This window comes from Stenotrophomonas sp. X, from assembly GCF_055721025.1.
Genome location: NZ_CM146756.1, coordinates 3,418,536 through 3,475,433 on the forward strand (window position 1 = coordinate 3,418,536; position 56,898 = coordinate 3,475,433).

Genomic DNA, 56,898 nt, shown 5'->3' on the forward strand with positions numbered 1-56,898 from the left:
GGCCACCATTGACCGCGTCGCGGCTGCCGGCGGCGATCAGGCCGTTGGCCACGTTGGAGATGACCATGCCGTGGGTTCCGGCGAGGGTGAGCTGGTTGAGACCGTCGGCGCGGACCGAGGGCGTGTCCTGGAACACGCTGCGCAGCTGCGACTCGACCTGGTTCACGCGCGAGCGGTTGCTGATCACCGCGCCGTCGAGCGCTTCCAATGCACCATTGAGCGTGGACTGAGACTGGCCTTGCACGGTGAAGCTGGAACCGACGATATTGCCGTTGGCATCGACTTCGCTGCCGAGGGCGGACAGTGCATCGCGCAGCTGGCCGACGGTGGCGGCGTTGTGGTTGGCGGTGCCGTTGGCGATGTTTACGAGGCGGCGTTGAATGCTCCCGCTACCAAACGAAGCCGTACCTTTCTCAGTTGCCACTGCACCAACTCCCAACGCGAGGGAGCCGTCTGCACCCTTAAGGACCATAGCGCTCTCCCCAATGGCAATGCCGTTACGTTCCCACACCTGCGCACCAGCTCCCACGGCAAAGCCACCACTCGAATCTTCGGAGACCCAAGACCCACGTCCAAGAGCGACCGAATTCACCCCCAGCGCAGCTGCGTAGGAGCCAATGGCTGTTCCACCGTCAACTCCCGTTCGGGCAGAGTCGCCAATTGCCACTCCGAGGAAGCCGGCCAACGCGCCTTCACTAAGCTCATCTGTATCGATCTTGAAGAAGCGGTGCTGATCCTCAATCTGCGATACCCGATCGCTAACACTGAATAACTGGCGCCCAGTAACTACATCTCGACTGTCCACGGAGAGCGAGCCGTCGGCCACACCAGTCAAGCGCGCACCACCGTAGTCGATGACGCCCGCATCCAATCCACGCATTGCCCGCTCGCCCATCTCCCGCTCCTTGCGCATCGCCTCCAGATCATTTCGATTCTGCGAGATCTTCTGCTCTGCGGCGTACAGCTGATTGCCCGTTACGGCATCACGGCTTCCAGGCGCCACCCGACCGTCAGCCAGATTGGCCAACACCATGCCGTTCGCGCCACTCAGCTCGATCTGGCTCCTGCCATCGCCACGGGCCGAGGGTGAATCCTGGAAGATCGAGTTGAGCTGGCCTTCCACCATGTCCGCACGGCGGCCTGCGGTGATGACAGCACCATCGAGGGCCATCAACGCGTCCTCAACGGTGTTCTGCGTACCGCCCTGCACCGAGTAGGTCGGCGCAACGATGTTGCCGCTGGCGTCCATGCTTGCGCTGCCGCCGAGCGTGGCGAGGGAGTCCTTGAGTTGGGAAACCGTAGTGACATTGTGCTCAGCCGTGCCACGAGCGACATTCACGAGGCGGCGCCACGTACCATTAGTACCGAAGGATGCGGTGTCAGCCTCTGTTGCTTCAGCTCCTGAGCCAAGTGCCATAGCCCTCGTTGCTCCAGCGCGAACCTTAGCCGCCGCACCAATTGCGACGCCGCCCACTTCATCCACCTGGGCTCCGGCTCCCATAGCAAAGCCATTTAGAGAGTCTTTCGAAACGGTTGAACCTCGACCGACAGCTACAGAATTGATGCCATCCGCTAGAGAGAACGAGCCCAGCGCGGTTCCCCCCTCGCCTCCGGTCTTCGCAGAATCGCCGATGGCCACGCCTAGCACATTCGCTTCCGCAGGCTGACTGAACGCATCCGTTCCAACACTGAAATACCGGTTAATTTCCTCTAGAGCCGAAACTCGACCATTAGTTTGGTGCAGCTGTCTCCCAGCCACAGCCTCTGTACTGGTCGTGCTCAATGCTGCGTCAGCAACTCCACTGATCTTTCGACTGGCATCTGCACTGTTTCGCACGTCCAGCACCGTTCCGCTGTTCTTCTCGCCCAGGCGGACATTACCGCTGGCGGCGGTCTGGCTGACCAGCCCTTCCAGCGCACTCGTGCTGACCAGCGCCTTGGCAGCATCTGCCTTCGCAACCATTGCATCCGCCTGCGCGGCCGTAGCCGCTTTCTCCACGGCAGCGACCTGCACGTTGGTGGCATTGAGCTGCTTGCCGTTGACCGCTTCATTGCTGCTGTCACCCAAGTCGCCGTCAGCCACACCGACAACCTTCCGGCTGGCGTTGGCACTGTTGCGCACGTCCAGTACGGTGCCGCTGTTCTTCCCACCCAAACGGACATTGCCGCTGGCGGCGGTCTGAGAGACCAGGCCGGCGAGCGCGGTCGTCTCGGTCAGTGCCTTGGCGGCGTCGACCTTGGCGGCGTTGGCTGCCGTCTGCGCGCTCGTGGCCGTGCTCTGCGCGGTGGATACGGCCTGGTTGGTCGCGAACAGCTGATTGCCGGTGATGGCATCGGTACTGCCATTGCTGACCGCGCCATCGGCAATGTACTGGATCTTGCGCTTGAGAGTGGCACTGCCCACCGATACGGAGTTGACGGACGCCGTCACTGAGCCGGCACCCAATGCCACTGCATTGTCATGGCGGGCGTTGGCCCGGTCACCCAGTGCAACGGCGCTGGTGTTGGCCGATACCGCAAGATTGCCCAACGCGGTGGCGAACTGCGCCTTGGCCTCGCTGCCACGCCCCAGCGCAGTGGACTGCTTTGCTGTGGCTTTGCTCAGGTACCCCATTGCAGTGGCATGCTCGGCGGCCGCATTGGCATCACCGCCTATGGCAATGGAGAAGTTTCCGCTCGCGATGGCTCGGAAGCCGGTCGCGACCGCGCCGTTTGCGCTGCGCGTGTTCGCTCCGATGGACACGCCGGCATTCTGGTTGTTCACCTTGTTGCCCTCTGCATCGACGCCGGCCAGCGCATCGAACCCGAGTGCGACACTGCGACCGTTGTAGGCCTTGGCGTTGTTGCCGATGGCGGTGCTGATACCGTAGCTGCCCGACTCTGCAACTGCGCCCTTGCCCAGCGCCAGGGTGGTGGCATCGATACGGTTGGTGGCCGACTGGGCGAGCGTACGGACGTCGGCAAGGTCTCCCTTTACAGTTCCCACTGCCGATTCCACTGTCCCCAGCCTGGTGTTCGTGGCGTTGAGCTGCCGGCCATTCACGGCATCCGTACTGCTTGTCGTCAACGTTCCATCAGAAACGCCACTCACTTTTCGCGTCGCCAACACTGCATTGCGCATGCTGACTTCCGTGCCGGTATTGCTGTTGGCAATACGCACTATGCCGCTCGCGGAATCCTGCTTGATCAAGCCATCGACCCGCTCGTTCATCGCATGCAGTTGCTTGCCGGTAACGGCATCTGAGCTGGAAGCCGTGATGCGGCCGTCTTCCACGTTCACAATCCGCCGTCGCAGCGTGGAACTGCCCACAGAGACAGTATTCACTTCGGTTGCGGAAGAACGCACACCCAGCGCAACTGCTCCTTGCGCGGCTGCCGACGCACCGTAGCCCAGGGCTACGCCATCAATGCGCGCCTCGGCGCCACCGCCTATGGCGATTGCACCGGTGTAACCCGGCGTCCCGGCCTTCGCAGCAGCACCAATGGCGATGCCGGACGTGCCGCCGCCGGTATCAACCGAGGCTTTGCTGCCCAAGGCTACGCCATCAACGCCATTGGCAAATGCGTTCGCGCCCATTGCAACCGCATTCTCGCTCTGTGACAACGAGCCACTGCCGATCGCAAGCGCGTTCTGACGCGTTGCCGCAGCGCTGTTTCCGAATGCGGTGGAGCCGATTCCCTTGCCGTAGGCATTGGCGCCTACAACCGTGCTGTGACCACCATTGGCAGTCGCGTTGTAGCCCACGGCAACACTGTCTACGCCGTTGATGGTGGCCTTGTAGCCAAACGCGGATCCATAGTTGCCAACGATCCGGCTTTGGTGTCCGAAACCCGCCCCCCAGCTGCCACTCAGATACGTCCCGCCACCAATGATCAGATACTCTTTCGCATCGGCCGCAGCGTTAGCCCACAAGGTTCCATCGGTCTGACCCGCATGTGGAAGGCAGCGAAGATAGTTGGAACCAGAGTCAAGGACCGAGCAGCCATAGTAGTCAACTCCTGCGGTCGCATCCTGCATGGCGGCTGTAGCCGTCAACGCGACCACCAGTACTGGAATCAGCCTGCGCGGGCCGCTGGTGCTTCCTTTTACTACAGCCAGCTCGCTGGCTACCTCCCAGCACCCCTTGGCCCGGTTCCAGATACGTCGATAGATTCGATTCATGGTCTTTCTCCTTAACAGTTTGCGGAAAAGACATCCCGCGCCATGCGCGGGACGCAGGGAGGGGGATCAACTGGACTGGATGGCCACGTCCTGGACATGCTCGCGATAACCGTCCTGGCTGAGCCGGTAGCGCAGGCGCAGCGAATTGCCCGGCTGCGGCTGGAACGGCAGGGTGAAATCGGCATCCGGGTACAGGCTGTGCGAGAGGTCGTGCGGCGTGCAGACGCCGGCGGCCGTACATTCGGCCGCATGGACGATGCCCACGCGCAGGGTGCCGCTGTTGTGCAGCGTGTTGCCGCGCACCTGCAGGTCGACCACGCCGTCGGCGGGCACCACGTTCACCAGCGCCCCCCACACCAGGCTGACGCCGACGTCGGCGTGCGCAGCGTCTTCGCTGCTTTCCAGTTCAGTGCCTTCCGGGCCGCGCACACCTTCGAAGTACACGCGGTACGCGGTTTCCTTCTGCACCGGCTGCAAAGGGATCAGCCGGATCAGGCGATTGCCACCGCCTGACAGCGCGAACTTGCCGGGCGTAATGGCAATGGCCGAATCGGCGACCTCGATATCCTGCTCCTGTTCGCGGGGCGTTGCCGGGTGGTCGATGCGGCGCAGGCTGGCCTGTACATACTGCGGGCGGGTGGACTGCGAGTAGACGCGGATCTGCGCACCGCGCTTGGCATCCATCGCGGTTCGCATGGGATGGATGGACAGGTTGGCGTGTGCTGCTGGCGCAAGCAGCGCACTCAACGGCAGCATCCAGACGATCAGTTTGTTCATGGCAGGCTCCGTGTGGGATCAGGGTTTGGCGGTGGGGACGCGCAGTTCGACCGTCAGCTCGCCCTCGTAGAGACCGGGGCGCTTGCTGGCGACGGGGGTGGGAGGTGTCAGCAATGTCAGCGGCGTGGGCACGCAATAGACCGGCTGGCTGATACCGGGCAGCTTGACCAGGCGCAGTTCGGCGCTGTCGATGCCATGCAGCAGTTCTTCCACGCCATGCCGCATGCGGATATCGCGCCCGCCGTAGTTCAGGCTGACGTGGTAGTCCAGGCGCTGGCGGTCGTCGCTGCCACCATCGCGATGCCAGACCGCGAAGTCGCTGCCGGGTGGCGGGCGCGGCCCGCTGTCACGCACGGTGACACCGAGGAACTCGCTCTGCGAGCCGAGGCCGTCGTAGAGGCACATCTCCAGCTGCTTGCGGCCGCCCACCATCTGCTTGATGGGGTCGTAGCGCAGGTCCATGTTGACCAGCGGCGCGACGGTGTCGAAGGCAGGAAAGTAGATCGAGATCGCGTCGTAGTCGGTGACAGTGAAATCGAAGTTGAAGGTGGCGGTGGCGACGGGAGCTGCGGCGGGATCGGCCTTGATGTACAGGCGCATCGTGGCCTTCCAGTGGCCTGCGACGAGACGCACCAGCTCTCTTGTGGGAACTGACAGTTTTACGCCAGTACCAATCGGTTGATCTCTACACTCAAACCAACTCGCCGCGTAGAGAAATCGTTGGGTTTTCTCCCAGTAGTCATTGCTGCATACCCGCCCTGACATAATCCTCTGCAGATGCCCAATTGCCCTGATCTCGATGCGCAGGCCCGTTCTCTGCTCGACCATCAAAAGCGAGATTTCGGACTCGCCAATAGTTAGATGTGGAACACCCGCCGTGGGGCATTTACCAAACTCACTATCAGAAGCAGACCCACACACCACATGGATCTGCCCATACTTCATCGCCACGTCATGACTGAACCCCAGTACCGTCCTCGGCGCCCACAGCACCACGTCACCGGGCACGGCCGAGCGGTCCCACGTCATCACGATGTCCCGGCTTTGGTCGGTGGGATGTGTCTCTGGCGGCCACTGCGCCCACGCCCGTGGCATCAGCACGGCCAGCGCGCACACCAGCATCAACACGAACAACACACGCCGGCTCATGGCGTTCCTCCTGCAGCAGCGGTCTGGGGCGTGGCGGCAATCAGCGCGCGTTCCTGCAGCAGCCGGGTGACGCGGGCCTGCTGGCGGATCTCCGCCGGCAGCTGGGCTACGGCCAGCGGTTCGCAGCGCACGGCACCGACCAGCAGCACCACCTGGCGGCGCTCGCGCACCTGCAGCGGGCAGTGCAGCAGGTGGTCGTCCTGCAGCAGGTACAGCGTTGTCTCGCGACGCGGGAAGTCGGCGACGAAGCCGCCATTGGCGCTGGTGCCGGGTACCGGCGCGTTGAGGATGCGGGCGCCGCCCAGCGGCGCGCCGGCAAGCGTGCGGGCGGTGCCGATGAAGGTATAGGTCACTTCGATCGGCACCGGCATGCGCATCAGCCGCCCCGGCGCCAGGAACATCGGGCGTGCACCGCCCACGCCGCTCACGCGGATGGCGGCCATGCTGGTGTCGTTGCTGGCGTCCTGCAGTTCGGCACGGTGCGACTGGTAGGCGGTCAACGGCAGCAGCCGGCGCTCGCCAATCTGCAGCCGTTGCCGGCCTGCGCCACTCACCTGCAGTTCGGCCGCCACGCCCTGCAGGTCCAGGTCATCGGTGGCGGCTACCTGTACCGCCAGCCCGGCATCGGCGCCGGTGCCTGCGCCCCAGTAGGCCCCCCGCCGGCCCAGCGCGAAGGCGGAGCTGTGCGTGCCGCTGTAAGCGGTCTCGCTGCGGCCATGCTGCTGGTAGTACGCCACGGTGGCGCCGGTCTGTCCGTAGCGGTTCTGCAGCTGCCCGCCCAGCGATGCGCTGTAGCGGTCGTTGTTGTTGGCGCGCAGCTCGGAGGTCAGCTCACGGAACTGCGCGTCCACCTCCTGGCGATAGCTCTGGCCGACGCTGTAGTTGATCTCCGGCCGCTGGTGCTGCGGCTGGCGCATGTCCACCGCATAGCGGCGCTGGCCGTTGCCAACATGGCTGCGCTGCAGGCGGGTGAAGCTTACGTTGAGGTAGATGCCACGGTCGCGCGTGCGGGTGTCGCGGGCACTGTACTGGCTGTGCTGCTGCCACAGGCCCAGCCGCGTGGAGACGCTGAAATCCTGCCAACGATGGCTGCGGCTGAAGCTGGCCTGCCAGGTGCGGCTGAGCTGCGGCTCGCGGTGCGGTTGCAGCGGTTGCGGCGGCAGGAACGGATTCAGTGGCGCCAACGGATCATCGTCACCGGGACGGCTCCAACCGGTGCGCCAGGTCTGGCGCCGGGTATGTCCGAGGTAGGCCGTACCACCGGCGATCGGCAGCGACACCGATCCGCTGAGCGAGTTGGTGCAGCCCAGGCGGTCCCGTGCATCGGCCTCGAACTGGCAGGCCTTGCCACGCATGCGCTGCTGGTAGATGTTCCAGGAGGCGCTGCGGCGGTATGACAGCTGATGCTGCTGGCCGTGGCTGCCATCGCTGCCGCGCATGCCGCTGAAGGTTGCGCGCATCTCCTGCGTGGCCAGCACGCGGCGCAGGTCCACGCGCAGTTCGCCATAGCTGTGCCCGCCCAGATGGGCAACGCCCGCAGTAACGGCCAGGTCGCGTGCCAATGGCACACGCATGCCGGCCACCGCCACCTGTTCGCTGTCGAAGCGGTCGCTGCGGCGCTCGTTGCGGCGGCCACCCTGCACGAACCACTGCCATTGGCTGTCGGTCCAGTCACCGCCCTTGTCGAACGGGGCTTCTTCGGTACGCACCAGCACGCCATCCTCGTAGATGCGCATGCGCACCAGGTAGCTGCCGAACGGGAAGTTGCGGGTATCGATCTGGTTGATGCCGGCCTGCAGGTAGTAGGTCTGCAGCAGGCGCTCGCCGTCGAACACGTCCACGCGCGCATCGCGGGCGAGCAGGACCGTCAGTGGCGAGGCCTGCACGGCAGCATCGCTGTCCACGTAAGCCTGGGTGGTGCCCACGCGGGCACCGTCGAAGCGGTCCAGCGGCAGCATGCTGAAACCGAAGGTGCCGCCCTGTGGGCTGGACAGGTTGCGGCGGTCCATGCGCCCGGCCTGCAGGTAGTACTGCTGGCCCAGGTCATGGCGGTAATAGACGTTGTCGAATTCGAAATGCGCATCGCCACCACTGCTGCGGTAGCGCTGCTGGGTGAAGTACCAGTCGGCGGACATATGGCCCCGCTGGAACAGGCCCAGAACGCCGGTACCGCGCGCACTGAACGACTGGTAGTCACGCCCACCGGTGAGGTTGAGCACCTGCTGGTGCAGGAAAGCGTTCTCGGCATTGCTGCTGAGCGCGTGGAAGCGTTCCGCGGCGGGTTCGCCACCGATCCACTTGCGGGCCACGAACAGGCGCACGGCGCCCTCGCCTTCGTCATACAGCGCGCGCGCGGCCGCAGGGTCTTCCGGGGGATCCAGATAGCCGCAACCGGCCTCGGCGCCACCGAAGCGGCAGGCCAGGTGGCTGTTGCGTGGCAGCGGCTGCGACAGCGCCGGCAGCAGCGCGGCCTGCGCCTCGGCGGACAGGTCCAGTGCCTGCAGCACGCGCGCGGGATCTTCCAGCTGCACGTGCTCCAGGGTGACGCGCACCGGCGACAGCCCGGCCGAGCGGCCGAACAGCTGGATGTCGAGGTGTTCGGTCTGTCCTTCGACCAGGTCTTCGAAACCGGGCGGGACGCCGCGCGCGGCAGCCAGCGGAGTGGACAACGCCAGGGCGAGCGCGACCGCCAGCCGGGTGACGGCGGGAGCGTGTGAGGTCATGGGGGTACCACTGGAGAAGCGGCCGGCCCGGGAGCCGGGCCGGCGCGGGGGATTACGGCGTGGCGGCCTTCTGGTTCAGCACGACGTTGACGATGCCGCTGTAGCGACCCTTGGTGGTGATCGGGGCCGGGGTGGCCTGGGCAATGGTCAACGGCATCGAGATCGAGGCGCCCGGGGTCGAACCGGCACCGGTGAACAGGTCGACTGCCTTGTACTCGATGGCGGCGGCACTCAGTGCGCGATTGTTGAGGCTGATGGTCATCGGCACGGTGGCGCTGCCCGTCTCATTTGCGAGGACAAACGCACCATCGATGCGTGCCTCGATATCTGCGGTTTCGTCGTTGGAGTGGATACGCACGCGCTGGGTGTCCGGAATCAGGCCGCGGAGCGGATCGTGAGTAAGATTGACCACGTCCGGCAGCGGGGTGCCGTCATCACGTAGCAGTGCCAGGGTCGGGTCGACGTCGGCATAGACGGAGATCTTGGTTTCCAGCGCGTGCGCGGACAGCGAAGCAGTGGCCAGCGCTGCAGCGAGCGCGGCTTTCTTGATGATGGCGTGCATGGTTGTCTCTCTCGGACAAAAGGGGAATATGAAAGCTCCCCTCCCCAAGGAGAAAAGGGAGGGGAGCATCGCCCGCGGGGATGGGTGCGGGCGACGGAGAGAATGTTAGAAATCCATTGCCATGCAGGCCATTCAAGCATTCCTAAAACGTTGAACGTTAAGGGAAATTCTTGAATTCGCTCAATGTTTGAGGGTTATGCAATTTCCCTCATCGGTTCAATGCAACAAACCTCATTGCATTGAATGTGTAGAGCCGAACCCACGCTCGGCTGCCGTTCGCTTCAACCTGCGGGCACGACGGTGACGTGATCGACATCGATGTCGGTGGGCTTGAAGCGATGCGTGTCGACCTTGCCACGCAGTTCAACTACGGTGTCGGCGCCAATGGCCTGCGGCGGCAGGTATTCGTCATCGATCTCGACCTCGATCTGGCCGCTGGCATCACGGAACTGGTAGCGCTCGTCACCGATCTTGGCGATGAGGGTGCCACGCAGCACCACCGGATGGTCATCGCGCTGCGCACGTGCGTCAGCGACGGTGCTGGCAGCGGCCCCTGCCCCCGGCCCCGTGTACTGCGCGAAGGCCTGCGGGCTCAGCAGGGCCAGCGGCGTGGCGATGAAAGCGAGGGCGAGCAGTCGGTTCATGGCGTTCTCCATACAGGGGTCAGTACGCACAGGTTCTATCGCCTTCGACGTGATACCCATGCAACAGATCCGAAAAGATGTGAATGCGACGTTCATTGTCAGAGCGCGTTCAGATCCGGAAGCGGGCTCTTGTAGAGCCGAGCCACGCTCGGCTGCGCGGTGTGGACGGGCGCCAGCCGAGCATGGGCTCGGCTCTACAGCGACCATCCGGGAATCGTGCGGACCAACGTTCCGCGGTCGCCATCCGCCGAAGCCGATCAGGACAAAAAAAACGCCCCGCGGATGCGGGGCGTTCTCAGCACAACCTGCTGCGGGCGATCAGCCCTGGTAGTCGCGCACGTCGCTTCCGGTGTAGACCTGGCGCGGACGGCCGATCTTCATTTCCGGATCGACCTGCTGTTCCAGCCAATGCGACACCCAGCCGGAGGTACGGCCCAGGGCGAACATGACGGTGAACATTTCAGTCGGGATCTGCAGCGCCTTGTAGATGATGCCGCTGTAGAAATCGACGTTCGGGTACAGCTTGCGGGCGACGAAGTACTCGTCCTGCAGCGCAGCCTGTTCCAGCTTCACGGCCACGTCCAGCAGCGGATCCTGCACGCCCAGCTGCTTGAGCACCTTGCTGGTCATCTCGCCGATGACCTTGGCGCGCGGGTCGAAGTTCTTGTAGACGCGGTGGCCGAAGCCCATCAGGCGGAAGCCGGAGGTCTTGTCCTTGGCCTTGACCACGGCGGACTCGACGTTGTCGGCGCTGCCGATCTCTTCGAGCATCTTCAGCACGGCTTCGTTGGCACCGCCGTGGGCCGGACCCCACAGCGCGGTGACGCCCGCAGCGACCGACGCGTACGGGTTGGCACCGGTCGAGCCGACCAGGCGCACGGTCGAGGTCGAGGCGTTCTGCTCGTGGTCGGCATGCAGGATGAACAGCAGGTCCAGTGCCTTCACCACGTCCGGGTTCAGGTCGTACTGGCCGTCAGCGGACTCGAAGGTCTGCTTCAGGAAGCGGCTGACGTAGTCCAGAGAGGTGTCCGGCTTGTTGGCCGGCAGGCCCTTGCCGTGGCGGTAGATCAGTGCCGACAGGGTCGGCACCTTGGCGATCAGTCGCACGGCGGCCTTGCGACGCTGCTCGGCGTCGGACAGGTCCAGCGAGTCGTGGTAGATGGCCGACAGCTGCGCGATCGCGGCCGCCAGGATCGCCATCGGGTGGGCATCCTTGGCGAAGCTGCCGATCAGGGTGTTGATCGACTCATCGACGTTGGCTTCGGCGGTCAGCTCATCGGTGAAGGCCTTCAGCTGCTCGGCGCTCGGGCGCTCGCCGTTGATCAGCAGGTAGGCCACTTCGACGTAGCTCGACTTTTCCGACAGCTGTTCGATCGGGTAGCCGCGGTACAGCAGCACGCCCTTGTCGCCGTCGATGTAGGTGACGGCGGACTTGCAGCTGGCCGTCGCGGTGAAGCCGGAATCGTAGGTGAAGAAACCCGTTTCCTTGGTCAGCTTCGCGATGTCGACGCAGTCGTTGCCAAGGGTGGGTTTGATGACGGGCAGAACGACGGACTTATCGCCGGCGTTGAGCGTGACCTGATCAAGATCGGACACTGTGTGCGCTCCTTCATGGGAAGGCGCCTGCCCAAGCGCATTGGTCAGGCACGTGAATGACGTCCTCGGCCTGTGCCGGGGATCATGTCATTATCGCACAGCAGCATTTGTCGGGTGCTAGACGGAAGTCGTATACGACAGGCGGCCAGACACCGGCCGTTGAGCGGCCCGGATCGGCAAAAGCGTTGTCACACGAACGCAGTGTTCCGTCCATCCAAACGCCCGTTGGGTTGGCGTTGGGGAAAAACAAACGGCCGCGCAGAGCGCGGCCGTCGGTTCGAAGCTGGATCGACAGATCAGCGCGCGTAGCGCTTCTGGAACTTGTCGATACGGCCCGAGGTGTCGATGACCTTGTGCTTGCCCGTGTAGAACGGATGCGAAGCCGAGGAAATTTCAACCTTGACCAGCGGGTATTCGTTGCCGTCTTCCCACTGGATGGTTTCCTTCGTCGCCATGGTGGAGCGGGTCAGGATCTTGAAATCGGAGGTGACGTCATGGAAGACGACGTCGCGGTAGTTCGGATGGATATCGGCCTTCATGGGCTCACACCGTAAATGGGCTGGTGGTCAAGAGCGGCATTATAAGCACCGGTTGCCGCTCGGGGCAACCGGTGCGGGGCAACGGACGTCAGTCCGCGCCCAGGGCCTGGCGCACCAGGGCCTCGAAACGCTGCTGGTCGTAGGCCATCAGCAGATCGCAGTTGTCCGGCTGGCCGGTCTGGCGGTTCCAGTCGACGATGGTGGCGCCGCGGCTGAACGTGCCATTCAGCTCGACGTTCAGCGGCCGCGACTCGACCTGCAGCTGCCCTTCCGGATTCAGCGCCCACGCCATGGCCACCGCATCGGCGGTATACCAGCGGCCGCCCTTGGCATCTTCCGACAGCGCGCGGGTCTTGCGCGAGATCAGTTCGTAGAAGCGGGCGCGATCAGAATCGGCCTGCAGCCATTTCTCGGCGTCCTCCAGCGGCAGGCCGTGGGCAACGGTCGCCTCCCAGTCCGACACCAGCAGGTGCTTGAACGAGGTGAACACCACGTGCGCGGCTTCAGGATCGAAGGCAATGTTGAATTCGGCTGCTGGGGTGATGTTGCCGTGGCAGGTAACCGCGCCGCCCATCACCACGATGCGCTTGATGCGCTGGGGCAGGGTCGGGTCCAGCTTCAGTGCCAGCGCCAGATTGGTCAGCGGGCCCAACATCACCAGCATCAGTTCGCCGGCGTGTTCGTGCGACAGGCGCAGGATGGCCAGGGCAGCGTGCTCGGCCTCGGCCTGGCGGCTCGGCGGCGGCAGGTCCACGTCGCCGTAGCCATCACGGCCATGCACGTGGGCAGCGTCAACGGAGGGGTGCAGCAGCGGATCCGGGCTGCCGGCAAACACCGGTACGTCGGGGCGGCCGACGATGTCACAGAGCTTGAGGGCGTTGCGGACGGTGTATTCGAGGCCGACATTGCCAGCGGCGATGGTCAGGGCGACCACGTCGTGCCGTTCATCGGCAAAGGCCATCAGCAGGGCCAGGGCGTCGTCCACACCGGGATCGGTGTCGATCAACAGGGGGATCTTGTGGGTCATTATTGCCGTCTTCAGATCGGCAACGAAGTGTGGACCGGGATGATGACCGTTGCAATACCGCACTATCCCAACGGCATAAAGGTGTCGGGGAGAGCGTGGGCTCCCTTGCCCGCCACTAACGGCCCCGCCCGACTCTTTCACAAAAATGAACAGATTTTGATTGGGCACGCTTGGAGCGCTCAACATCACCTGCTATAAAAAGTAATACATATTTTATAGAAATCTGCCATGAAGCTGCCCATGCCAGCTCCCGATCTGGCAACCCTCACCCGGAAGTACATTGAGACCCTCGGTACCATACTGGACGCCCGGATCGGGCCAGAGGTGAACGGCGCCTATGAGCACTGGGACAAGGTGCGCCACAGAGCGCCACCGGCAGGCCTGAACGCGGAGCAGTGGTGGCTGGGTATCACGTGGACGCGCGCAGCATTGCTGAAGCCGCTACCGCTGTTGCTGGACAAGACGCAGCAACCCTTCAAGCTCGCACTTACCGATTCAATGCAGCGGCACCTGCACTACATTGACCGGGAGGCCGCAGGCTCGGTGAAGGGTGTGGATGCTGCCAGCGGCCAAGGACGGTTCATGATCCGGTCGCTGATCGAGGAAGCGATGACCTCATCGCAGTTGGAGGGCGCCTCAACCACGCGGGCCGTGGCAAAGGAAATGTTGAGCACGGGCCGCGCGCCGCGCGACCAGTCCGAGCGCATGATCTACAACAACTACGTGGCAATGAACGTGATCCGCGAGCGCGGCATACGCCCGATCACTCCCGGCGAGATTCTGGAACTGCACAGCATCCTCACCGACGGCACGCTGGAGCTGCCAACCGACAGCGGGCGTTTCAGAACCGCCGAAGACAACGTTGCGATCTTCGACCGCGGCTCACCGCCTACGCTTCTGCACACCCCTCCTCCGGCCGAGGAAGTGCCTGCACGGATTGAGCGGCTGTGCACGTTCATCAATGAAGAAAGCACACCGTTTGTGCATCCAGTCGCCAAAGCCATCGCACTACATTTCCAGATTGGCTATGACCACCCTTTCGTGGATGGAAATGGCCGTACGGCGCGCGCACTGTTCTACTGGGCAATGATGAATGCCGGGTACTGGATGACCGAGTACTTCTCCATTTCCAGCGTGCTGAAGAAGTCTCCAGGCAAGTACATGCGGGCCTACCTGTACACCGAAAGTGACAACCGGGATCTTGGCTACTTCGTTGCGCAACAACTGGAGGCCATTGAGCAATCGATCCAGGGACTGCATGCCTACATCGCCAGGAAGCATGCAGAGGATCAAGCGGCGCGACGTATGTTGCGAACCGCCCGGCTTGGCGGTATGCAGCTCAATCACCGTCAGCGCGCGTTGCTGGCCAACGCGCTGAAAGATCCTGACCGGACCTACACCGTCGCCAGCCACCAGGCGGCACACACCATTACCTATCCGACCGCATTGAAGGATCTGAATGGATTGGTGGCTGCCGGACTTGTCAGCAAAGAGCGCGTCGGGAAGGCTTCCGAGTATCTCGTGCTTCCCGGCCTTTCGGAACGCTTGGTGTTGTAGATCCACGCCATACGTGGATGACGGGAGGATGATCGAAAGCGCCGTCTGTAGAGTCGAGCCATGCTCGACTCCCGCGCGCAGCGCGAACGGCAGCCGAGCATGGGCTCGGCGCTACGGGGATCAGGCCGAGGCGTAACGCACAGCGGTGCCGATCCACCGTGCAACCACGCGATCGGCCAGCGCGGGCTGCTGGTCCAGCAGGCGCTCGGCCAACTCATGCACGCCGGGCAGCAGGCCGGCGTCGCGGGCCAGGTCGGCAATGCGGAAACCGGCCAGGCCGGTCTGGCGCGTGCCCAGCAGTTCGCCGGGGCCACGCAGTTCCAGATCCTTCTCGGCGATGACGAAACCATCGTTGGTCTCGCGCATGGTCTGCAGGCGCTCGCGCGCCATCTGCGAGAGCGGGGCCTGGTACAGCAGCACGCAGCGCGATACCGCCGAACCACGGCCGACGCGGCCGCGCAGCTGGTGCAGCTGGGCCAGGCCGAGGCGCTCGGCGTTCTCGATCACCATCAGCGAGGCGTTCGGTACGTCCACGCCCACTTCGATCACGGTGGTCGCCACCAGCAGGTCGATCTCGCCGGCCTTGAACGCCACCATCGTCGCAAGCTTCTCGGCGGCCTTGAGGCGGCCATGCACCAGCCCGACGCGAACACCGGGCAGCAGCGCCTGCAGTGATTCGTAGGTGGCCTGCGCCGGGGTGGCATCCAGCTCTTCGCTTTCCTCGATGAGCGTACACACCCAGTACACCTGCCGCCCTTCCTGGCAGGCCAGTGCGATGCGCTCGATCAGTTCCGGGCGACGGTCATTGTTGAGCGCGACCGTCTGCACCGGTGTACGTCCCGGCGGCAGTTCGTCGATGGCCGACACATCCAGGTCCGCGTACTCGGACATCGCCAGCGTGCGCGGAATCGGCGTGGCGGTCATCACCAGCTGGTGCGGCACGCTGTTGCCGCCCGCGCCCTTGTCGCGCAGGGCCAAGCGCTGGTGCACGCCGAAGCGGTGCTGCTCGTCGACGATGGCCAGCGCCAGGTCCTGGAACACCACCGCCTCCTGCATCAGCGCATGGGTACCGACCACCACCTGCGCTTCGCCGTTGGCGACCTGCTCCATCACCTTGGCACGTGCCTTGCCGGTGACCTTGCCGGCCAGCCAGGCGATGCGCACACCGAGCGGTTCCAGCCAGCCGCGCAGATTGTTGAGGTGCTGCTCGGCCAGCAGTTCGGTGGGTGCGGCCAACGCAACCTGCTTGCCCTGCTCCACCGCCAGCATGGCGGCCAGCGCGGCCACCACCGTCTTGCCGGAGCCCACGTCGCCCTGCACCAGCCGCAGCATCGGGCTGGGGCGCGCGAGGTCTTCACGGATCTGCTTGAACACGCGTGCCTGCGCGCCGGTCAGCGCGAACGGCAGCTGCTTCAGCAGCGCCTTGGCCAGCTTGCCAGGACCGGCCAGCGGCGGCGCATGGTGTGCCTGCAAGGCAATGCGCTGGCGACGCAGGCTGAGGTGATGGGCCAGCAGTTCTTCCATCGCCAGGCGACGCTGCGCCGGGTGGGTACCAGCCGCCAACGCGGCCAGATCGGCATCCGGCGGTGGACGGTGCACGGTCAGCAGCGCGCTGCGCAGCGAAGGTAGGCCCAGGCCATCGAGCCAGCCGCTGGGCAGCAATTCCAGCGTGCTCTCCTCGGGCAGGCGGTCCAGCGCCTGGCCGATCAGCTTGCGCATGGTCATCGGGCCGACGCCTTCGACGGTGGGATACACCGGGTCGAGGCGGTCGCCAAGTTCAGGATCGTCGTTGCGGCCCAGCACCTGGTAGCTGGGATGGACGATTTCCAGGCCGAGGTGGCCGGGCTTGGGCGTGCCGAAGCAGCGCAGCCGGGTGCCGACCGCGAACTGCCCGACCTGCTGCTGGCGGAAGTGGAAAAAGCGCAGCACCAGGGTGCCCTGCCCTTCGTCTTCCACCGCCACTTTCAGCATCGGCCGGTAGCGCATGCCACGCTCGACCGCGACCACCCGCCCTTCCACCTGCGCCGGCACGCCGTTGCGCAGGTCTTCGATGCGGGTCAGCCGGGTCCGGTCTTCATAGCGCAGCGGCAGATGAAGCCAGAGATCCTGCAGGGTGGCCAGGCCACGCGCCTGCAGTTTGGCGGCCACGGCCGGACCGACGCCGGCGAGCATCGCCAGGGATGCTTCGCCGGACGGTGACAGGACCGGGGTGACCGCCGCCTTGCGTGCCACGTGGCGGTCAGTCGATGACCATCACCGCGTCGACCTCGAAGTTGGCGCCCTTCGGCAGGCCGGAGACTTCGATGGTGGAACGGGCCGGGTACGGGGCCTGGAAGTAGTCCTGCATGACCGCGTTGACCTTGGCGAACTCGCCCAGGTCGGTCAGGTACAGGCCCAGGCGCACGACCTTGTCCAGCGAACCACCTGCGGCTTCGGCCACGGCCTTGAGGTTGTCGAAGGCGCGGCGGGCCTGTGCTTCGACGTCACCGGCGCCGACGATGTCGCCGGTAGCCGGGTCGAGCGGGATCTGGCCGGAGAAGTACACGGTGTTGCCGGCGCGCACGGCCTGCGAGTACGGGCCGATGGCGGCGGGGGCCTTTTCGGTGTTGATGATCTGGCGGGACATGGGTCGCTCCGGTGCTTGGGGGAAAACAGAGCGGTGATTGTACCGGCTGGGGGTGCATCCACGCATGGCGTGGATCTACCGCAGTCCGGGCATGTGATGCGCCGCCTGTAGAGCCGAGCCCATGCTCGGCTGCTTCAGGCAAGAGCAGCCGAGCATGGGCTCGGCTCTACAAAAACCATCCACGCATGGGGTGGGGTTATTGGCGGCGTACCGATTGCACGACCGACAGGCGGCGCAGGCGGCGCATCACTTCTGCCAGGTGGTTGCGGTCGCGCACCTGGATGTTGAACGCCAGCACGGCGGCGTTGAAGTCGCGGTCCAGGTAGTCCACGCGCTCGATGTTGGAATGGCTCTGTGCGATGGCGGCGGCCAGCTGCGCCAGCACGCCGGTGCCGTTCTCCACTTCCACCACCAGCGAGGTGTCGTAGTCGCCGGAGACGGTGGTGTCCCAGCCGATCGGCACCCAGCGCTCGGGCGACTTGCGCAGCTCGGTCAGGTTCGGGCAGTCCATGCGGTGCACCACGATGCCCTTGCCGGCGGTGTGGTAGCCCATGATCTCGTCGCCGGGTATCGGCTGGCAGCAGCCGGCGAAGGTCACCACGCCGCGTTCGCTGCCGTTGATCAGGATCTTCTCCTGCGAATGGTGACGCGAATGCGGGCCGCCACGCAGTTCGGCGTAGGCCATCAGCGCCTGTGCGGCCTGGGTCGGCATCCAGTTGCCCAGTGCGACCTCGGCCAGCAGCGCTTCCAGGCGCGGGAAGCGGTGTTCGGCCAGGAACGCGTCCAGGCGGCCTTTCGGCAGGCGCTCCAGCGACGAATCCATCGCTTCCAGCGCGCGGTCGAGCATGCGGTGGCCGAGCTGCACGGCGTCTTCGTGCTCCAGCTGCTTGAGCTGGTGGCGGATGGCGGTGCGCGCTTTGCTGGTCACCACGAATTCCAGCCACTGCGGTTTCGGCGTGGCCGAGCGAGCGGTGATGATCTCCACCGACTGGCCCGACACCAGCTTGGTGCGCAGTGGCACCAGTTTCTTGTCCACGCGCGAGGCCACCGCCATGTTGCCCACGTCGGTATGCACGGCGTAGGCGAAATCAAGCGCGGTGGAGTTGCGCGGCAGCGCCAGGATCTTGCCCTTCGGGGTGAACAGGTAGACCTCGTCCGGGAACAGGTCGACCTTGACGTTGTCGAGGAACTCCAGCGAGGAACCGGCGGCGCGCTGCGAGTCGATCAGCTCGACGATCCAGGCGTGGGCACGGCTCTGCGCGCTGTTGGGCGAGTCACCACCGAACTTGTAGGTCCAGTGCGCGGCCACGCCGCGTTCGGCGATCAGGTCCATTTCCTCGGTACGGATCTGCACTTCGATCGGCGAGCCATACGGCCCGAACAGCACCGTGTGCAGTGACTGGTAACCGTTGGCCTTGGGAATGGCGATGAAATCGCGGAAGCGCCCATCCAGCGGCTTGAAGGTGGCGTGCACCGAACCCAGCGCGTGGTAGCAGCTGGGCACGCTGCGCACGACCAGGCGGAAGCCGAACACATCCATCACCTGGTCGAAGGATTTGTTCTCGTCGCGCATCTTGTTGTAGATGCTCCACGGGGTCTTGATGCGGCTGATCAGCCGATGCTCGATCCCCTCCTTGGCCAGGCGCTGCGACAGCTGCACTTCCACCTGCGCCATCGCTTCGCGGCGCACCACCGGCTGGCTGCGGATGTGTTTTTCGATGATGGCGTGGCGCCATGGGTAGAGCGCCTTGAACCCCAGATTCTGCAGCTCGCTCTTGACCAGGCTCATGCCCAGGCGCTGGGCGATGGGCGCGTAGATCTCCAGCGTCTCGCGGGCGATGCGGCCGCGCGCTTCGCGGCTCTGCGCGCCCAGCGTGCGCATGTTGTGCAGGCGGTCGGCCAGCTTGATCATGATCACGCGCAGGTCGCGCGACATCGCCAGCAGCATCTTGCGGAAGCTCTCGGCGGCCGCTTCCTGGCGGTCGCGGAACTTCAGCTTGTCCAGCTTGGTGACGCCGTCGACCAGTTCGGCCACGGCTTCGCCGAACTCGGCGGCCAATGCCTCGCGGGTCAGCGGGGTGTCTTCGATGGTGTCGTGCAGGATCGCGGCGATCAGCGCTTCCACGTCCAGGCCGAGCTCGGCCAGCACCTGGGCCACGGCCACCGGGTGGGTGATGTAGGGCTCGCCCGACTTGCGCGTCTGCCCAGCGTGCGCGGAGGCCCCGACTTCCCAGGCACGGCGCAACAGCGGCAGCTGTTCCGGCGGCAGGTAATGGGCGGCGCGTTCGAGCTGGAGGACATAGTCGGGTACGGCGGCAGCGGGGGCTGCGGCGACCTTGGCAGTGGGGCCTGGGTTCATGCCCGAAGCCTATTCCAGCGCGACGTTTACGGCAAATCCTGAATGCGAAACAGCCCGCACGGGGCGGGCTGTTCGGTGTATCCAACGATTACGTTGATCGATGCGATCAATCGTCGTTCTTGGACATGTCTTCGTCGGCGACCACTTCGGCGGCAGCCCACTCCAGCGCTTCGCGCTCGGCGCGCTCACGCTCGGCCTTCTCGACTTCGTCGATCAGGGCGTTGTCGATCTTGCGGGCGGCGATTTCCCGCAGCGCCAGCACGGTCGGCTTGTCCTCGGTCTCGCTGTTGTCCAGCGTGGCCTGCACGCCGTTGGCGAGCTGGCGGGCACGCTTGGACGCCATCATGACCAGTTCGAAACGGTTGTTAACGACTTCCAGGCAATCTTCTACGGTGATGCGGGCCATACGGGCTCCCGGCGACCGGTCGGCCGCTCAGTCGAATGAGGGAAAGGGGACGGAGTGTACTGGCAGGGGCTGGACAAAATCAAGCCAACCCCTACCCGATTCTTTTGGAATCAGTCAGTTGCACCCGGATCGGGGGTCAGCAGCGCCTGGATCAGGCCGGCGTGGCGGACCTTCTGGGCCTCCCGGCGCAGGCGGCTGGCAGTGAAGATGGCGCACAGCTCGTCCACGGCAGTGTCGAATACCTCGTTGACGATGACGTAGTCGAACTCGTTGAAGTGCAGCATTTCATCGCGGGCTGCCCCCAGCCGCTGGGCGATGACCGCTTCGCTGTCCTGGCCGCGCTTGCGCATGCGGTCCTGCAAGGCCTGCTTGGACGGCGGCAGGATGAACACGGTGACCGTGCCCGGCACCAGCTGGCGCACCTGCTGCGCGCCCTGCCAATCGATCTCCAGCAGCACGTCCTGGCCGGCGGCCAGCTGCGGTTCCACCGACTGCCGGGCCGTGCCCTTCCAGTCGCCGTGCACCCAGGCGTGTTCGAAGAAGTCGCCGGCGGCGATCATCTGCTCGAACTTCTCGGCACTGACGAAGTGGTAGTGCTGGCCGTTCACCTCACCGGGGCGCATCGCGCGCGAGGTGAAGGAGATCGACAGGGCGATCTGCGGGTCACGCGCCAGGGTGGCATTGACGATGCTGCTCTTGCCGGCGCCGGACGGGGCGGCCACGATGTACAGCGTGCCGCGCGCAACGGCGTCCGACGGCTTCGACGGGGCGCTCATGCGCGGAACCCAATTGGTTGATTTCGCAAAATTTTTCCTCGGTGTTCCAGGTCCGGCGCGGAGGATCGCGCCAGGACGGCGGGGGCTGCGCGGAACATCCTGGAACCAGGCCCGGCAGACGCTTCCCCAGGGGGCGGGCACGCAACTTTACCAGAGCAGGCCCTTTCCGGGCCCGTCCGGCAGGCGCCGCGCCTTGTGCCACATGGGCATCCGGGGGCCTGTGCTATAACCGGCCCGTACCCAACGACAGCCCGGAGGCCTGCGCCTCCCCGCCATCCCAGGAGAACGGCATGCCATCGATGAGCCGCCGCCAGTTCCTGAAAGTGACCGGGACAACCCTGGTCGGCTCCAGCCTGGCACTGATGGGCTTCGCGCCCGGCATCGCGCTCGCGGAGGTCAGGCAATACAAGCTGACCCGCGCGACCGAGACCCGCAACACCTGTACCTACTGTTCAGTGGCCTGCGGCATCCTGATGTACAGCCTCGGCGATGGCGCCAAGAACGCCGAGCCGAGCATCTTCCACATCGAGGGCGACCCGGACCATCCGGTCAACCGCGGCACGCTGTGCCCGAAGGGTGCCGGCCTGGCCGACATCATCCACAGCAAGTCGCGCCTGCTCTACCCCGAGTACCGCGCGCCCGGCACCAATGAGTGGAGGCGGCTGAGCTGGGACGATGCGCTGGACCGCATCGCGCGGCTGATGAAGGAAGACCGCGATGCCAACTTCGTGCAGAAGAACGAAGCCGGGCAGACGGTCAACCGCTGGCTGACCACCGGCATGCTGGCGGCCTCGGCCACCAGCAATGAAACCGCGGTACTGACCCACAAGGTCGTCCGCTCCCTCGGCATGCTGGCATTCGACAACCAGGCACGTGTCTGACACGGCCCGACGGTGGCAGGTCTTGCCCCGACGCTAGGCCGTGGTGCGATGACGAATCACTGGGTCGACATCAAGAATGCCGACCTGATCCTGATCATGGGTGGCAATGCCGCCGAGGCGCATCCGTGCGGGTTCAAATGGGTGACCGAGGCCAAGGCGCACAACAAGGCCCGGCTGATCGTGGTCGATCCGCGCTTCAACCGCTCGGCCGCGGTGGCCGATGTGTACGCGCCGATCCGCACCGGTACCGACATCGTGTTCCTGGGCGGCCTGATCAACTACCTGCTGACCGAGGACCGCATCCAGCACGAGTACGTGCTGAACTACACCGACATGTCGTTCCTGGTGAAGGACGAGTTCGCCTTCAAGGACGGCCTGTATTCGGGCTACAACGAAGAGAAGCGCAGCTACGACCGTTCCAGCTGGGACTACGCCTACGGTGACGATGGCTTTGTGCGCAGCGACCCGACGCTGAAGGACCCGCGCTGCGTCTACAACCTGCTGAAACAACACTACGCGCGCTACACCGTGGAGATGGTCGAGCGCATCTGCGGCACGCCGGCCGACAGCATCCGCCAGGTGTGGGACATGATCGCGTCCACCGCCGGCAAGGACAAGGCGATGACCATCCTGTACGCGCTGGGCTGGACGCAGCACTCGATCGGCGCGCAGAACGTGCGTGCCGGCACCATGGTGCAGCTGCTGCTGGGCAACATCGGCGTGGCCGGTGGTGGCATGAACGCGCTGCGCGGGCACTCCAACATCCAGGGCCTGACCGACATCGGCCTGATGTCCGACCTGCTGCCCGGCTACCTGACGCTGCCGAAACAGGATGAGCAGGACTACAACGCGTACATCGCCAAGCGCACGCAGAAGCCCCTGCGCGCCAACCAGATGTCGTTCTGGCAGAACTACCCGAAGTTCCACGTCAGCCTGATGAAATCGTGGTGGGGCGATGCCGCCACCGCCGACAACAACTGGTGCTTCGATTACCTGCCCAAGCTCGACAAGCCGTACGACATGCTGCAGGCGTACGAGCTGATGAACGAGGGCAAGATCCATGGCTACATCTGCCAGGGCTTCAACCCACTGGCTTCGGCGCCGAACAAGGGCAAGCTGATCAGCGCGTTCTCCAAGCTGAAGTTCATGGTCAGCATGGATCCGCTGGAAACCGAGACCATCGCCTTCTGGCAGAACCACGGCGCACTGAACGACGTCGACCCGAGCACGATCCAGACCGAAGTGTTCCGCCTGCCCACCACCTCCTTCGCCGAGGAGAACGGCGCGGTGGTCAATTCATCGCGCTGGCTGCAGTGGCACTGGAAGGGGGCCAACCCGCCGGGCGAAGCGCGCAGCGACATCGAGATCATGTCCGAGCTGTTCCATCGCATCAAGGCGATGTACGAGAAGGACGGCGGTGCGTGGTGGGAGCCGGTGCGCGACCTGGCCTGGAACTATGCCAACCCTGAAGTGCCGACGCCTGAAGAGCTGGCGATGGAGTACAACGGCAAGGCGCTGGTTGACGTGTTCGATCCGAAGGATCCGACCAGGCTGGTGCGCAAGGCCGGCGAGCAGCTGGCGACGTTCGGCGACCTGCGCGACGACGGCAGCACCGCCTCCGGCTGCTGGATCTACATCGGCGCCTGGGGTCCGACCGGCAACATGATGGCGCGGCGTGACAACAGTGACCCGACCGGCATCGGCAACACGCTGGGCTGGGCCTGGGCGTGGCCGGCCAACCGCCGCGTGATGTACAACCGCGCCTCGTGCGACGTGGCCGGCCAGCCCTTCGATCCGCGCCGCACGCTGCTGGCCTGGAACGGCAAGAACTGGGGCAACGTGGACGTGCCGGACTTCAAGGCCGACGAAGATCCCGCCGGCGGGATGGGCCCGTTCATCATGAACCCGGAAGGCATCGCCCGCTTCTTCGCCAAGGCCGGCATGGCCGAGGGACCGTTCCCGGAGCACTACGAGCCCTTTGATACGCCGCTGCGCAGCAACCCGCTCAGCCCCGGCCAGGCGCTGACGCTGAACAACCCGGCGGCACGCGTGTTCGCCAGCGACCGTGCACAGATCGGTTCGCCGGACGAGTTCCCGCATGTGGCCACCACCTACCGCCTGACCGAGCATTTCCACTTCTGGACCAAGCACGGCAAGTTGAACGCCATCATCCAGCCCGAGCAGTTCGTCGAGATCGGCGCGGCATTGGCCGACGAGCTGGGCATCACCAACGGCAGCCGCGTGCGGGTGAGTTCCAAGCGTGGCCATATCGAAGCCGTTGCGATGGTGACCAAGCGGATCAAGGCCCTGCAGATCGATGGAAAGACCGTGCACCAGGTGGGCGTGCCGATCCACTGGGGCTTCCTCGGTGCGGCCAAGCCCGGATATATCGCCAATACGCTGACCAATGCCATCGGTGACGGCAACTCGCAGACGCCCGAATCGAAGTGCATCCTGGTCAAGGTCGAGAAGGTGTAGGAGAAACGCCATGTCACTGCAATCGCTGGACATCATCCGCCGCTCGGCCACCACCACGCCCTCGCCGGAGGCGCGCGGTGCGCACACCGGCCAGGTCGCCAAGCTGATCGATGTGAGCAAGTGCATCGGCTGCAAGGCCTGCCAGGTCGCCTGCATGGAGTGGAACGACCTGCGCGACGAAGTGGGCAGCTGCGTTGGCAGCTATGACAACCCGCCCGATCTGAGCGAACAGTCGTGGACGGTGATGAAGTTCCGCGAGTACGAGGACGAAAAGGGCAAGCTGGAGTGGCTGATCCGCAAGGAGGGCTGCATGCACTGCAGCGACCCGGGCTGCCTGAAGGCCTGCCCGTCGCCCGGCGCGATCATCCAGTATGCCAACGGCATCGTCGACTTCCAGGAAGAGAACTGCATCGGCTGCGGCTACTGCGTGACCGGCTGCCCGTTCGACGTACCGCGCATCTCCAAGAAGGACCACAAGGCCTACAAGTGCACGCTGTGTTCGGACCGGGTGGCGGTCGGTCAGGAGCCGGCATGCGTGAAGACCTGCCCGACCGGGGCGATCACCTTCGGCAGTAAACAGGCGATGACCGAGCATGCCGCCGGCCGCGTGGAAGACCTGAAATCGCGCGGCTACGAGAATGCCGGCCTGTACGACCCGCAGGGCGTCGGCGGTACCCATGTGATGTACGTGCTGCAGCACGTGGACAAGCCCGAGCTGTACGCCGACCTGCCCAAGGACCCGCGCATCAGCCCGATGGTGGAAGTCTGGAAGGGCGTAGCCAAGCCGCTGGGCGTGCTGGCGATCGCCGCCACGGCCTTTGCTGGGTTCCTGCATTACATCGGCATCGGCCGCAACACGGTCAATGACGAGGAAGAAGAAGAAGCCGAGCACGAGGCGAAGAAGATCGAAGAGGAGCAGCGGCCATGAAGTACGCCCCGCACCCGCGGCAGATCGTCCGCTACCGCGCGCCGACCCGCATCAATCACTGGATCGTGGCGATCTGCTTCGTGCTGACCGCGCTGTCCGGGCTGGCGTTGTTCCACCCTGCCCTGTTCCCGTTGACCCAGCTGTTCGGTGGCGGCCCGTGGACGCGCATCCTGCATCCGTTCATCGGCCTGGCCATGGTGGTGGGCTTTGCGCTGCTGGCGTTGCGCATGTGGCGCGACAACCTGCCGACCGCCGATGACCGCGCGTGGATGCGCGGCATGCGCGATGTGCTGCGCAACGAGGATGAAAAGCTGCCACCGGTCGGTCGCTTCAATGCCGGCCAGAAGCTGCTGTTCTGGGCCATCATCGGCTGCCTGTCAGCACTGCTGCTGACCGGCTTCGTGATCTGGCGGCAGTATTTCAGTCATTTCTTCCCGATCGGAGTGATCCGCTTCTCGGTGCTGGCCCATGCGCTGTTCGGCTGGGTGCTGGTCTGCGCGATCGTGGTGCACATCTATGCGGCGCTCTGGATCAAGGGATCGGTGCGGGCGATGACCCAGGGCAAGGTGACCTATGGGTGGGCGTACAAGCACCACCGCCAGTGGTTCCGCGACATCCTGCGCGGGCGCCGGGAAGAGGGTTAGCGGCAGGGCCTGCGGCCCTGCACCTGCTTCAAGCCAAGGCAACAGCAACAGCGGCTATCCGTGGGATGGCGGGGTGGATCCGGTTGCGGGAGACGCTGCAAGTACCCCTCCGGGGCCCGGCCCAGCCGCTGGCGGCTGTGCGTTCGGGCGCTTGCGAAGCAGTGCTTCGCAAGCAAAGCGCCCTCACCCATGTAAGCTCGGTCGCCGCATCCATGCGGCTCACGCTTCCGCAACCGGATCCACCCCGCCTTCGACAGTTGGCCGCGATCTGTCGGTGGGTGCCGACCGTTGGTCGGCACTGATCGAATCCCGACCAACGCTCGGGATCCACTTTCAACCAACCGATGGGGTCAGATCCGTTTTCCTGTGGAAAACGGATCTGACCCCAACCATTTCAGATGGCCGGCAACACGCTGGACGCCAGCGCCGACAACAGCGAGGATGGAGCCTGGTTCTTCTGGCTGGCCCTGCATGGCGCAACGCATCCTTGAACCCGGTGAGATCGAGACGCTCGCCTCGCGCGATGTGCCGCGCATCATCCTGCCTGATACCGAGTCACTGTTTGCTACGCGCGCGGCACGCCTGCGCAGCCTCGCCGCGCACAGTGCCATCGGCGGCTACCTGCAGCTGCTGGCGGCGCTGGCCGATGCACAGCAGGCGCTGCTGGAGGATCTGACACCGCAGCAACGCGAGGACCTGCAGGCACAGGCGCGTGCACAGCAGTCGAGCGCGGCGGCCGGCGCCGGCATGCCATTGCGGCCGGCCAACTCGCTGCAACTGGATGGGCGCTGGCGCGACTGGCTGCGCACGCTGTGCCGGCACTGTGCCGACGAGGCCGGGCTGCCTGCGGAAACCCGGCAGGAGCTGCAGCGCGTCGCGGCTGCTGATGATGCGTGGCTGGATGCACAGGCGCATGCGGTGCTGGAACGCGATGACGCGCCCTCGGTCGACGCCGTCGCTGCGCTGCTGGTGATGAACGCGCTGCAGGTGTACTGGGCGGTGCTCGCCGCCAGCTTCCATCCGACCGACCTGAAGCCGCTGGCCGATGCACCAGGGCTGTGCCCGCTCTGTGGCACGCTGCCGGTGGCCAGCGTGGTGCAGGCGCGCCCACCCTACGCCGCCTATCGCTACCTGTCGTGCTCGCTGTGTGCCTGCCAGTGGCATTACGTGCGCGTGCAGTGCAGCCAGTGCGGCGCCGCAGGCAAGGACATTGCCTATCGCGCCCTGGCCGATGTGGACGGTGACCGCGGCGAGGCGGTGCGCGAGAGTGCGGTGCGCGCCGAGACCTGCGACCACTGCCACAGCTATCGCAAGATCCTGTACCTGGAGAAAGATCCGTCACTGGAGCCGATGGCTGATGACCTCGGCACGCTGGCGCTGGACCTGCTGCTGGCCGAGGAAGGCTATGCGCGCGCCAGCCAGAACCCGCTGCTGTGGCAATCCGACGGCGACTGACCTATGCCACGCTCGCACGCCACACCGGCATCGGCCGCCGCCCTGCCTTCGCTGGACCGGCTGCTGCGCCTGCCTGCGTTGTCGGCCATGATCGAACGCCACGGCCGCAGCCGCATCACCCAACTGCTGCGCGCACACCTGCAGGAACTACGCGACCGTATCAGCGCCGCGCAGCTCTCGGCCGAACGCCTCGAACAGGCCATCAACGGCCCGTCGCTGGTCGCGGCGCTCGACGCCGCACTGGCGGCCGATGCACGGCTGGACCTGCAGCCGATCTTCAACCTGACCGGCACCGTGCTGCACACCAACCTGGGCCGCGCCCTGTTGCCCGATGTCGCTGTGCAGGCGGTCACCCGCGCAATGACAGCGCCGGTCGATCTGGAATTCGACATCACCCGCGGCCGCCGCGGCGACCGCGATGCACGGGTGCAGGCGCTGGTCTGCGAACTGACGGGCGCCGAAGCCGCCACCGTGGTCAACAACAATGCGGCGGCGGTCCTGCTGCTGCTCAACAGCCTGGCCAACCGCCGCGAGGTGGTCGTCTCGCGCGGCGAACTGGTGGAGATCGGCGGCGCCTTCCGCATTCCCGATGTGATGCGCAGCGCCGGCGCGCGACTGCTGGAAGTGGGCACCACCAACCGTACCCACCCGGCCGACTTCGCCCATGCCATCGGCGCCCGTACCGCGTTGCTGATGGAAGTGCATGCCAGCAACTACGCGATCACCGGTTTCACCGCCAAGGTCGACACTGCGGCGATGGCTGCGATCGCGCACGAGCACGGCCTGCCGCTGGTGGTGGACCTGGGCAGTGGCAGCCTGTGCGACCTGGCGGCCTTCGGCCTGCCGCACGAGCCCACCGTGCAGGAAGCACTGGCGGCCGGCGCCGATCTGGTTTCGTTCAGTGGCGACAAACTGCTGGGCGGCCCCCAGGCCGGGATCATCGCCGGCCGCGCCGACTTGATCGCGCGGATCAACCGCAACCCGCTCAAGCGGGCGCTGCGCATGGACAAGATGGGCCTGGCCGCACTGGAAGCCGTGCTGGCCCTGTACCGCGAACCGGAACTGCTGGCACTGCGGCTGCCGACCCTGCGCAGCCTTTCGCGCCTGCGGGATGACATCGACGAGCAGGCACACCGCCTGCTGCAGCCGATGCGCGCGTCGCTGGCCGCCGACTATGCGCTTGAACGGGCTTCGATGTACAGCCAGATCGGCAGCGGCGCGCAGCCACAGGCGCAGCTGGCCAGCGCCGGACTGCGCGTTACCAGCGCGCGCCGCGGCGGGCTGGATCGCTTGGCCAAGCGCTTGCGCCAGCTGCCCCGGCCGGTGCTGGGCCGCATTGCCGATGACGCGCTTTGGCTGGACCTGCGCTGCCTGGAACCCACCGACGAAGCCGCCTTCCTCGCGCAATGGAGCACGCTGCAGGCATGATCGTTGGCACCGCCGGGCATATCGACCATGGCAAGACCAGCCTGGTGCGCGCACTGACCGGCATCGAGACCGATCGCCTGCAGGAAGAACGCACACGCGGCATCTCCATCGAGCTGGGCTATGCCTATGTCCCGGTGGAGAACACAGGCGGAGGGAATGCCGAGGCGACGCTGGGTTTCGTCGATGTGCCGGGCCATGAACGCTTCGTGCATACGATGGTGGCCGGCGCCACCGGCATCGATGTCGCCCTGCTGGTGATCGCCGCCGACGACGGTGTGATGCCGCAGACCCGCGAGCACCTGGCAATCCTGCAGTTGCTGGGCGTGGATCGCGGTGCAGTCGCCCTGACCAAGATCGACCGCGTGGACGCCGCGCGCATCGCCCGGGTCGAGATCGAGATCGCCGCGCTGCTGGCCGGAACGCCGCTGCAGGATTCCCCCGTATTCGCCTGCAACAGCACCGTACCCGACGATGCTGGCATCAACGCGCTGCGTACCCAGCTGCACGCGTGGGCGTCGGACGACGCCAACACGCGCCAGGCCGAACTGCGCGGCGAGCTGTTCCGCATGCCGGTGGACCGCGTGTTCTCGCTGGCCGGCCACGGCACGCTGGTGACCGGCGCAGTGCACGGCGGCGTCGCTGCCGTGGGTGAGCATCTGCAGCTGATGCCGGCCGCCACGGACGTGCGCGTACGCAGCATCCACGCGCAGAACCAGGCCAGCGAACACGCCATGGCCGGGCAGCGCTGCGCGTTGAACCTGGCCGCCATCGCCCGCGACGACATCCACCGTGGCGACTGGATCGCCGACCCGCGCGCCCTGCTGGCGACCCGTCGCGTCGACGTGCGCCTGCGGCTTTCCGCACTGGCCGCACCGTTGCGCGACTGGGCGCCGCTGCACATCCACTGGGGCACGATGCACCGGCAGGCCCATGTGGTGCTGCTGGAGGATGTCGATCACGGCGACGGACAGTTGGTGCAGCTGGTGTTCGATGCCCCGGTCTGCGCGATGTGTGGTGATCGCTTCATCGCCCGTGATTCAGCGGCGATCCGCACGTTGGGCGGTGGCATCGTGCTCGATCCGGACCCGCCACAGCGGCGCCGGCGCAGCCCGGCACGGCTCGCCTGGCTGGGCGCACTGGAGCAGCTGGCGGCAGGGGCAGGAATCGGCCCGCTGTTGCAGCAGGCTTCCTTCGGCATAGCCATGGCCGCCCTGCAACGCTACTGCCGGCGCGCGGCCGACCGGATCGATCTGCCTGCAGACACACGGCGCATCGTCACCCGCGAAGACACGGTGGTCATCCTTGCTTCGCACTGGCAGGCGCTTCGCGAACAGGTGACCATGTCGCTGCGCAGCTGGCACGAGCGACGTCCGGATGAACCCGGTGTTGATAGCGGGCGCCTGCAGCGCAGTACGCTGCCCGCGCTTGCAACGAGCCTGTGGAATGCTCTGCTGCAGGGCCTGCTGGACGACGGCAGCGTGCAGCGCGTGGGCGCCTGGTGGCGCCTGCCCGGCCATGACAATGCGCCGCCGGAACGCGAGCGACTTCTGCTGGAACGCGTGCTGCCGCAACTGCACGCCGGTCGCTTTGATCCACCGTGGGTGCGCACGCTGGCCACCGACGCCGGTCTGGCCGAAGACGAGGTCCGCGCCGTCCTGCGCCGCGCCACCGCGCGTGGCGAACTGTTCCAGGTGATGCCGGACCTGTTCTATGCACCGGCCCGCATTGCCGAGCTGGCCGCGATCGTCGCGCAGCTGTCGCAGGCCACCGGCACGGTGGATGCGGCCACCTTCCGCGATGCCATCGGCCTGGGCCGCAAGCGCAGCATCCAGATCTTGGAGTTCTTCAACCGCGTTGGCTACACTCGACGCGTCGGTGACCAGCATCGGCCGCGCGGCGACCTGCAGTGGAACGCAGCCCGCGAATGAGCCCACCGGTGCCGCCGTACTTTCGGAAGGCATGCGCATCCGGGCATGCGGCTGGGCTTCAAACCCAGTAGGGGGCGTCGATCGTTCCCTGGTAGGTTCGACTCCTGCTGCCTTCCGCCATTGGTGTTTCCGCAGGAGATGTCGGCATGGCCACGCACGCGCAGTCCCCCGCCCCTTCAACGGCCGATGCCCCGCAACGACTGACTTCGCTGGCACACGGCGGCGGCTGCGGCTGCAAGATCGCGCCGGGCGTGCTGTCCGAACTGCTGCGGGGCGTGCCAGCGCTTCCGGCACCGGCCGAACTGCTGGTCGGCCGCGAGACCAGCGACGACGCCGCGGTGTACCGCCTCGATGATCGCCAGGCAATCGTCGCCACTACCGATTTCTTCATGCCGATTGTGGACGACCCGTTCGACTTCGGCCGCATCGCCGCCACCAACGCGCTGTCGGACCTGTATGCGATGGGGGCACGACCATTGTTCGCGCTGGCCATCGTCGGCATGCCGATCAACACGCTGCCGCAGGAGACCATCCGCGGCATCCTGCAGGGCGGCGAGCGTGCCTGCGCCGATGCCGGCATCGTGGTCGCTGGAGGCCACAGCATCGATTCGGTGGAACCCATCTATGGCCTGGCCGCGATCGGCGTGCTCGACCCGCAGCGGCTCAGGCGCAATGCCGATGCCCGCGCCGGCGATGTACTGGTGCTGGGCAAGCCGTTGGGCGTGGGCGTGTATTCGTCGGCGCTGAAGAAAGAAGTGCTGGATGCCGAGGGCTACCAGCAGATGATCGCGTCGACCACCCGCCTGAATACCGTGGGCGTGCCGCTGGCCGCGCTGGACGGTGTGCACGCAATGACCGACGTCACCGGTTTCGGCCTGCTCGGCCACCTGCTGGAAGTGTGCCGGGCCAGTGGCGTTGCCGCCGAAGTGGACAGCGCGCAGATCCCGCTGCTGCCGCAGGCCTTGGACCTGCTGCAGCGCGGCTGCGTAACCGGCGCCTCCAATCGCAACTGGGCCTCCTATGGCGCCGAGGTGCGCTTCGCCGATGGGTTGCCAGCCCACTGGCAATCGCTGCTTACCGACCCGCAGACCAGCGGCGGCCTGCTGGTGTCGTGTGCCCCGGAGGCAGTGGACGCGGTGCTGGCCTGCTTCCACGACGCAGGGTTCGGCCAGGCGGCTGTGGTGGGACGATTGAGCGGAGGAATGCCCGGCGTCAGGGTGGTTTGAGACGTGAAGGTTTGCCAACCTGCCGCTTCCAGATATTTGAATTTTGTCCAAAATATTGGACAATATAGACATGAACCTGATCGACATCGGCAAAGCGGTTCGTACCCGCCGTGAGCAACTTGGCCTGTCGCAAGGCCAGCTTGCCCATCTCAGCGGCCTTTCCAGGCAAACGGTGGTCGGCCTGGAAGGGGGCACTCTGAGCGACCTGGGCGTCAATCGCGTGGGCCAGTTGATGGCCGTGCTCGGCCTGGATGTTCCGGCACCCAGCACCGAAAACCGGCTGCGCAAGCAAGGTCTGAAAATGGCCGCACGCACCGCCAACGTGAGTTACGCGAGCGAACTGACGGCTGGCGAGTTGGCCCGCGTGCTGGTCAGCGGGGAGGTTCCTGCCACCTACGCAGCGCAGATGGCGCACCTGCTGGATGAAGCCCCTCCCGCCATGATGGTGATGGCAGTCGAAGAAGCTGCAATCGGCGCGCAGCTGCCGCCACGGCGCATCTGGCGCAACGTGGCGAAGATGGCCAACACGCTTTCTGCCCATCGCAAGGACCTGTGGATGTGAACCGGGAATTGCCTGCCGGCGCCTGGCAGGCGCTGCTGCCCCGAGCGCTGGTCCTCATCGAGGAGATTCGCCGCCACGGCGGCGTCATCGATCCGTTCTGGACACTGGGCGGCGGTACCGTGCTGATGTTCCGGCACCGTCACAGGCTCAGCAAGGACATCGACATTATCGTGCCGAATCCCCAGTACCTGGGATTCGTCACTCCCCGCTTGAGCGATGTCGCCGCCAGACTTACCGGCGACTACAGCGAAGATCCAAGCTCATGGGTCAAGCTGCAGTTCGAGGAAGGCGAGGTGGACTTCGTCGCGGCTCCCAATCTTCTCGATGATGCCTGGGAGGAATGGACGATCGATGACCAACGTGTCCGCGTGGAAACCTCGGCGGAAATCATCGCCAAGAAGATGTTCCATCGCGGTCATCGGGCAACGGCCCGAGATCTGTTCGATCTTGTGCTGGTGATCGAACGCGAACCTGAGGCGCTGGCAAATGCTGCGCATGCGTTGGTCCGCCATCGATCAACGTTTCCTGATCAGATCCGCAATCCCCACCCGACATTGGAGATTGCGTTCAAGGCCATCGATACGCTGGACTACACGCCAAGCTTCGACCACTGCGTCGCGATTGCCGGGGACTACCTGGAAGGACTTTGATCCTCCCACGCGAGTGCCCAGAACATCACTCGATGTTCTGCACCTGTTCGCGGATCTGGTCGATCAGCACCTTCAGCTCCACCGCGGCATTGGACGTACGGCTGTCCACCGACTTCGAGCCCAGCGTATTGGCTTCGCGGTTGAACTCCTGCAGCAGGAAGTCCAGGCGGCGGCCGACCGGCTCGCGCTGCTTGAGCACGCGGCGGATCTCGACAATGTGGCTGCCAAGGCGATCCAGCTCCTCATCCACGTCCAGCTTCTGCAGCCAGAGCACCAGTTCCTGCTCGGCGCGGCCGGGATCGACCGGGTGCGGCAGGTCGGCCAGGCGTGCAGCCAGCTTGGCGCGCTGGCCGTCGCGAATGGCCGGAATCAGCGTGCGCACTTCAGTCGCGATGCGTTCGATGCCGTCCACGCGCTCGCTGATGGCGGCCGACAACTTGCCGCCTTCGCGCTCACGGGCCTCGACGAAGCCGTCCAGCACCTGGTCCAGCAGGGCCAGTGCCTCGGCCTGCAGGGCGGCGGCATCGGTGGCCTCGCCGCGGGTCACGCCGGGCAGCTGCAGCAGCTCGGTGAAGCTGACCTGCAGATTGGGGAAATCCGAGGTCAGCCGGTGCGCCAGGCGGCCCAGCTGGCCCAGCAGGGCCTCGTCCACCTGCAGGTTGGCCGCTGCCTCCGGTGCACGCAGGCGCATCACCAGATCCAGCTTGCCACGGCTCAGGCGTGCGGCGATGCGCTCGCGCAGCTGCGGTTCCAGCGCCCGCAGTTCTTCGGGCAGGCGGGTGCCGACCTCCAGGAAGCGGTGGTTGACCGAGCGCAGCTCGCAGCCCAGCGTGCCCCACGGGGTGACCCGCTCGCCGCCGGCATAGGCGGTCATGCTTCGAATCATGGAATGTGTCCGGTGCGTGCAAAGGGGGAATGGTACCCTAGCGCCCTCACCAGAGCCCCCTTGCCCGCCCCGTGAAGGCCGCGGGCGTGGCGGCGTACTCCCTCGCCATTACGGAACCCGCACCATGTCCGATTCCCGCCCCAGCGGCCGCCAGCCCGACCAGCTCCGCCCGGTCGTCATCCAACGCGGCTTCACCCGCCATGCCGAAGGGTCGGTACTGGTGTGCTTCGGTGAAACCCGTGTGCTGTGCACCGCCAGCGTCGAGAACCGCGTGCCGGGCTTCCTGCGCGGCAAGGGCGAAGGCTGGGTGACTGCCGAGTACGGCATGCTGCCGCGCGCCACCCACACCCGCAGCGACCGCGAAGCAGCCCGTGGCAAGCAGGGCGGCCGCACGCTGGAGATCCAGCGCCTGATCGGCCGCAGCCTGCGCGCCTGCGTGGACCGCAACGCGCTGGGCGAGCGCACCATCACCCTGGACTGCGACGTGCTGCAGGCCGACGGTGGCACCCGTACCGCCGCCATCACCGGCGCCTACGTGGCCCTGGTCGATGCGGTGAACGTGCTGATGAAGCGTGGCGACATCAAGCGCAACCCGATCCTGGGCGCAGTGGCGGCGGTGTCGGTGGGCGTGTACCGCGGCACCCCGGTGCTGGACCTGGACTACGCCGAAGACAGCGACTGCGACACCGACATGAACGTGGTGATGAACGACGGTGGCGGCTTCATCGAACTGCAGGGCACCGCCGAAGGCCACGCCTTCCGTCGCGATGAACTGGACGCGCTGCTGGGCCTGGCCGAAAAGGGCGTGGCCGAGCTGCTGGCCGCGCAGCAGGCGGCGCTGTCGGCATGAACCGGCGCCTTGCCCTGACCACGCTGGTGGTGGCCGACTATGACGAAGCCATTGCCTGGTACACCGGCAAGCTCGGCTTCACGCTGCTGGAAGACATCGACCAGGGCCACAAGCGCTGGGTGGTGGTCGGCCCGACCGACGGCAGCGCCGCCGCCCTGTTGCTGGCCCGTGCCAGCGACGAGGCGCAGCGCAGCCGCATCGGCAACCAGACCGGTGGCCGCGTCGCCTTCTTCCTCAACACCGACGACTTCCACCGCGACCACGCGGCGATGCTGGCCGCCGGCGTCGAGTTCCTGGAAGCGCCGCGCGAAGAACCCTATGCAACGGTCGCGGTGTTCCGCGATCTGTATGGCAACACCTGGGACCTGCTGGAGCCCCGTCAATGAAGAAACTGGTACTGGCCAGCCACAACACCGGCAAGCTGGTGGAGATGCAGGAGATCCTCGCCGACCTGCCGCTGCAGATCACCTCGGCCGCCGAACTGGGCCTGGGCGACGTGGAAGAGACCGGCCTGACCTTCGTCGAGAATGCGCTGCTGAAGGCACGCGCGGCCTGCGAAGCGACCGGCCTGCCGGCACTGGCCGATGATTCGGGCCTGATCGTCGATGCACTCGGCGGCGCGCCCGGCCTGTACAGCGCGCGCTATGCCGGCCACCCGACCAACGCGGCGGCCAACAACGCCAAGCTGCTGGACGCGATGGCCGCAGTGCCCGACGGCCAGCGCAGCGCCCGCTTCTACGCGGTGATCGTGCTGCTGCGCCACGCCACCGACCCGCAGCCGCTGATCTGCGAAGGCCGCTGGGAAGGGCAGATCATCCGCGAGCTGCGTGGCACGAATGGTTTCGGCTACAACCCGGTGTTCCTGGACACCACCCACGGCCTGACCGCCGCGGAAATGGAGCCGGCACTGAAGAATGCCATCAGCCACCGTGCCATCGCCCTGCAGCAGCTCAAGCAGCAGCTGGCGACGCTGTACTGACGCCGCCTGATCGAACCAGGGAAGCCGGCCAGTGGCCGGCACTACCGATGAAGCCCATGCCGCACGCCCACGACCACTGCAACCACCTGCCCGGCGAAGCCTGCTCCGCTGCCCACGACAGCCCGCCGCGGCTGGTGCCGCCACCGCTGTCGCTGTACGTGCACCTGCCGTGGTGCGTGCGCAAGTGCCCGTACTGCGATTTCAATTCGCACCAGGCCAAGGGTGAACTGCCGTTCGATGCCTACATCGACGCGCTGCTGCGTGACCTGGACCAGGACCTGCCGCTGGTCTGGGGCCGGGTGGTGCACAGCGTGTTCTTCGGCGGCGGTACGCCCAGCCTGTTCCCGCCGGAAGCGATCGACCGTTTCCTGCAGCAGGCCAGCGCGCGCCTGCGCTTTGCCCCCAACGCCGAAATCACCCTGGAAACCAACCCGGGCACCGCCGAGCATGGCCGCTTCGACCGCTACCGCGCGGCAGGCGTGAACCGCCTCAGCTTCGGCATCCAGAGTTTCGACGACGCCATGCTCAAGCGCCTGGGCCGCATCCACGACAGTGGCGAAGCCGAGCGCGCGGTGAAGATGGCGCAGGACGCGGGCTACGACAACTTCAACATCGACCTGATGTACGCGCTGCCGGAACAGACCCTGGCCGGTGCCGAGGCCGATCTGGAACGTGCATTTGCGCTGCAACCGGCCCATATCTCGCACTACCAGCTGACCCTGGAACCGAACACGGTGTTCTTCGCGCGTCCGCCGCAGGGCATTCCCGATGAAGACAACGCCTGGGACATGCAGGAGCACTGCCAGTCGCTGCTGGCGCAGGCCGGTTTCAGCCAGTACGAAGTCAGCGCCTACGCACGCCCCGGTCGGCAGAGTGCGCACAACCTGAACTACTGGCGTTTCGGTGACTATCTGGGCATCGGTGCCGGTGCGCACGGCAAGATCAGCTCGGGCGCCGAAGAACACGTGCTGCGCCGCTGGAAACTGAAGCACCCGCAGGCCTACCTGGACAGCGCCGGCACGCCGGCCTCGTTCGGTGGTGACGATGTGATCGCGCCCGCGCGCCTGCCGTTCGAATACATGCTCAACCTGCTGCGCCTGCACGAAGGCTTCGGCCTGCGCGATTTCGAGTCGCGCACCGGGCTGCCGCGCAGCGTGCTGGACGCGCCCCTGGCCGAGGCCGTGCAGCGCGGCTGGCTGGACGTGGCGGAGGGCCATGTGCAGCCGACCGAGCTGGGCCGTCGATTCACCAACGATGTGGTGAGCCTGTTCCTGGAGGACTAGACCTTCCGCCGTAGCGGGTAGCGCCGGCCGCTGGCCGGTACTCCGGTGGAGACAGCGTTGCCGGCCAGCGACCGGCACCACCGTTCATCCGTCGTCCCTCCCCAGCGGACGTGAGACACGTTCACCCTAAAGTAGCGCCGACTGCGGCCGACACGGTAGATTCACAAGATCGATCCGCGGGAATCCGGGTACCGCTCGCCGATGTCAGCTGTCTTTTCCATTACCTCTGCCGACAAAGCCCGCCTGGCCGCCAGCGACCTGCCACCGCGGGTGCGTGAGCTGCTGGGCGCGTTGATCGGCCTGTGCCGGCAAACGCTGGCCGCGCCGCTGATCCTGACCATCGAAGCGTTGGAGCAGACGCTGCTGCACGACGCGGATCGCGCGCGCAATCCGCAGCTGCAGGCGGAGCTGATGGCCCAGCGCGGCCAGTTGCATGCCTTCTCCGGTCATTTCGCTGACCGCATGCTTGATGCCGTGGCCGATGCGCTGATACGGCTGCGCGAACCCACGGCCCACTCCAGCCCCGGTTCCACGCCACCGCCACTGCCCGGCATGCTCGGGCTGTCGCTGGTCGATGAGCATGAAGTGGACCGCGACCTGCTGCTGACCGAGATGGTGCGGCGGGAGACGCTGCGTTCGACCAACACGCTGAACCTGCTGGGCCAACGCCTGGGCGTACTGGCGGCAGCACCGGCCTTCGAGGCCGACACCCTGCCGCTGGCACCGCAGGCACTGTGCGCCATGCTGCGCCGGATTGCCGAACAGGATTCGCTCGCTGTCGACGTTCAGCTGGCGCTGTACCGCAGCTTCGAACGCCAGGTGCTGGAACGCCTGGGCGACATCCTCGACCGTGCCAATGCCCTGTTGGCCCAGCACGGCGTGCTGCCCGGCCTGGTATTCACCCCCTATCTGGCGCGTTCATCGAGCACCCGGCGGATCATCACCCAGTCGGTGGGCGGTGGTCGCACCACGCAGCCGGCAAAGCGTGCCGCCGCGCCACTGACCGGCTGGAACGGATCGGCACCGGCCGGCTCCTGGTCGAGCCTGGTGCAGGACGCTTTCCAGGATGACAGCACGGCCGGTGCGGCCTTGCCGGGCCTGACCACCTCTACGGGCAGCGCGCTGCATGCGCTGCTGCAGCAGGCACGCCATGCCAGCGCAGCACCTGCGGATCGCGATTCAGTGCCGAGCGCGGCCGTGGATGCGGTGCTCGCACGCCTGCAGGCGCAGTCCAGCGCCGCCACCGGCGTAGCGGACCTGCAGGCGGCCGTGGTGGCGCAACTGCGCAGCGAGCATGGCATGCAGGCCCAGCTGGGCAGCCACGACCGCGACAGCCTCGACCTGCTGCGCATGCTGATGCAGCAGGTGCAGCAGCAGCAGCGTCCGGACCCGGTGCCGGCCGCCCTGCTGGCGCGCCTGCAGGTACCGCTGGCACGTGCGGCAATGGCCGACCCCGGCTTCTTCGTGCGCGACGAGCACCCCGCGCGCGAACTGCTCAACCAGATTGCCGAAGTCGGCGCCAACTGGCTGGGCGACGATGATGTCGACCCGCAGTTGCTGCAGCGCATGGCACAGAGCGTGCAGGGCCTGCTGGGTCAGGATGCGCGGGCGCCGGAGGCCTTCGCCAGCGCGAACGAGGACGTGCAGCAGCATCAGCGCGCCGCAGCGCATCGCGCCGAACTGGCCGAGCGCCGCCATGTGGAAGCCGCCCGCGGCAAGGAGCGGCTGGAACTGGCCCGGCGCCAGGCCAGTGCACAGATCGACCAGTGCTGCGACGCGCAGGAGCCGCCCCGCTTCGTGCAGACCTTGCTGCGTCAGGCCTGGGCCGATGCCCTCACCCTGACCCGCCTGCGCCACGGCGACGATTCACCGCAGTGGCAGGAACGCCTGCAGCAGACCCAACGCATCGCCGCCATCACCGCGCAACCCGTTGATGCACCCGGCGGCACCGATGCAACGCTTGCTGCCGAGGTCGAGGCCGCCCTGCTGCAGGTCGGCTACCACGCCGAGGAAGCCGCCGCCGTCGCACGCAGGCTGGCCACGCCTGGCGGCGAGGACGAGAGTACCTCGCGTACCGAACTCAGTGCCCGCCTGAAGGCACGCGCGCGCCTGGGCGAGCACGCCGGTACGGCCGCCGGCACGACGCCCGCGACACCGCGCAGCAGTGCCGAGGAAGCCGCTTACCAGCAGCTGTCCTCCCTGCCCTTCGGCAGCTGGTTCGACATCGATACCGGCGATGGCACACTGCGCCGCCAGCGCCTGTCCTGGTACAGCCTGCTGACCGGCCACGCCCTGCTGGTCAATCCGCGCGGGCAGAAGATCGCCGATACCGACCTGGATACGCTGGCCCGGCAGATCAGTGCCGGCCAGGCGCAGCTGGTCACTGAGGACAAGGCCCGGCTGGTTGACCGTGCCTGGGAGGCCAGCCTTGGCGCCTTGCGTGCACTGGCGGCCGGCCATACGCAGGAGACCTCCGCATGATCACCCAACCGCCGCAGGACACCCGCCGCGCGCCGCGCCGCCAGGTCTCGGACCTGGTACCGGTCACCGACCAGATGCGCGAAAGCGTGGTGGGCCGGCTCGGCAATATCTCCGAAACCGGCATGCTGATGCTGGCCAGCGCACCGTTGCGCGAGGATGCGCTGTACCAGTTGCGCTTCCCCTTGCCGCTGGGCGACGGCCGCCACCAGGACATCGACGTGGGCGTGCACCTGCTGTGGAGCGAACCCGCACACGCCCCCGGACAGAGCTGGACCGGCTTCCGCTTCCTCACCCTGTCGCGCGAGCATCGGCAGCTGCTGCGCCAGTGGGTGGGCGAAGACAGCGACGAGGGGCCGGTTTCGACGGCCTGAGTGCCGGTTCCAGCACAGCGGTTTTTCCCGGTATGCGGCAGAATCTAGGGCCGTTTTCCGTGTCGAGCCACCGCAATGATCCAGCAAGACCCCGGCGCCCTGTATTCCGACCACCTGGCCGTGCTGTGCCGACGTGCCGAACAGGCGCTGGCCCGCGGCGGCTTCGATCACCTGGTGGTGCCGAGCGGCACCCTGCACTACCAGGTGTTCGATGATCGCGACTACCCGTACGCGGTCAATCCGCAGTTCAAGGCCTGGCTGCCGCTGACCCGCGTGCCCAACAGCTGGATCGTGTTCACCCCCGGCAAGCGCCCGGCGGTGATCTTCCACCAGCCCTTCGACTACTGGCACGTGGTGCCGGATGCCCCCAGCGGCTGGTGGGTGGATCACTTCGACATCCACATCATCCGCAAGCCGGAAGACGCGCTGGCGCTGCTGCCGGCCGATCCATCGCGCTGCGCGATCCTCGGCGAGCCGCAGAGCGCGCTGGGCAGCTACGTGCCGAACAACCCGGCCCCGGTGGTGAACTACCTGGAATGGCACCGCGGCAGCAAGACACCGTATGAGATCGCACTGATGCGCCAGGCCCAGGTGCTGGGCGTGCGCGGCCATCGCGCGGCCGAGGCCGCGTTCCGCAACGGCGCCGATGAGTTCAGCATCCACATGGCGTACTGCCAGGCGGTCGGCCAGGACGCCAACGAGCTGCCGTACGGCAATATCGTGGCGTTGAACGAACATGCCGCCGTGCTGCACTACACCGAGCTGGGCCGCAAGGCACCGCACCCGCTGCGCAGCTTCCTGATCGATGCCGGCGCCAGTGCCCACGGCTACGCCAGCGACATCACCCGCACCTACGCCGCGCAGGGCCACGACGAATTTGCGGCGATGATCGCCGCCGTCGACGCTGCCCAGCAGCGGATGTGCGCAGCGGTGCGGCCGGGCTTCGACTACAAGCAGCTGCACGTGGACGCGCACCTTTCGCTGATGGGCGTGCTGAAGGACTTCGGCGTGATCAAGGTCTCGCCGCAGACCGCGCTGGAGACCGGCGTCAGCGCCGCGTTCTTCCCGCATGGTATCGGCCACCTGATCGGCCTGCAGGTGCACGACGTGGCCGGTTTCGCGGCCAGCGACGAAGGCGGCCGCATCGAGCGCCCGGCGGGCCACCCGTACCTGCGCCTGACCCGCGTGCTGGAGCCGGGCATGGTGGTGACCATCGAACCGGGCCTGTACTTCATCGACATGCTGTTGAATGAAGTGAAGGACGCTGGCCACGGTGATGCGATCAACTGGGACCGCGTGGACTTCTTCCGTCCGTATGGCGGCATCCGCATCGAAGACGAAGTGCTGTGCACTGATGGCGAGGCGGACAACCTGACGCGGCCGGCGTTTGCGGCGGCGAACGGCTGAGCCCCTCGTGGTTGGCTGCTTGGAGCAATAGCCGCGCTTGGCGGGGCGGGGTGGGTTCGCGGGGGACGCCGTGAATCCATCCCTGGAGGCTTGGCCGCGGCATCCATGCCGCGGACACCCCCGCGAACCCACCCCGCCCCACCTCTGACAGTTTCCGTGTGCGTCCAACCACGGAAGAAAGAAAGAAAAGCAGAAGCGGGTCGCTCGCTGCGCTCGCTCTGTGTCGACCAAGGTCGACACCTACCAACAGCCGCGTGAACCTGTCGAAGGCGGGGTACTGTGGGTTTGCGGGGTGTGAGCCGCATGGATGCGGCGACCAAGCCTACAAGGACGTACTTGCGGCGGCCTCGCAAACCCACAGTACCCCGCCATCCCCACGGAATGCCGCTGTTGCGGTTGCTGTTGCTGTGGCCTCTGCAGGTGCAGGGCTGCAAGCCCTGCCGAAAACCCCTACCCCGCCATCACCGCTTCGATCTCATCGGCGCTGCGCGCCAGGCCCTCGGTCAGCACGCGATGGCCGTCATCGGTGATCAGCACATCGTCTTCAGTGCGGATGCCGATACCGCGCCAACGCGGTTCCACCGTCGTGTCGTCCACGCCGATGTACAGCCCCGGCTCGATGGTGAACGCCATGCCAGGCTCCAGAAGGCGTGAATCACCGGCGAGGCGGTAATCGCCCACATCGTGCACGTCCAATCCGATCCAGTGGCCGGTCTTGTGCCGGTAGAAGCGCTGGTACAGGCCTTCGGACAGGTTCTTTTCCAGCGTGCCCTTCAGCAGGCCCAGCCGCAGCAGGCCTTCGGTCAGGGTCTGCACCGCCGCCAGGTGGCCGGCCTCATACGGCACGCCCGGCTTGGCCTGGGCCAACGCAGCGGCCTGCGCATCGCCGACCAGGTCGTGCAGTGCACGCTGCTCGGCATTGAAGCGGCCATTCACCGGGAAGGTGCGGGTGATGTCGCTGGCGTAGCCGCGGTATTCGGCACCGGCATCGATCAGCACCAGCTCACCATCGCGCGAACGCGCGTTGTTGTCGCGGTAATGCAGGATGCAGCCGTTGCGGCCGGCACCGACGATGCTGCAGTACGCCGGCACGGCATCGTTGGCGCGGAACACACGCTCCAGCTCGGCCTGCAGTTCGTATTCGTGGATACCTGCCTTGGCCACCTGCATCGCAGCCAGATGCGCACGCACGCTGATCTGCGCGGCGTGGTGCATCAACGCGACTTCCGCACCCGACTTGAACAGGCGCTGCTCGTGCAGCAGGTGGCCCAGTTCCAGGAACTCATGCGGTGGCTGCGCGCCGTGGCGTACCTGCGAACGCACGCGGTTGACCCAGCCGATCAGCTTCAGATCGAAGTCGGCGTCGCGGCCAAAGTGGTAGTAGACGCGCGAGCGCCCTTCCAACAGGCCCGGCAGGATGTCGTCCAGATCATCGATCGGGTAGGCATCGTCCATGCCATACTGCGCTACCGCGCCTTCCTGGCCGGCGCGGCTGCCGTCCCATGCCTCGCGCTCGGCATCGCGCTCGCGGCAGAACAGGATGGCCTCGCCGTGGCGGCGGCCCGGAATCAGCACCAGCACCGCCTCCGGTTCCGGGAAGCCGCTCAGGTACTGGAAATCCGAATCCTGGCGGAACGGATAATGGGTATCGAGGCTGCGCACCTTCTCGGCTGCGGCCGGCAGCACCAGGATCGCGTCCTCGCCAGCCATGTCCATCAGCTGGCGGCGGCGACGCTTGTATTCGCCGGCCGCGATGCCGGTGCGCTGCTTGATATCCATCAGTTCAGGCGCTGCCGATGGCGCGCGGCCAGCACCACGTCGCCGTGCAGCAGCAGCACCGCCACGCGGATGAACTCCTCGATCTCCGACAGGGCTTCGTCGTCGTCATCGCCGCCGGCCTCGAAATCCTCACTGGACGCACGCGCCAGGCTGGCCATGTCGGTCAGCGCTTCTTCGCCCTCTTCGGACAGGGCCGGGCGGCGGCCGCCGCTGCCCAGGCCGAAGCCGCCCAGGAACGAGCGGGTCCAGCTGAACATGGCATCGGCCTGCGCGGACACGTCGTCGCTGTCGGCGAGCAGCAGTTCGAAGGCGAAGTCGCGGTCTTCCAGCTGCTTGATGGTGGCCTGCAGCAGCTGCCCCAGCACGCTGTCGGCGGCCACCGGCGGCAGGGTGTCGTCGGCCAGCACGCGCGCCGGCCAATCGTTGCCGGGGGCGCCGCCGGCGGCCAGCCAGCCGCACAGCGCGCCGTGCAGCTCGGCAGCGGTAGCGCCCAGGCCCAGCGCCTGGCTGGCGCGGGTAACGTCGTCGACGGAGGGAAGTTCGGTCATCGTGCGGCTCGTTCGGAATAAGGAAACCCGGGGTGCGCACGCGCGCGCCCGTGAGACCCCGTAGTGTAGCAACCCTGCGGCATCCTCTCGTGGCCGTCCGGCCTTGCTGCGACAGCGCTTGACCGCCCTCACCCGGCTTGCCTATCGTGCCCGCATGGAACCCGCCGATCCCCTTGCCCAGCTGCAGGACTTTGCCGCCCGCGTGGACGCGTTGCTTGAACGCAACCAGCGCCTGGCCGAGGAGAACCGCAGCCTGCGCCACCAGCAGGAACAGCTGGTGGCCGAGCGCTCGACGCTGTTGGCCAAGAACGAGCAGGCGCGCTCGCGGGTGGAAGCGATGATCAGCCGGCTCAAATCCCTGGAGCAGCACACATGAGCGCCGAACCGGTCAGTGTCCGCATCCTCGATCGTGAATACACCGTGGGCGTCGGCGGCGACGAACGCGACAGCCTGATGGCCGCCGCACGCCTGCTCGATGCGCGCATGCGCGAGATCCGCGGCAGCAACCGCATGGCCGCCGTCGACCGCGTCGCCGTGCTGGCCGCGCTGAACCTGGCCCACGAACTGCAGCTGCTGCGCGACGAGAACGCCCGCCAGGCCGTGGCGCTGCAGCAGACCCTGGCCGACCTGAACCGGCGCCTGGACCGCGCGATCGACGGCGGCGCCTGAAGACCGTGCACAACGCGTCTTCTCATATCTGAATTGGCACGGACTGTTGCCGACGAACGGCCTATCCAGATCCTGCGTGCTGGCTATAATGGCCACGCGTTCTCTGTGGTACTCGACGGCATGTGCAAACATTCGCCTTGTCCCTTAAGAACGACACCGGGAGCGCGACAGCGCCGGGAGTGCAGGTCCGCCTTGTAGCGGGAAGCCCGATGGTTCTCCAGCGTTCCCACTTGAGCCCCCGGGTTCAAGGTCGTTTCGCATGCATCGACATTGCGGAGAATGCAATATTCCAGCAAGGGCGGCGTCTTCGGGCGTCGCCCTTGTTCTTTCCGGCACAATGGCGGCTGATCCTTGCCGCACGCTGCCATGACCGACCCGCGCCAGGCCTTGCGCCACGACCTGCGGCAACGCCGCCGTGACCTTAACGCTGGTGAGCGCATCGCCGCCGCCGAATCGCTTGCCGATGCCCTGCTCGCCCTGCCGTTCGCCCCGCGCGAAGGCGCGGTGGCCGGCTACTGGGCGCTGGATGGCGAAATCGCCCTGCATCGCTGGCAGCTGCAGCTGCCCGAAGGGCTCACCTACTGCCTACCGGTGCTGGCCGGCGACACGCTGCGCTTCGCACCGTGGCGGCCCGGTCAGCCGCTGACCAGCAACCGTTACGGCATCCCCGAGCCGGACGTGGCCGTGGAAGACACCTTGGAACCGGAACGGATGGCGCTGGTCGTGACCCCATTGGTGGGTTTCGACGCACAGTGCCGCCGGCTGGGCATGGGGGGCGGCTGGTATGATCGCAGCTTCGCCTTCCGCCACGACCGGCCGGCGCCGCCCTGGCTGGTCGGTGCTGCGTTCGCGGTGCAGCAGGTCGAGTCCTTGCCGGTGGCGTCGTGGGACGTGCCGGTGGATGCGATCTGCACCGAAGACGGCACCCTGTTCCCCTCCGCTGCCCCCGTGAACGCATGACCGCCCGCAAGCGCTACTGGCTGATGAAGTCCGAACCGGACGCCTTCTCCATCGATGACCTGGCCAAGGTCAAGGTCGAACCCTGGAACGGGGTGCGCAACTACCAGGCGCGCAATTTCATGCGCGATGGCATGCAGGTGGGCGACGGCATCCTGTTCTACCACTCCAACACCAAGGTGCCCGGCATCGTCGGCCTGGCCACCGTCGCCAGCCCAGCCTACCCGGACGATACCCAGTTCGACCCGAAATCCGACTACCACGATCCCAAGAGCACGCGCGAGAACCCGCGCTGGATGCTGGTGGACGTGGCCTTCGACCGCAAGCTCAAGCAGGTGATCGCGCTGGACGAGATCAAGCTGCACGCTGACGAGCTGGGCGAGGGCTTCCCGCTGGTTGCCAAGGGCAATCGCCTGTCGGTGTTCCCGGTGACCGCCGCGCAGTGGAAGCTGCTGCTGTCGCTGGAAAAGAAATCCTGATTCCCTGCCTGAGAGTTCTCCCATGTCCGAAGCCAAGCGCCTGGCCGCCGAGAAAGCCATCGAGTACGTAGAAGACGGCATGATCGTCGGTGTCGGCACCGGTTCCACCGTCGCCTATTTCATCGATGCCCTGGCCCGCATCCAGCACCGCATCAAGGGCGCCGTATCCAGCTCCGAGCAGAGCACCGCGCGCCTGAAGCAGCACGGCATCGAGGTGATCGAGCTGAACCACAGCGGCAACCTGTCGCTGTACGTGGACGGCGCCGATGAGTGCGACGCCAACAAGTGCCTGATCAAGGGCGGCGGTGCCGCGCTGACCCGCGAGAAGATCATCGCCGAGGCCAGCGAGCGCTTCATCTGCATCGTCGACCCGAGCAAGCAGGTGCCGGTGCTGGGCAAGTTCCCGCTGCCGGTGGAAGTGATCCCGATGGCGCGCAGCCTGGTCGCCCGCCAGATCCGCGACATGACCGGCGGCCAGCCGACCTGGCGCGAGGGCGTGGTCACCGACAACGGCAACCAGATCCTGGACATCCACAACCTCCAGATCACCGATCCGGAAAAGCTGGAGCGCGAGCTCAACCAGCTGCCGGGCGTGGTCTGCGTCGGCCTGTTCGCCCGCCGTCGCGCCGATGTGGTGATCGTCGGCGGCGAGCCGCCGGTCGTGCTCTGACCCTTCCGAAGGAGCCTGACGATGTCGCTGTTGCGTTCGCTGCTGATGCTTCCGCTGCTGGCCCTGGCCGGCTGCGCCACCGACGCGGCCCGCCATTGGGTCGAGCTGGACGGCGCCCGCTACCAGGTCGAGCTGGCCACCAACGATGAAACCCGCGCGCGCGGGCTGATGTTCCGCGACCAGATGGCGGCCGACCACGGCATGCTGTTCATCCACGACCGCGAGGAAATGCAGGCGTACTGGATGAAGAACACCAGGATCGCGCTGGACATCCTGTACTTCGACAGCCAGCGCAGGCTGGTCAGCCAGCAGCGCGACGTACCGCCGTGCTCGGCCGGCGACATGTGCCCGCCCTACCCCAGCGGCGGCCCGGCGCGTTATGTACTGGAACTCAACGCCGGCCAGGCCGAGAAGCTGCAGCTCAAGGACGGCACGGAGCTGAAATTCGGTCCGGGCATCGAGTAACAGGGTTCTGCCCGCGGTAGTGCCGGCCGCTGGCCGGCAACCCTGCAGGGGTCAGATCCCATTCGCTCGCGAAAGGCATCTGACCCCTGAATTTTTCACGCGATACCGCTTGAAACCGCCTGCGAATGACGCCAGTCTGTGGCCATGCAGGACCGGATCACACTCCCCGACTGGGATGCCCTGGCCGACCTCGAAGACGAGGCGCTGCCACTGTTGCCGACCGCGCTGCTGATCGCGCGCGATGAATACCCCGATCTGCAGCCGTCCACCTACGACGCGCTGATCCAGAGCCATGTCGAGCACCTCCGCTCGGAAGTGGAGAGCATCGACAACAGCCCGCTGAAGATGGCGGCGATCAACCGCCACCTGTTCGACGAGCTGGGCTACAGCGGCGACCACGACAAGTACTACGACCCGCGCAACAGCTACCTCAACCAGGTATTCGAGCGCCGCCTGGGCAACCCGATCTCGCTGGCGCTGGTGCAGATGGAAGTCGCGCGCCGGCTGGGTATTCCGCTCGATGGCGTGTCGTTCCCCGGCCACTTCCTGGTGCGCCTGCCGGTGGACGACGGCGTGCTGGTGATGGACCCGTTCAACGGTGGCCGACCGCTGGACGTGGACGAACTGCGCGAGCGGGCCAAGTCACACCTGGGCGGGCAGATGCCCGACGACCAGGTGCTGGCGCAGATCCTCGACCCGGCGCCCGCGCGCGCGATCCTGATGCGCATGCTGCGCAACCTGCACGGCGTGTATGCCGAAGCCGGCGAGTGGGACCGCGCCGCGCGCAGTGCCGACCGCCTGCTGAAGCTGGCCCCGGAGCAGGACGATGCGCTGCGCGACCGCGGCCTGGCCTACCTGCAGCTGGAGTACCTGGCCGGTGCCCGGCACGATCTGGGCCAGTACCTGAAGCGCAACCCGGAAGCCAGCGATGCGCAATGGCTGCGCGAGAAGCTGATCGACCTCGGCGGGCCGATGCCGCGGCTGCATTGAGGGAGTCGGTGTGTGGACCAACGGTCCACACCCACCGGATGGGCCGGGTGGCCCTCCAGTCAATCGACCTCGACCATCTCGAAATCAGCCTTGGTCACCCCGCAATCCGGGCAGGTCCAGGTCTCGGGAATGTCCTCCCAGCGCGTCCCTGGCGCGATGCCTTCGTCCGGCAAGCCTTCTGCTTCGCTGTACAGGAAGCCGCAAACCACGCACATCCAGGTGCGCAAGGTGGTGGGGGTGGCATCGCTCATCGGATAATCAGGACTGGATTCACGGGCCGCCATTGTCCCATCGCGGTCCACTCACCGGTAGCCATCGATGACTTCTGCTTCCCCGGCGCCCCGCGGCGTCTACCTGATCACCCCGGACGAGCCCGATACCGCACGCCTGCTGGCCCGTACCGCACCCTTGCTGGCCGCCGGCGCCACCTGGCTGCAGTACCGCAACAAGACCGCAAGCGACGCGCTGCGGCGGGAGCAGGCCACCGCGCTGCAGGCACTGTGTGCGGACCACGGCGTGCCGCTGATCGTCAACGATGACCCGGCGCTGGCCAAGGCCGTGGGCGCGGCGGGCGTGCACCTGGGCGGCACCGACGGCGACATCCCCAGCGCGCGCGCCCTGCTCGGCCCCGAGGCCATCATCGGCGCCTCCTGCTATGACCAGCTGGCCAATGCCGAGAGGGCCGTGGCCGCCGGCGCCAGCTACGTGGCCTTCGGCGCGTTTTTCCCGACCACCACCAAGATCACCACCAGCCGCGCCCATACCGACCTGCTGCGGCAAAGCGCCGCACTGGGCGTGCCGCGGGTGGCGATCGGCGGGCTGACGCCGGACAATGTCGGTCCCATCATCGACGCCGGTGCCGATCTGGTCGCCGTGGTCAGCAGCGTGTTCGCCGCCGAAGACCCGGTCGCGACCCAGCGCGCCTTCCTCGCCCAGTTCGCGTAACGCCCAGGATATTCCCCCATGAACCACGACCAGTCCCACGCCCTGTTCTCCCGCGCCCAGCAGCTGTTGCCGGGCGGCGTCAATTCGCCGGTGCGCGCGTTCAAGTCGGTCGGCGGCGAACCGTTCTTCGTCGAGCGCGCCGACGGCGCCTACCTGTACGACGTCGACGGCAACCGCTACATCGACTACGTCGGCTCCTGGGGCCCGATGATCGTCGGCCACAACCACCCGGCGGTACGCCAGGCGGTGAAGAAGGCGATCGACAACGGCCTGTCATTCGGCGCGCCATGCGCGGCCGAGGTGACCATGGCCGAGACCATCACCCGCCTGGTGCCGTCGTGCGAGATGGTGCGCATGGTCAACTCCGGCACCGAGGCCACCCTGTCGGCGATCCGCCTGGCGCGTGGCGCCACCGGCCGCAACCGCATCGTCAAGTTCGAAGGCTGCTACCACGGCCACGGCGACTCGTTCCTGGTCAAGGCCGGCAGCGGCATGCTGACCCTGGGCGTGCCGACCTCGCCGGGCGTCCCGGCCGGGCTGAGCGAACTGACCCTGACCCTGCCCTACAACGACTTCGAAGCGGCCACTGCGCTGTTCGAGCAGCAGGGCGATGACATCGCCGGCCTGATCATCGAACCGGTGGTCGGCAACGCCAACTGCATCCCGCCGCGCGAGGGCTACCTGCAGCACCTGCGCGAACTGTGCACGAAACACGGCGCGCTGCTGATCTTCGACGAAGTGATGACCGGCTTCCGCGTCGCCCTCGGCGGTGCGCAGGCGCACTACGGCATCACCCCGGACCTGACCACGTTCGGCAAGATCATCGGCGGCGGCATGCCGGTGGGTGCGTACGGCGGTCGCCGCGAGCTGATGCAGCAGATCGCCCCGGCCGGCCCGATCTACCAGGCTGGCACGCTGAGCGGCAACCCGGTGGCGATGGCCGCTGGCCTGGCGATGCTGGAGCTGATCCAGCAGCCGGGTTTCCACGCCGACCTGGCCGAGCGCACCGCACGCCTGTGCTCCGGCCTGGAAGCGGCCGCCGCCGAAGCCGGCGTGGCGGTGACCACCACCCGCGTGGGCGCGATGTTCGGTCTGTTCTTCACCGACGAAAAGGTGGAGACCTATGCGCAGGCCACTGCCTGTGACATCCCAGCGTTCAACCGCTTCTTCCACGCGATGCTGGAGCAGGGCGTGTTCCTGGCGCCGTCGGCGTACGAGGCCGGTTTCCTGTCCAGCGCGCACGACGATGCCGTGATCGAGGCCACCCTCGCCGCTGCACGCGTGGCATTCAAGGCCGCCAAGGGCTGATCGCAAAAAAAGGGGACGGAGGGGATTAAGTCGTTTGTGCATAAACGACTTAATCCCCTCCGTCCCCTTTTTTCAACCGAAGACGAACTTGCCCTTCATCATCGCGAAGTGGCCGGGGAACGAGCAGAAGAAAGTGTAGTCGCCGCCCTTCTGCAGGCCCTGGGTGGGAAAGCGCACGCGCGTGGTCTCGCCACCACCAATTACTTTGGTGTGCGCCAGCACGCGCTTGTCGGCCTTCGGCAGGTAGCTGTCGGCCAGGGTCATGCGCATGCCTGCCAGTGCCACCGGCTGGTAGTCGGCAGTGCGGGTCAGCACCCAGTTATGGCCCATCGCGGTAGCGGCGAGCTTGCCGGTATGGCGCAGGGTCAGGTCCACGGCAGTGCAGTCGGCGGCAAGCTTGATCTCGCGAGTGCTGAAGCTCATCTGGTCGGTGCTGTCGATGCTCACCGCACACACCCGCGCCATCGCCGACGGCGCCAGCATCAGCGCGCCCAGTCCCACTGCCACCCACCAAGCCTTCATCGTTGCCTCTCCTGCGGATTCAAGCGCCATTCTAGGCACCCGCCTGCGCCCCCGGCTGCGACCGTCTGTCGCATGGCTGCTCCAGGGTTTCCCGAGAGTTCACTGCAATGGCATGCTCGGCCGATGCGGATCGATCTGTTGCTGCTGGATGTGGATGGCGTGCTGGTGCAGTACCAGCGCGCGCAGCGCGTGCTGCACCTGGCCCAGGCACTGCAGGTTCCGACGCAGGCCGTACAGGCCGCGCTGTATGACAGCGGACTGGAAGCGGCGCATGACAACGGCACGCTGGATGGCCCGGCCTATCTCGCGCAGCTGGGGGAGCGTCTGGGCACGACTGTCGATATAGCTGCATGGACTGCCGCGCGGCGGGCCGCCAGCCATCCGCAGGCTGCCGTGTTGCAGCGGCTGCAGGCCCTGCAGCTGCCGATGGCAGTGCTGACCAACAACGGTGCGCTGATGCAGCAGGCGTTGCCGATCCTGCTGCCGGAACTTTTCCCTGCGCTGCAGGGCCGCGTGTTCTGCAGCGCCGATTTCGGCCTGCGCAAACCCGCACCGGAGGTCTTCCTGCGCACGCTTGAGGCCCTCGGCGTGGCGCCTTCGCGCACGCTGTTCGTCGATGACCTGTTCGCCAATGTGCGCGGCGCACGCGCCGCCGGCCTGCACGCGGAAACCGTGCGCGATGGCCGTGGATTGGGCAAGGTGTTGAAGCGCTATCGGATTGCGTGAACCACTGTGGAGCCGAGCGTAGGCTCGGCTCTACAGATGCCTCTGCCGGCTTCAGCGCGCGGCGATGAACGCCGCAATCGCTGCGCGCAGGCGCTTGAGGCCTTCGGCCACTTCTTCGTCGGTGATGCTCAGCGACGGCACGAAGCGCAGCACGTCCGGGCCGGCCTGCAGGGTCAGCAGGCCGTGCTCGGCGGCATGGTCGAGGATCGCCCCGGCCTGGCCGGCGAAGTCCTTGCCCAGCACCGCGCCCAGCATCAGGCCGCGGCCACGCACGTCGCTGAACACACCAAACTCGTCGTTGATGCGGGCAAAGCCATCGCGCAGCGCCTTCGACTGGCGGCTGACATTGGCGGCGATCTCCGCCGAGGCCAGCTTGCGCAGTGCCACGCGGGCCACCGCGGCGGCCAGCGGGTTGCCGCCGAAGGTGGTGCCGTGCGCGCCGAACTGCATGGTCTCGGCCACCTTCGGGCCGGCCAGCATCGCGCCGATCGGGAAGCCGCCACCGAGTGCCTTGGCCAGGGTGACCATGTCCGGCACCACATCATCCTGCCAGTGCGCGAACAGCGTGCCGGTGCGGCCCATGCCGGCCTGGATCTCGTCCAGCACCAGCAGTGCGTTGTGCTGGTCGCACAGCTCGCGCACGCGCTTGAGGAAACCGGACTTGGCCGGCATCACGCCGCCCTCGCCCTGGATGGGCTCCAGCATCACCGCCGCCACGTCGCCGGCGGCCATCGCGGTTTCCAGCTGCACCTCATCGTTGAAATCGATGTAGCGGAAGCCACCGGGCAGCGGCTCGTAGCCTTCCTGGTACTTCGGCTGGGCGGTGGCGGTCACCGCGCCCATCGTGCGGCCGTGGAAGCTGCCACGGAAAGTGATGATCACCCGCTTGTCGGCGGGACGGCCCTGGCTAGAGGCCCACTTGCGGACCATCTTGATCGCCACTTCGTTGGCTTCGGCGCCGGAATTGCACAGGAACACGCGCTCGGCGAAGCGGCTGGCCTTCACCAGCTCCTCGGCCAGGTGCAGCGGCGGTGCGCTGTAGAACACATTGCTGGTGTGCCAGAGCCTGCCGGCCTGCTCGACCAGCGCGGCCACCAGGTCCGGATCGTTGTGGCCCAGGCCGCACACGGCGATACCCGCAGCCAGGTCGATGAACTCACGCCCCTGGCTGTCCCACACGCGGGCGCCCTGCCCTCGCTCCAGTACCACCTGACGGGGCTTGTAGACCGGCAGGTAATAGTGCGAAAGGGAGATCAGCGGATCGGTCGCGGTGGTCATGGCAGTCGGCAGGGTTCAGGAACGCCCATTCTCGCGCCGGAGCCCCTGCGGCACAATGCGCCCATGCGACCGTTTTCCGCCCCCCAGCTCAACCCCGCCACCGAGACCGGCTGGCGCCGTCGGTGGTTCGACATCATCTACCGCCATGACTCGCGGCCCTCGCGCAACTTCGACCTGATCCTGGTGGTGGCGATCGTCGCCAGCATCCTGGTGGTGATGATCGACAGCGTGCAGCACCTGCATGCCGAGTGGTCCACCGGCCTGTACATCCTGGAATGGGGCTTCACCATCATCTTCACCGCCGAGTACCTGCTGCGCCTGGCGGTGGTCAAGCGCCCGCTGCGCTACGCGGTGAGCATCTGGGGCATCATCGACCTGCTGTCGATCCTGCCCGCCTACCTGTCGATGTTCATCCCCGGCGCGCAGAGCCTGCTGGTGGTGCGTGCGCTGCGCATCCTGCGGGTGTTCCGCATCCTCAAGCTGACCCGCTACATCGAGGAAAGCGGCGTGCTGATGACGTCGCTGTGGCGCAGCCGCCGCAAGGTGCTGGTGTTCCTGTTCACGGTGATCACCATCACCATCATCGCCGGCGCGTTGATGTACGTGATCGAGGGCCCCGAACACGGCTTCACCAACATCCCGGCCAGCATGTACTGGGCGGTGGTGACCATGGCCACGGTCGGCTTCGGCGACATCGTGCCGCAGACCGTGCTTGGCCGCTTCGTCACCTCGGTGCTGATCCTGATCGGCTACAGCATCATCGCCGTGCCGACCGGCATCTACACCGCCGAACTGGCCAGCACCATGCGCGAAGCCGAACTGGCCGCGCGCCGCGATGCCCGCGGCTGCCCGCATTGCGGGCTCGAGGGGCATGAACCCGATGCGCGGCACTGCCGCAAGTGTGGTGGCCAGCTGCCGGATGCGTTCAGCCATTGAGGCACATGCCGGCCAACGGCCGGCACTACCGGACCAACAGGGTGCGCGCCGGGCATGGCCCGGCGCTACCGTGGGCAGATCCACGCCCCGCGTGGATCGCCCTCAGCGCATGCGGTTGCTGGTGGTCACCAGGTCGTTGTAGGCATCCAGAATCGTCGACTGTGCGCCTTCAGGGTCGGTGGTGAGCCAGCTGCCCGACGCCTTGCGCTCGGCGGCCAGCGCATCGGCGGTGATCGGCTTGCCCTGTTCCAGGCGCTCGACTCCGCGCCCGGCGGTACGCACCAGCTTGTCGGCCGAGCGCTGCACATGGCCCCACATCGGGTCGTCCTTGCCGACACCACCGTTCTGGATTTCCGTCACCAGCGCCTGATAGTCGGCCAGCTGGCCGCGCAACACCGCAACGTCCGGTGCCTCGCCCTGGAACGCCATCGCCAGCTGCTTGCCATCGCCGACAAGGCGCAGGTGGTAATAGGCCAGCGAGCGGCCTTCGCTTTCCTCGATCTGCTTCAGCTGGGCGGCGCGGCGATCGTTCTCGTTCTTTTCCAGCGCCGCATCCATCGCCTCGCTGGCCTTGAAGAAATCAGCATAGGCCTGCATCAGCGGGGCATGCTGGCTGCGCATCCCTTCACCACCATCGCGACGATAGTCCTCGCGGGTGAAATAGCCATCGGCGCGCTCGATCAGGGTGTTCAGCGCCAGGAACGCCTGCTGGTACTGCCGCGCGGGCGCATCCAGCGACGTCGCCGGGGTCTTTGCCAGCGCCTCGCTCAACGGCTGGCCGCAGTACTCGACCCGGTGCGACAACACCTTGCCAGGTGAGCGCGGCTGCGCTTCCTTGCCGGTTGGACCGGCTTCGGGATCCTTCATCCAACCGGTGTAGGTCTGGAAACCCTCGTGGATGGGCTGTTCGACGCCGTTGTAGCACTCGATATAGGCGTTCACCTTTTCCAACCCGGGATCGGCGACAGCCAGCCCGGCCGGGTTGTTGCAGCCGGCCAGCGCGCAGAGCAGGAGAACAGGAATCAGGCGTGTGGATGCGTTCAAATCAGTTCCTTGCACCAGTGAAAACTGCAGGCATCGTCATGCATGGCGCGAGCGCGCGCTCCAGCACCTCGGCAAGGTGCTGGTATTCGGGGCTGCAGGGTGTGTCATGCCGCAATCAACCTGCTCAATCGCGACAAAAATGAAGCGTTGAGCTTCCCGCTTACTGGCGGTTGCTCTGGAAAACCAGCGAGTTGTATTCCTGCATCAGCTTGCTGGCCGAGCCGCGTGGCGCCATCGAGGGCGAATCCAGCATGCGCCGTTCGAAATCGCTGTAGGGCGTCTTGCTGCTGACCCGCTGCAGCCGCTCCTTGCCTTCCCGACGGAAGTTCTCGGCTTCGCGCTCGAAGCTGTTCCAGTCCAGCTTGCCCGGCTCCTGATCGGCCACCTTGGCATGCGCCTCGTCGGAAACACGGTTGAAGGCGTCGAGTCGTTCACGCGCTTGGGCCGGATCAAAGTCGTCCTGGCTCATCAGCTCCACGATCGCTTTGGCTTCCAGCATCATCGCCAGACGGTAGTACTCGCGCGTTCGCCCCTCGGCCTGTTCCAGTACCTTGAGCTGCTCGCGCTGGGCAGCGTCATTCTGGCGCTCCAGCTCGGCGTTGAACGTTTCGCTGGCAGCCACGAAGTCCTTGAATGCGGCCATCAAGGGCGCGTGCAGTTGCTTGCCCTTGGCAAACTGGTCGTCTTCGTAGTCCTGGCGATCGTAGTAGTCGTGCGCCTCCTTGCTGATCGGCACCAGCGCCTTCAGCGCCTGCTGATAATGGCTGGCAGCAGCATCCAGTTCGGCCAGCGCCGGCTTGGCAGCCGTCGCCTCGGTCACCGGGCCATCGCACTGCTTCATGTCGTAATCGCTGATCTCGAACGGACCGTACACCTGTGTCTCGCGCCCGCTCGGGCCGGTCTCGACGTCCTTGATCCAGCGCGTATAGGACTGGAGGCTGTCGTGCGTCTTCGAATCAAGCGCGTTGAAGCAGCCGATGTAGGCGTTGAGCTTCGCAGTCAACTGCTGCTGTGCGTCCGACGGCACCGTGTTGACCTCCGGCGTGCCTGCGGCGCCGGCGCCGCCAGCGGTTGCAGGGGCCTTGCCACCGCAGGCGGCCAGGACAAGCGACAGCGAAGCGGCCAGCGCCGCGATGGAAAGCGTACGTGTCATGTGTTCACATCCCTGTTGAAAACGATTACAGCCCTGCATTCTAGCGCAGCAGGCCGAGGGCCGCAGCCCTCGGCCCTTGCGCAACGTAGCACTCAGTCCAGGAACAGATCCGGCAACAACGACCGCGACGGGTCCACGGCATAGCCGGACAGATCGCTGACGCCGGCCTGTGCCAGCACTTCATCGTCGATCAGGAACTGGCCGTGGAAACCCGCCGCCTCGCGCACCAGCACCGCATGCGCGGCGTCGGCCATGATCTGCGGCGTACGGCAGCCCGCTGCATCCACGCCCGGAATCATGTTGATTGCATCGGTGGCGATCACCGTGCGCGGCCACAGCGCGTTCACCGCCACACCCTGCGGGCCGAATTCCGCGGCCAGGCCGAGCGTGACGAAGCTCATGCCCATCTTCGCCAGCGTGTAGCCGGTATGCGCGCCCCACCACTTTGGTTCCAGGCTCGGCGGCGGCGCCAGGGTCAGGATGTGCGGATTCGGCGCCTGCAGCAGGTACGGCAGGCAGGCCTGCGCGCACAGGAAACTGCCGCGCGAATTGACCTGCTGCATCAGGTCGAAGCGTTTCATCGGCGTATCCAGCGTGCCACGCAGCCAGATCGCGCTGGCGTTGTTGATCAGGATGTCGATGCCCCCAAAGGTGTCGACCGTGGCCGCAACCGCGGCCTGCACCTGCTCTTCCTCGCGGATATCGCACTTCAGCGCCAGCCCCTGGCCGCCGGCCGCGGTAACGGCTTCGGCTGCGGTATGGATGGTGCCCGGCAGCTTTGGGTTCGGCACCGCCGACTTGGCCGCGATCGCCACGTTGGCGCCGTCACGCGCAGCGCGCAGTGCGATGGCCAGGCCGATGCCACGCGAGGCACCCGTGATGAAAAGCGTTTTGCCCTGCAGACTGCCCACGTTCCACACTCCAGCGTATGCAATGAGCCGCTAGTATGCCGCGCCGACGTGGAGTTCACCCGGCCTTGACGATACTGGCGCCTCCAGTCAACGCACGAGGTCCACGCCATGCGCCGTTCCCGCCTGTTGCTGCCTGCCCTGGGGCTTGCCCTGCTGACCGCCTGCCAGGGCCGTTCGC

The 56,898-nt window shown here is 66.3% G+C and carries 52 protein-coding genes, 1 tRNA gene and 1 other RNA gene (2 of these 54 running past the window's edge); 31 read left to right on the forward strand and 23 right to left on the reverse strand.

Features of this window, described 5'->3' with window-relative positions; all coding sequences use genetic code 11:
* The 9 genes from ACZ75I_RS15770 to ACZ75I_RS15810 all read right to left on the reverse strand — a co-directional run.
* Positions 1-4,162: the 5' portion of an ESPR-type extended signal peptide-containing protein gene (locus ACZ75I_RS15770; RefSeq protein ID WP_472958252.1), read on the reverse strand. The gene continues 557 nt to the left of window position 1, outside the view; 4,162 of the gene's 4,719 nt are visible here — the first part of the coding sequence; it begins with the start codon at positions 4,160-4,162; the stop codon falls past the left edge of the window.
* A gap of 66 nt (positions 4,163-4,228) precedes the next feature.
* Positions 4,229-4,939, reverse strand: a complete 711-nt coding sequence (locus tag ACZ75I_RS15775) for a pilus assembly protein (RefSeq protein ID WP_472958253.1) — start codon at positions 4,937-4,939, stop codon at positions 4,229-4,231.
* Between the two features lie 18 nt (positions 4,940-4,957).
* Positions 4,958-6,088 (reverse strand): CfaE/CblD family pilus tip adhesin, encoded by a 1,131-nt coding sequence (locus ACZ75I_RS15780; RefSeq protein ID WP_472958255.1) that lies wholly within the window; start codon positions 6,086-6,088, stop codon positions 4,958-4,960.
* On the reverse strand, positions 6,085-8,811 hold the full coding sequence (locus ACZ75I_RS15785; protein WP_472958257.1) for a TcfC E-set like domain-containing protein: 2,727 nt from the start codon (positions 8,809-8,811) through the stop codon (positions 6,085-6,087). Before ACZ75I_RS15785 ends, ACZ75I_RS15780 begins: the two co-directional genes overlap by 4 nt.
* Before the next feature lie 52 nt (positions 8,812-8,863).
* A complete protein-coding gene (locus ACZ75I_RS15790) occupies positions 8,864-9,373 on the reverse strand; it encodes a CS1 type fimbrial major subunit (protein WP_180867313.1) in 510 nt (169 codons plus the stop codon).
* Between the two features lie 281 nt (positions 9,374-9,654).
* Positions 9,655-10,017, reverse strand: a complete 363-nt coding sequence (locus ACZ75I_RS15795; protein WP_180867309.1) for a NirD/YgiW/YdeI family stress tolerance protein — start codon at positions 10,015-10,017, stop codon at positions 9,655-9,657.
* 318 nt (positions 10,018-10,335) lie between these two features.
* Complete coding sequence (locus ACZ75I_RS15800) at positions 10,336-11,613, reverse strand: citrate synthase (protein ID WP_472958259.1); 1,278 nt, start codon at positions 11,611-11,613, stop codon at positions 10,336-10,338.
* Between the two features lie 296 nt (positions 11,614-11,909).
* Positions 11,910-12,152, reverse strand: coding sequence for a type B 50S ribosomal protein L31 (locus tag ACZ75I_RS15805; RefSeq protein ID WP_005410871.1), 243 nt, complete (start codon positions 12,150-12,152; stop codon positions 11,910-11,912).
* 88 nt (positions 12,153-12,240) lie between these two features.
* Complete coding sequence (locus ACZ75I_RS15810) at positions 12,241-13,179, reverse strand: nucleoside hydrolase (RefSeq protein ID WP_005418952.1); 939 nt, start codon at positions 13,177-13,179, stop codon at positions 12,241-12,243.
* Positions 13,180-13,407: 228 nt separating this feature from the next.
* Here ACZ75I_RS15810 and ACZ75I_RS15815 point away from each other — a divergent pair, with 228 nt between their 5' ends.
* Entirely contained in the window at positions 13,408-14,736 is a 1,329-nt protein-coding gene (locus ACZ75I_RS15815; protein WP_057502246.1) for a Fic family protein, read from the forward strand.
* Between the two features lie 120 nt (positions 14,737-14,856).
* Here ACZ75I_RS15815 and recG read toward each other — a convergent pair whose 3' ends face one another.
* The 5 genes from recG to gmk form a co-directional block, all read right to left on the reverse strand.
* Complete coding sequence (recG, locus tag ACZ75I_RS15820) at positions 14,857-16,908, reverse strand: ATP-dependent DNA helicase RecG (RefSeq protein ID WP_219626853.1); 2,052 nt, start codon at positions 16,906-16,908, stop codon at positions 14,857-14,859.
* A gap of 67 nt (positions 16,909-16,975) precedes the next feature.
* A complete protein-coding gene (locus ACZ75I_RS15825; RefSeq protein ID WP_005410875.1) occupies positions 16,976-17,362 on the reverse strand; it encodes a RidA family protein in 387 nt (128 codons plus the stop codon).
* 196 nt (positions 17,363-17,558) lie between these two features.
* Complete coding sequence (locus ACZ75I_RS15830; RefSeq protein ID WP_472958265.1) at positions 17,559-19,721, reverse strand: RelA/SpoT family protein; 2,163 nt, start codon at positions 19,719-19,721, stop codon at positions 17,559-17,561.
* A gap of 106 nt (positions 19,722-19,827) precedes the next feature.
* Positions 19,828-20,127 (reverse strand): DNA-directed RNA polymerase subunit omega, encoded by a 300-nt coding sequence (gene rpoZ, locus ACZ75I_RS15835; RefSeq protein ID WP_005410877.1) that lies wholly within the window; start codon positions 20,125-20,127, stop codon positions 19,828-19,830.
* Positions 20,128-20,237: 110 nt separating this feature from the next.
* Positions 20,238-20,903, reverse strand: coding sequence for a guanylate kinase (gene gmk / locus ACZ75I_RS15840; RefSeq protein WP_005410878.1), 666 nt, complete (start codon positions 20,901-20,903; stop codon positions 20,238-20,240).
* 290 nt (positions 20,904-21,193) lie between these two features.
* On the opposite strand from gmk, the gene fdnG reads away from it, so the two are divergent.
* From fdnG to ACZ75I_RS15890, 10 genes are all read left to right on the forward strand, one after another.
* Positions 21,194-24,262 (forward strand): formate dehydrogenase-N subunit alpha, encoded by a 3,069-nt coding sequence (gene fdnG, locus ACZ75I_RS15845; RefSeq protein WP_346477230.1) that lies wholly within the window; start codon positions 21,194-21,196, stop codon positions 24,260-24,262.
* A 10-nt stretch (positions 24,263-24,272) separates the two neighbouring features.
* Positions 24,273-25,190 carry a formate dehydrogenase subunit beta gene (fdxH, locus tag ACZ75I_RS15850; RefSeq protein WP_012481154.1) on the forward strand — a complete coding sequence of 306 codons (918 nt, stop codon included), beginning with the start codon at positions 24,273-24,275 and terminating at the stop codon, positions 25,188-25,190.
* Positions 25,187-25,834, forward strand: coding sequence for a formate dehydrogenase subunit gamma (locus ACZ75I_RS15855; protein ID WP_472958268.1), 648 nt, complete (start codon positions 25,187-25,189; stop codon positions 25,832-25,834). The genes fdxH and ACZ75I_RS15855 overlap by 4 nt, the downstream gene beginning before the upstream one ends.
* Positions 25,835-26,305: 471 nt before the next feature.
* Positions 26,306-27,289: a formate dehydrogenase accessory protein FdhE gene (gene fdhE / locus ACZ75I_RS15860; protein ID WP_346477228.1), complete on the forward strand. Its 984-nt coding sequence runs from the start codon at positions 26,306-26,308 to the stop codon at positions 27,287-27,289.
* A 3-nt stretch (positions 27,290-27,292) separates the two neighbouring features.
* Positions 27,293-28,717 carry an L-seryl-tRNA(Sec) selenium transferase gene (gene selA / locus ACZ75I_RS15865; RefSeq protein WP_346477227.1) on the forward strand — a complete coding sequence of 475 codons (1,425 nt, stop codon included), beginning with the start codon at positions 27,293-27,295 and terminating at the stop codon, positions 28,715-28,717.
* A complete protein-coding gene (gene selB / locus ACZ75I_RS15870) occupies positions 28,714-30,645 on the forward strand; it encodes a selenocysteine-specific translation elongation factor (RefSeq protein WP_472958271.1) in 1,932 nt (643 codons plus the stop codon). The genes selA and selB overlap by 4 nt, the downstream gene beginning before the upstream one ends.
* Before the next feature lie 24 nt (positions 30,646-30,669).
* Positions 30,670-30,765: transfer RNA gene (locus tag ACZ75I_RS15875), tRNA-Sec, on the forward strand.
* Between the two features lie 26 nt (positions 30,766-30,791).
* A complete protein-coding gene (selD, locus tag ACZ75I_RS15880) occupies positions 30,792-31,871 on the forward strand; it encodes a selenide, water dikinase SelD (RefSeq protein WP_472958273.1) in 1,080 nt (359 codons plus the stop codon).
* A gap of 70 nt (positions 31,872-31,941) precedes the next feature.
* Positions 31,942-32,433 (forward strand): helix-turn-helix domain-containing protein, encoded by a 492-nt coding sequence (locus ACZ75I_RS15885; protein WP_180867288.1) that lies wholly within the window; start codon positions 31,942-31,944, stop codon positions 32,431-32,433.
* Entirely contained in the window at positions 32,430-33,083 is a 654-nt protein-coding gene (locus ACZ75I_RS15890; protein ID WP_180867285.1) for a nucleotidyl transferase AbiEii/AbiGii toxin family protein, read from the forward strand. Before ACZ75I_RS15885 ends, ACZ75I_RS15890 begins: the two co-directional genes overlap by 4 nt.
* Positions 33,084-33,108: 25 nt before the next feature.
* Here ACZ75I_RS15890 and ACZ75I_RS15895 read toward each other — a convergent pair whose 3' ends face one another.
* A complete protein-coding gene (locus tag ACZ75I_RS15895) occupies positions 33,109-33,969 on the reverse strand; it encodes a YicC/YloC family endoribonuclease (protein ID WP_072168451.1) in 861 nt (286 codons plus the stop codon).
* Between the two features lie 124 nt (positions 33,970-34,093).
* On the opposite strand from ACZ75I_RS15895, the gene rph reads away from it, so the two are divergent.
* From rph to pepQ, 7 genes are all read left to right on the forward strand, one after another.
* On the forward strand, positions 34,094-34,819 hold the full coding sequence (gene rph / locus ACZ75I_RS15900; RefSeq protein WP_049426699.1) for a ribonuclease PH: 726 nt from the start codon (positions 34,094-34,096) through the stop codon (positions 34,817-34,819).
* Complete coding sequence (locus ACZ75I_RS15905; RefSeq protein ID WP_061480722.1) at positions 34,816-35,205, forward strand: VOC family protein; 390 nt, start codon at positions 34,816-34,818, stop codon at positions 35,203-35,205. The genes rph and ACZ75I_RS15905 overlap by 4 nt, the downstream gene beginning before the upstream one ends.
* The gene (gene rdgB / locus ACZ75I_RS15910; protein ID WP_061480723.1) at positions 35,202-35,798 is read left to right on the forward strand and encodes an RdgB/HAM1 family non-canonical purine NTP pyrophosphatase; all 597 of its coding nucleotides are present in this window, start codon (positions 35,202-35,204) and stop codon (positions 35,796-35,798) included. The genes ACZ75I_RS15905 and rdgB overlap by 4 nt, the downstream gene beginning before the upstream one ends.
* A gap of 56 nt (positions 35,799-35,854) precedes the next feature.
* Positions 35,855-37,081, forward strand: coding sequence for a radical SAM family heme chaperone HemW (hemW, locus tag ACZ75I_RS15915; RefSeq protein ID WP_180867282.1), 1,227 nt, complete (start codon positions 35,855-35,857; stop codon positions 37,079-37,081).
* A gap of 201 nt (positions 37,082-37,282) precedes the next feature.
* A complete protein-coding gene (locus tag ACZ75I_RS15920; RefSeq protein WP_180867279.1) occupies positions 37,283-39,562 on the forward strand; it encodes a DUF1631 family protein in 2,280 nt (759 codons plus the stop codon).
* Positions 39,559-39,933 carry a PilZ domain-containing protein gene (locus ACZ75I_RS15925; RefSeq protein ID WP_005418979.1) on the forward strand — a complete coding sequence of 125 codons (375 nt, stop codon included), beginning with the start codon at positions 39,559-39,561 and terminating at the stop codon, positions 39,931-39,933. Before ACZ75I_RS15920 ends, ACZ75I_RS15925 begins: the two co-directional genes overlap by 4 nt.
* 75 nt (positions 39,934-40,008) lie before the next feature.
* The gene (gene pepQ, locus ACZ75I_RS15930) at positions 40,009-41,340 is read left to right on the forward strand and encodes a Xaa-Pro dipeptidase (RefSeq protein ID WP_180867277.1); all 1,332 of its coding nucleotides are present in this window, start codon (positions 40,009-40,011) and stop codon (positions 41,338-41,340) included.
* Positions 41,341-41,790: 450 nt separating this feature from the next.
* On the opposite strand, the gene ACZ75I_RS15935 is transcribed toward pepQ, so the two are convergent.
* Together ACZ75I_RS15935 and ACZ75I_RS15940 are read right to left on the reverse strand one after the other, a co-directional pair.
* Positions 41,791-43,113 carry an aminopeptidase P N-terminal domain-containing protein gene (locus ACZ75I_RS15935; protein WP_100447161.1) on the reverse strand — a complete coding sequence of 441 codons (1,323 nt, stop codon included), beginning with the start codon at positions 43,111-43,113 and terminating at the stop codon, positions 41,791-41,793.
* 5 nt (positions 43,114-43,118) lie between these two features.
* Complete coding sequence (locus ACZ75I_RS15940) at positions 43,119-43,667, reverse strand: UPF0149 family protein (protein ID WP_005418994.1); 549 nt, start codon at positions 43,665-43,667, stop codon at positions 43,119-43,121.
* A 154-nt stretch (positions 43,668-43,821) separates the two neighbouring features.
* Between ACZ75I_RS15940 and ACZ75I_RS15945 the strand changes: the two genes are divergently transcribed.
* The 8 genes from ACZ75I_RS15945 (at position 43,822) to ACZ75I_RS15980 (ending at position 47,897) form a co-directional block, all read left to right on the forward strand.
* Positions 43,822-44,043, forward strand: coding sequence for a TIGR02449 family protein (locus ACZ75I_RS15945; protein ID WP_005418996.1), 222 nt, complete (start codon positions 43,822-43,824; stop codon positions 44,041-44,043).
* Positions 44,040-44,336, forward strand: a complete 297-nt coding sequence (locus tag ACZ75I_RS15950) for a cell division protein ZapA (protein ID WP_006467013.1) — start codon at positions 44,040-44,042, stop codon at positions 44,334-44,336. Before ACZ75I_RS15945 ends, ACZ75I_RS15950 begins: the two co-directional genes overlap by 4 nt.
* Positions 44,337-44,433: 97 nt before the next feature.
* Positions 44,434-44,619: non-coding RNA, 6S RNA (ssrS, locus tag ACZ75I_RS15955), on the forward strand.
* 83 nt (positions 44,620-44,702) lie between these two features.
* Positions 44,703-45,296 carry a 5-formyltetrahydrofolate cyclo-ligase gene (locus ACZ75I_RS15960; protein ID WP_180870901.1) on the forward strand — a complete coding sequence of 198 codons (594 nt, stop codon included), beginning with the start codon at positions 44,703-44,705 and terminating at the stop codon, positions 45,294-45,296.
* Positions 45,293-45,772 carry an EVE domain-containing protein gene (locus ACZ75I_RS15965; protein WP_005419001.1) on the forward strand — a complete coding sequence of 160 codons (480 nt, stop codon included), beginning with the start codon at positions 45,293-45,295 and terminating at the stop codon, positions 45,770-45,772. The genes ACZ75I_RS15960 and ACZ75I_RS15965 overlap by 4 nt, the downstream gene beginning before the upstream one ends.
* A gap of 22 nt (positions 45,773-45,794) precedes the next feature.
* Positions 45,795-46,442, forward strand: coding sequence for a ribose-5-phosphate isomerase RpiA (gene rpiA, locus ACZ75I_RS15970; RefSeq protein ID WP_006389802.1), 648 nt, complete (start codon positions 45,795-45,797; stop codon positions 46,440-46,442).
* A 21-nt stretch (positions 46,443-46,463) separates the two neighbouring features.
* Positions 46,464-46,907: a DUF192 domain-containing protein gene (locus ACZ75I_RS15975; RefSeq protein WP_049417099.1), complete on the forward strand. Its 444-nt coding sequence runs from the start codon at positions 46,464-46,466 to the stop codon at positions 46,905-46,907.
* A 144-nt stretch (positions 46,908-47,051) separates the two neighbouring features.
* Positions 47,052-47,897 (forward strand): SirB1 family protein, encoded by an 846-nt coding sequence (locus ACZ75I_RS15980; RefSeq protein WP_049466926.1) that lies wholly within the window; start codon positions 47,052-47,054, stop codon positions 47,895-47,897.
* Positions 47,898-47,956: 59 nt separating this feature from the next.
* Here ACZ75I_RS15980 and ACZ75I_RS15985 read toward each other — a convergent pair whose 3' ends face one another.
* A complete protein-coding gene (locus tag ACZ75I_RS15985; RefSeq protein WP_472958278.1) occupies positions 47,957-48,181 on the reverse strand; it encodes a rubredoxin in 225 nt (74 codons plus the stop codon).
* 34 nt (positions 48,182-48,215) lie between these two features.
* Between ACZ75I_RS15985 and thiE the strand changes: the two genes are divergently transcribed.
* The gene (thiE, locus tag ACZ75I_RS15990) at positions 48,216-48,842 is read left to right on the forward strand and encodes a thiamine phosphate synthase (protein ID WP_061480490.1); all 627 of its coding nucleotides are present in this window, start codon (positions 48,216-48,218) and stop codon (positions 48,840-48,842) included.
* A gap of 18 nt (positions 48,843-48,860) precedes the next feature.
* Positions 48,861-50,150 (forward strand): glutamate-1-semialdehyde 2,1-aminomutase, encoded by a 1,290-nt coding sequence (hemL, locus tag ACZ75I_RS15995; protein ID WP_472958279.1) that lies wholly within the window; start codon positions 48,861-48,863, stop codon positions 50,148-50,150.
* 72 nt (positions 50,151-50,222) lie between these two features.
* Here hemL and azu read toward each other — a convergent pair whose 3' ends face one another.
* Positions 50,223-50,672, reverse strand: a complete 450-nt coding sequence (azu, locus tag ACZ75I_RS16000; protein ID WP_472958281.1) for an azurin — start codon at positions 50,670-50,672, stop codon at positions 50,223-50,225.
* 123 nt (positions 50,673-50,795) lie between these two features.
* Between azu and ACZ75I_RS16005 the strand changes: the two genes are divergently transcribed.
* The gene (locus tag ACZ75I_RS16005; protein WP_472958282.1) at positions 50,796-51,398 is read left to right on the forward strand and encodes an HAD-IA family hydrolase; all 603 of its coding nucleotides are present in this window, start codon (positions 50,796-50,798) and stop codon (positions 51,396-51,398) included.
* Between the two features lie 51 nt (positions 51,399-51,449).
* Here the strand turns inward: ACZ75I_RS16005 and ACZ75I_RS16010 are convergent, their stop codons facing one another.
* Positions 51,450-52,676 carry an acetylornithine transaminase gene (locus tag ACZ75I_RS16010; protein WP_346477031.1) on the reverse strand — a complete coding sequence of 409 codons (1,227 nt, stop codon included), beginning with the start codon at positions 52,674-52,676 and terminating at the stop codon, positions 51,450-51,452.
* Positions 52,677-52,739: 63 nt separating this feature from the next.
* Here ACZ75I_RS16010 and ACZ75I_RS16015 point away from each other — a divergent pair, with 63 nt between their 5' ends.
* The gene (locus ACZ75I_RS16015) at positions 52,740-53,612 is read left to right on the forward strand and encodes an ion transporter (protein ID WP_069139259.1); all 873 of its coding nucleotides are present in this window, start codon (positions 52,740-52,742) and stop codon (positions 53,610-53,612) included.
* A gap of 102 nt (positions 53,613-53,714) precedes the next feature.
* Here the strand turns inward: ACZ75I_RS16015 and ACZ75I_RS16020 are convergent, their stop codons facing one another.
* The 3 genes from ACZ75I_RS16020 to ACZ75I_RS16030 all read right to left on the reverse strand — a co-directional run bounded on the left by ACZ75I_RS16020 (position 53,715) and on the right by ACZ75I_RS16030 (position 56,720).
* Positions 53,715-54,656: a YiiG family protein gene (locus tag ACZ75I_RS16020; RefSeq protein WP_180870907.1), complete on the reverse strand. Its 942-nt coding sequence runs from the start codon at positions 54,654-54,656 to the stop codon at positions 53,715-53,717.
* Between the two features lie 160 nt (positions 54,657-54,816).
* On the reverse strand, positions 54,817-55,809 hold the full coding sequence (locus tag ACZ75I_RS16025; protein ID WP_180870910.1) for a YiiG family protein: 993 nt from the start codon (positions 55,807-55,809) through the stop codon (positions 54,817-54,819).
* A gap of 92 nt (positions 55,810-55,901) precedes the next feature.
* A complete protein-coding gene (locus tag ACZ75I_RS16030; protein ID WP_154351374.1) occupies positions 55,902-56,720 on the reverse strand; it encodes an SDR family oxidoreductase in 819 nt (272 codons plus the stop codon).
* 108 nt (positions 56,721-56,828) lie between these two features.
* On the opposite strand from ACZ75I_RS16030, the gene ACZ75I_RS16035 reads away from it, so the two are divergent.
* Positions 56,829-56,898 carry the 5' portion of a hypothetical protein gene (locus ACZ75I_RS16035; protein WP_154351375.1) on the forward strand. 614 nt of this gene lie beyond the right edge of the window, so only the first 70 of its 684 coding nucleotides appear in the window; its start codon is at positions 56,829-56,831; the stop codon falls past the right edge of the window.

Coding starts and splice junctions, on each gene's coding strand:
- ACZ75I_RS15775 (WP_472958253.1), bottom strand. CDS start 4,939: ATGAACAAACTGATCGTCTGGATGCTGCCGTTGAGTGCGCTGCTTGCG.
- ACZ75I_RS15780 (WP_472958255.1), bottom strand. CDS start 6,088: ATGAGCCGGCGTGTGTTGTTCGTGTTGATGCTGGTGTGCGCGCTGGCC.
- ACZ75I_RS15785 (WP_472958257.1), bottom strand. CDS start 8,811: ATGACCTCACACGCTCCCGCCGTCACCCGGCTGGCGGTCGCGCTCGCC.
- ACZ75I_RS15790 (WP_180867313.1), bottom strand. CDS start 9,373: ATGCACGCCATCATCAAGAAAGCCGCGCTCGCTGCAGCGCTGGCCACT.
- ACZ75I_RS15795 (WP_180867309.1), bottom strand. CDS start 10,017: ATGAACCGACTGCTCGCCCTCGCTTTCATCGCCACGCCGCTGGCCCTG.
- ACZ75I_RS15805 (WP_005410871.1), bottom strand. CDS start 12,152: ATGAAGGCCGATATCCATCCGAACTACCGCGACGTCGTCTTCCATGAC.
- ACZ75I_RS15810 (WP_005418952.1), bottom strand. CDS start 13,179: ATGACCCACAAGATCCCCCTGTTGATCGACACCGATCCCGGTGTGGAC.
- ACZ75I_RS15815 (WP_057502246.1), top strand. CDS start 13,408: ATGAAGCTGCCCATGCCAGCTCCCGATCTGGCAACCCTCACCCGGAAG.
- recG (WP_219626853.1), bottom strand. CDS start 16,908: ATGCTCGCCGGCGTCGGTCCGGCCGTGGCCGCCAAACTGCAGGCGCGT.
- ACZ75I_RS15825 (WP_005410875.1), bottom strand. CDS start 17,362: ATGTCCCGCCAGATCATCAACACCGAAAAGGCCCCCGCCGCCATCGGC.
- ACZ75I_RS15830 (WP_472958265.1), bottom strand. CDS start 19,721: ATGAACCCAGGCCCCACTGCCAAGGTCGCCGCAGCCCCCGCTGCCGCC.
- rpoZ (WP_005410877.1), bottom strand. CDS start 20,127: ATGGCCCGCATCACCGTAGAAGATTGCCTGGAAGTCGTTAACAACCGT.
- gmk (WP_005410878.1), bottom strand. CDS start 20,903: ATGAGCGCCCCGTCGAAGCCGTCGGACGCCGTTGCGCGCGGCACGCTG.
- fdxH (WP_012481154.1), top strand. CDS start 24,273: ATGTCACTGCAATCGCTGGACATCATCCGCCGCTCGGCCACCACCACG.
- ACZ75I_RS15855 (WP_472958268.1), top strand. CDS start 25,187: ATGAAGTACGCCCCGCACCCGCGGCAGATCGTCCGCTACCGCGCGCCG.
- fdhE (WP_346477228.1), top strand. CDS start 26,306: ATGGCGCAACGCATCCTTGAACCCGGTGAGATCGAGACGCTCGCCTCG.
- selA (WP_346477227.1), top strand. CDS start 27,293: ATGCCACGCTCGCACGCCACACCGGCATCGGCCGCCGCCCTGCCTTCG.
- selB (WP_472958271.1), top strand. CDS start 28,714: ATGATCGTTGGCACCGCCGGGCATATCGACCATGGCAAGACCAGCCTG.
- selD (WP_472958273.1), top strand. CDS start 30,792: ATGGCCACGCACGCGCAGTCCCCCGCCCCTTCAACGGCCGATGCCCCG.
- ACZ75I_RS15885 (WP_180867288.1), top strand. CDS start 31,942: ATGAACCTGATCGACATCGGCAAAGCGGTTCGTACCCGCCGTGAGCAA.
- ACZ75I_RS15895 (WP_072168451.1), bottom strand. CDS start 33,969: ATGATTCGAAGCATGACCGCCTATGCCGGCGGCGAGCGGGTCACCCCG.
- rph (WP_049426699.1), top strand. CDS start 34,094: ATGTCCGATTCCCGCCCCAGCGGCCGCCAGCCCGACCAGCTCCGCCCG.
- ACZ75I_RS15905 (WP_061480722.1), top strand. CDS start 34,816: ATGAACCGGCGCCTTGCCCTGACCACGCTGGTGGTGGCCGACTATGAC.
- rdgB (WP_061480723.1), top strand. CDS start 35,202: ATGAAGAAACTGGTACTGGCCAGCCACAACACCGGCAAGCTGGTGGAG.
- hemW (WP_180867282.1), top strand. CDS start 35,855: ATGCCGCACGCCCACGACCACTGCAACCACCTGCCCGGCGAAGCCTGC.
- ACZ75I_RS15920 (WP_180867279.1), top strand. CDS start 37,283: ATGTCAGCTGTCTTTTCCATTACCTCTGCCGACAAAGCCCGCCTGGCC.
- ACZ75I_RS15925 (WP_005418979.1), top strand. CDS start 39,559: ATGATCACCCAACCGCCGCAGGACACCCGCCGCGCGCCGCGCCGCCAG.
- pepQ (WP_180867277.1), top strand. CDS start 40,009: ATGATCCAGCAAGACCCCGGCGCCCTGTATTCCGACCACCTGGCCGTG.
- ACZ75I_RS15940 (WP_005418994.1), bottom strand. CDS start 43,667: ATGACCGAACTTCCCTCCGTCGACGACGTTACCCGCGCCAGCCAGGCG.
- ACZ75I_RS15945 (WP_005418996.1), top strand. CDS start 43,822: ATGGAACCCGCCGATCCCCTTGCCCAGCTGCAGGACTTTGCCGCCCGC.
- ACZ75I_RS15950 (WP_006467013.1), top strand. CDS start 44,040: ATGAGCGCCGAACCGGTCAGTGTCCGCATCCTCGATCGTGAATACACC.
- ACZ75I_RS15960 (WP_180870901.1), top strand. CDS start 44,703: ATGACCGACCCGCGCCAGGCCTTGCGCCACGACCTGCGGCAACGCCGC.
- ACZ75I_RS15965 (WP_005419001.1), top strand. CDS start 45,293: ATGACCGCCCGCAAGCGCTACTGGCTGATGAAGTCCGAACCGGACGCC.
- rpiA (WP_006389802.1), top strand. CDS start 45,795: ATGTCCGAAGCCAAGCGCCTGGCCGCCGAGAAAGCCATCGAGTACGTA.
- ACZ75I_RS15975 (WP_049417099.1), top strand. CDS start 46,464: ATGTCGCTGTTGCGTTCGCTGCTGATGCTTCCGCTGCTGGCCCTGGCC.
- ACZ75I_RS15980 (WP_049466926.1), top strand. CDS start 47,052: ATGCAGGACCGGATCACACTCCCCGACTGGGATGCCCTGGCCGACCTC.
- ACZ75I_RS15985 (WP_472958278.1), bottom strand. CDS start 48,181: ATGGCGGCCCGTGAATCCAGTCCTGATTATCCGATGAGCGATGCCACC.
- thiE (WP_061480490.1), top strand. CDS start 48,216: ATGACTTCTGCTTCCCCGGCGCCCCGCGGCGTCTACCTGATCACCCCG.
- hemL (WP_472958279.1), top strand. CDS start 48,861: ATGAACCACGACCAGTCCCACGCCCTGTTCTCCCGCGCCCAGCAGCTG.
- azu (WP_472958281.1), bottom strand. CDS start 50,672: ATGAAGGCTTGGTGGGTGGCAGTGGGACTGGGCGCGCTGATGCTGGCG.
- ACZ75I_RS16005 (WP_472958282.1), top strand. CDS start 50,796: ATGCGGATCGATCTGTTGCTGCTGGATGTGGATGGCGTGCTGGTGCAG.
- ACZ75I_RS16010 (WP_346477031.1), bottom strand. CDS start 52,676: ATGACCACCGCGACCGATCCGCTGATCTCCCTTTCGCACTATTACCTG.
- ACZ75I_RS16015 (WP_069139259.1), top strand. CDS start 52,740: ATGCGACCGTTTTCCGCCCCCCAGCTCAACCCCGCCACCGAGACCGGC.
- ACZ75I_RS16025 (WP_180870910.1), bottom strand. CDS start 55,809: ATGACACGTACGCTTTCCATCGCGGCGCTGGCCGCTTCGCTGTCGCTT.